The sequence below is a fragment of the Nocardioides epinepheli genome, assembly GCF_037936805.1.
Lineage (GTDB): Bacteria > Actinomycetota > Actinomycetes > Propionibacteriales > Nocardioidaceae > Nocardioides.
Genome location: NZ_JBBMMC010000020.1, coordinates 1 through 55612, shown reverse-complemented (window position 1 = coordinate 55612; position 55612 = coordinate 1). Strand labels below are relative to the sequence as shown.

The following is a 55612-nucleotide window of genomic DNA, read 5'->3' as shown; positions in this document are numbered from 1 at the left end:
ATCTTGGCATCCGGCACGTTCACGATGGTCTGCCCGACCTTCGCGAAGCCGAAGGCCTCCTCGGCGTGCTGGATCGGCCAGGTCTCGTGGAAGCCGTTGATGAAGGTGCCATTGGTCGAGAAGTCACGGCTCTCCTCGTAGTTTCCGCGCAGCCCGAGGTAGCCGTTGGCGACGCTGAAGACCGACTCGGTCGTGCCGAGGTCGCGGGCGTCGAAACGAGCCTCCACGAGCCGCCACGGGTCGACCGGGAACCGCGAGCGGTCGAGGGGGTCGGTCGCGGGGGGAGCCTTGTGGCTGGCGCCGTGCGGTTGATGACCTTCTTGGGAGGGGTGGTGCGACGGAAGGTGGGCGGCGTGAGGCGCGGAGTGGGGGTCGTTGGTCTTCATCAGGCCTCCTGGCTCACGAGCTCGCCCAGGTCGTCGACGACGACGTCGGCGCCTGCCTCGGTCAGGGCTTGGTGGCCGACCCCGCGGTCGACCCCGATGACCAGTGCGAAGTCTCCGGCCGCGCCCGCGGCCACACCGCTGGTGGCGTCCTCGACGACGACGGCGCCGGACTCGGGGACTCCGAGCTCGCGGGCGGCCTCCTGGTAGGTGTCAGGGGCGGGCTTGCCCTTCAGGCCGCGTTCGGCGGCCACCCCGCCGTGCACGACCACGGGGAAGTAGCCGGTGACGCCGGCGGCGGCGAGCACGTCGGGCGCGTTCTTCGAGGAGGAGACGATGGCCATCGGCATCCCCGCCTCGCGCAGCTGGTCGAGCAGGCGCCGCGAGCCCGGGTACGCCGATACGCCCTCGGCCTGCAGAACCTGCCCGAAGGCGGCGTTCTTGCGGTTGCCGAGACCGCAGACGGTCTCCTCGCCCGGCGGCTGGTCCGCCGGGTCCTCCGGTGTGCCCTCGGGCAGTTCGATGCCGCGCGAGGCCAGGAAGTCACGGACGCCGTCGTAGCGCGGCTTGCCGTCGACGTGGGCGAAGTAGTCGGCGTCGGTGTAGGGAGCCGGTGCCTGTGCGTCGCTGCCGCGGGAGTCGAGGAAGTCGTTGAACATCTGCGCCCACGCCCGCATGTGCACCTCGGCGGTCGGGGTGATCACCCCGTCGAGATCGAAGAGGACAGCGCGGTAGCGGGACCAGTCGACAGTCATGGCGCGAGCGTAGTCGTCCCGGGCGCAATGTGAGCCGCTCAATAAAATTGAGGGGAACAAACTCAAGTCAGAGTGTGCTACACACGGTGTCCGGGCCGTCCGGACCCTCATTCGTCCCGAACGTACGCAGCAGCCACCGCTAGCAGGAGCCCCGCATATGAGCCAGTTCTCCATCGAGAAGTTCACCACCAAGAGCCGCGAGGCCATCGAAGGCGCCCAGTTGGCCGCGACCACCGCGGGCAACAGCACCGTCGAGCCGATCCACCTGCTCGTCGCGCTGCTGCGCGATCCCGAGGGCAGCGCGGCCACCTTGATCACCAAGTCCGGCGCCGACGTCGCCAACCTCGCCGCGCACGCCGAGCGGGTGATGTCCGGGCTGCCGCGCGCCACCGGCTCGACCGTGCAGCGCCCCACCATGTCGGCGGGCCTGACCAGGGTGCTGGCCAGCGCGATCGACCTGGCGGCGTCGATGAAGGACGACTATGTCGCCACCGAGCACCTGCTCATCGCCCTGGCGACGGTGGAGTCGGATGCCCAGAAGCTGCTCAAGGAGGCCGGTCTCACCGAGAAGGGCCTGCGCGAGAGCCTCACCGCGATGCGCGGCAACCGCCGCGTCACCAGCCCGGACGCCGAGTCGACCTGGGAGGCGCTGGAGAAGTACTCCGTCGATCTGACCAAGGCCGCCGAGGAGGGCAACCTCGACCCCGTCATCGGTCGCGACGCCGAGATCCGCCGGGTGATCCAGGTGCTCTCCCGCCGCACCAAGAACAACCCGGTGCTCATCGGCGAGCCCGGTGTCGGCAAGACCGCCGTCGTCGAGGGCCTGGCCCAGCGGGTGGTCGACGGCGACGTCCCCGACTCCCTCAAGGGTCGCAAGGTGCTCAGCCTCGACCTGGCCGGCATGGTCGCGGGCGCCAAGTACCGCGGCGAGTTCGAGGAGCGGCTCAAGGCCGTCCTGGAGGAGATCAAGGCGGCCGACGGCCAGGTCATCACCTTCATCGACGAGCTGCACACGATCGTCGGCGCCGGTGCCGGCGGCGACTCCTCGATGGACGCCGGCAACATGCTCAAGCCGATGCTCGCCCGGGGCGAGCTGAGCATGATCGGCGCCACCACGCTCGATGAGTACCGCGAGCGGATCGAGAAGGACCCTGCCCTGGAGCGCCGCTTCCAGCAGGTGTTCGTGGGAGAGCCCTCGGTCGAGGACACCATCGCGATCCTGCGCGGCATCCAGGCCAAGTACCAGGCCCACCACGGCGTGCGGATCACCGACGCCGCGCTCGTGGCAGCCGCCACCCTCTCCGACCGCTACATCACCGGACGCCAGCTGCCGGACAAGGCGATCGACCTCGTCGACGAGGCCGCGAGCCGCCTGCGCATGGAGATCGAGAGCTCGCCGGAGGAGATCGACAAGCTCCGGCGCCAGGTCGACCGGCTCCGGATGGAGGAGTTCGCCCTCAACAAGGAGGACGACGCCAACTCCAAGGACCGCCTCGGCAAGCTGCGTGCCGAGCTCGCCGACAAGCAGGAGGAGCTGCGCAGCCTCGAGGCGCGCTGGGAGCGGGAGAAGGCCGCCCTCGAAGGCACCGGCGAGCTGCGCAAGCAGCTCGACCAGCTGCGCATCGAGGCCGACAAGTACCAGCGCGAGGGCGAGTACGAGAAGGCCAGCGAGATCCTCTACGGCCGGGTCCCCGAGCTCGAGAAGCAGATCGACGCCGCGGAGTCCAACGAGCCGCCCACCGACCCGATGGTCGGCGAGGCCGTGGGCGCCGAGCAGATCGCCGACGTCGTCGAGGCGTGGACCGGCATCCCCACCGGGCGGCTCCTCGAGGGCGAGACCTCCAAGCTGCTGCGGATGGAGGAGGTCATCGGGGGTCGCCTGATCGGCCAGCTCGAGGCCGTGGTCGCCGTCAGCGACGCGGTGCGCCGCTCGCGCGCCGGGATCGCCGACCCGAACCGCCCGGTCGGCTCGTTCCTCTTCCTCGGCCCCACCGGCACCGGCAAGACCGAGCTGGCCAAGGCGCTGGCGGAGTTCCTGTTCGACGACGAGCGGGCGATCATCCGCATCGACATGAGCGAGTACTCCGAGAAGCACTCGGTGGCCCGCCTGGTCGGAGCGCCTCCCGGCTACGTCGGCTACGACGAGGGTGGCCAGCTCACCGAGGCCGTGCGTCGGCGTCCCTACAGCGTCGTGCTGCTCGACGAGGTGGAGAAGGCCAACCCGGAGGTCTTCGACATCCTCCTCCAGGTGCTCGACGACGGCCGGCTGACCGACGGCCAGGGTCGCACCGTCGACTTCCGCAACACGATCCTGATCCTCACCAGCAACCTCGGGTCGCAGTTCCTGGTCGACCCCGACCTCGACCCCGACGTCAAGCGCGACTCGGTGATGGCGATCGTGCGCCAGTCCTTCAAGCCGGAGTTCTTGAACCGGCTCGACGAGATCGTGATGTTCGAGGCACTGTCGAAGGAGACCCTGACCCACATCGTCGACATCCAGCTCGGCCTGCTGGAGAAGCGGCTCGCGGCGCGCCGGATCACCCTCGACGTCTCCCACGAGGCGAAGGAGTGGCTCGGCGAGACCGGCTTCGACCCGGCGTACGGAGCACGGCCGCTGCGCCGTCTGATCCAGACCTCGATCGGGGACCCCCTCTCGAAGATGCTGATCTCGGGCGAGGTCACCGATGGCTCCACCGTGCACATCACCGCCACGCCCGACGGGCTCAAGCTGAGCGCCTGATCCGGAGCTTCCGGAGAACATCGGGGCTGGCGTCCTGATTGAGACGGGCGCATCCTGGGCAGGGTGCCGGATGGTCGGCACCCTGCCGCCCGGTCTTACACGGAAAGGACGCCTTTGATGCGCCGCCCCCACTTCCTTCTCCGCCGCCCGTTCGCCGCGCTGGTCCTCGCGATCGGCGCGGCGCTGGCGTTCTCGACCATGAGCGTGGGCACCGCGAGTGCCGCGCCGGCCGCTGACCGCGGCGGCCTCAGCAACGTCGCGAGCAAGGCCCCGGTCCGTTACTACGGAGCGATCTCGATGGCCGCCGACGGCGCCACCGGCGTCTCGTACGACTACCGCACCAAGAACGCGGCGTTCAAGCGTTCGCAGCGTGGCTGCAAGAGCCGCTCGGGCTACCCGCAGACCTGCACCAAGATCGTCTGGGTCTCCAACGGCTGCGCCGCGGTCTCGGCGAAGTTCAACAGCCAGGGCTTCGTCAAGCGTTACAAGTGGGCCAGCCGGGCGCGTACCGCCGCCGCGGCGAAGGCCGCCGCTCGCCGCAACTTCGGCGGCAAGATCGTCGGCTGGACCTGCACGACCCGCTGACCTGGTCCCACCGGGTCCGCTCGGCGTCGACCCTGCGTTGATCGGGTCCTGACGAGGGGCACCCACCCCTCTGGGAGACTGGTCGGGTGACCGACCAGTCTCCCGCCCGTCCGCGCCAGGTGGCGCTGCTCGCCGGAGCCGTCATGGTGGGCTCGGTCATCGTGCTGCTGCTCACCTTCGACCGGATGGCCGGGATCGGCTCGATCGAGACCCAGCAGTGGGCCTCCGACTTCGTCTCCAAGCCACCCGGCGACGGCCTGGGGCTCTCCGCCGACAACGTCCGCGGGATCCTCCGGGTCACCTACCTGGTCTCGGGAGCCACGTCGGTGGCCGCGGCCATCCTCGGCGGCTACCTCTTGCGTCGCTCCGCCGGCGCGCGCCTGGCCCTGACGATCATCGCCCCGGTGCTGGTGGTCTCCGCCTGGGCGACCGCCGGCTTCGCGGCCGCCTTGGTCGGTGCGGCCGTGGTGATGCTGTGGCTACAGCCGTCCCGCGACTGGTTCGCCGGACGGACGCCGACAGCACCGTCCGCACAGACTGCGGCGGGGTCGAGGGCCGCGAGCACTCAGGCTCGACACCCGGTCGCCGCGCGACCGGATCCGCCCGCGCTCGCCGCACCGGAGCGCGGATCCACCTCCACCCTGCAAGCGCCGCAGCCGCCGGCGCCGTACGCACCGCCGGTCCAGGCCCGGCCGCAGAGCGTGGTGACTGCGTGCATCGCGACCCTCGTGTGCTCGGCGGTGGTCGGTGTCGCGCTGCTCATCGGTCTTCTCGTGCTGATGCTCGATCGTGCTTCCTTCGAGCGGGAGGTCGAGCGCGAACTGGCCAGCAGCTCGGTCTACGACGGCCTGGATGCCTCCACGGTGATGGTGGCGAGCATCGTGATGCTGGTCCTCTTCGTCATCTGGGCGGCGGGCGCCGCCGTCCTGGCCATCTTGACGCTGCGCGGCAGCAGCGTCGCCCGGATCCTGCTGGTGGTCTCCGCGCTCGCCGCCGCCGCCGCGAGCCTGCTCGGCGTGATGGCGGTCGTCCCCCTGGCCATCACCGCGACCTGCGTCGCGGTGGCCGTCCTCCTGCTCCGTCGCGACTCCTCCGCCTGGTTCGCCGGCCGCTGAGCACCGCCGGCGGCCGTCCTTGCCGGCGTTTCCGAGGAAGGCTTGCGAGGTTTCGTCGGCGCCGGTCGGGCTCGTTCCTCGCCCTCCCGGCTTGCTCAACCTCCGGTGCCGTCGCGGGCTTGCTCAACCTCCGCGGACTTCCCCCGCCGCCGGAGGTTGAGCAAGCGAGCGCCAGCGAGCGCCGACGAAACCCCGGCACCCGCCGCTGCCAACGTTGGCGAGGTCGGTTGCGGGGTTTCGTCGGCGCCGACGAGTTCGTTCCTCACTCGCCGGCTTGCTCAACCTCCGAGGCTTGGAAGGGTTTCGGCTCGCCCGTCGCGGCCGTTCCTCAGCCGCGGGGCTCGCTCAACCTCCGGTGAGGTCGGCGGCCGAGAGGCGACCGACCGCCTCGCGGAGCACCTCGGGGCGTTTGCAGAAGGCCCAGCGGACCAGGTGCCGGCCGGGGCCGCGGGGGTCGTCGTAGAAGACCTGCTCGGGGATCGCGACGACGCCGGCCCGTTCGGGGAGCGCCAGACAGAAGGCCATGCCGTCCTCCCAGCCCAGGCCGCTGACGTCCGAGGTGGCGAAGTAGGTGCCCTGGGGCAGCGTGGTGGGGAGGCCCGCGGCGTTGAGCCCGGACACCAGGAGATCGCGCTTTCCCTGAAGCTCGGCGGCCAGGGCGGCCGGATAGTCGGGATGCGCGGTGAGGGCGTGCGCGACGGCGGGCTGGAGCGGAGCGCCGGAGGTGTAGGTCAGCCACTGCTTGGCTGCCACCAGATCACTCACCAGCCGCGCCGGCCCGCTCGCCCAGCCGACCTTCCAGCCGGTGAGCGAGTAGGACTTCCCGACACTGGAGAGGGTCAGGGTCCGCTCGGCCATGCCCGGCAGGGTGGCGATCGGCACGTGTCCGGGCCAGCCGGCGTCGTCGAAGACCAGGTGCTCGTAGACCTCGTCGGTGATCACGGTCAGGTCGTGCTCGACCGCGAGTGCGGCCACCGCCTCCAGCTCGGCGCGGGTGAGCACCGTGCCGGTGGGGTTGTGCGGGCTGTTGAGCAGCACGAACCGGGTCCGCGGGGTCACCGCCGCCCGGAGCTCGTCGAGATCGATGCGGAAGTCGGGCGCGCGCAGGGTGACCGGGCGCCGTACGCCGCCGGCCATCTGGAGCATCGCCAGGTAGGAGTCGTAGTAGGGCTCGAGCACGACCACCTCGTCGCCGGGCTCGACCAGCCCGAGCAGCGCGGCGGCGATTCCTTCGGTGCAGCCGGTCGTGACGGCGACCTCGGTGTCGGGGTCGACCTCGAGGCCGTAGTGGCGGTGCTGGTGCTCGGCCACGGCCGCGCGGAGGGCGGGGATCCCGATGCCGGGCGGATACTGGTTGGCGCCGCCGGTCACCGCGGCCACCGCGGCAGCCAGTACGTCGGCGGGCCCGTCCTCGTCGGGGAAGCCCTGGCCGAGGTTCACCGACCCGGTCCGCGCGGCCAGAGCAGACATCTCGGCGAAGACGGTGGGGCGGATCCCGGTCAGTCGTGAGGCTGGCATGCGACTAATCTGCCAGTCGTGACCACCACCGACGACTCCCTCGCCGCCGACATCGACGCCTGCTGTCGCCTCACCGGCGAGTTCACGCTGCGTTCTGGGCAGGTGTCGAACGAGTACTTCGACAAGTACCTCTTCGAGGCCGACCCGCTGCTCCTGGGGCGGGTGGCCCGCGAGATGATCCAGCTGGTCCCGCAGGACACCGAGCTGCTCGGCGGCCTGGAGATGGGCGGGATCCCGATCGCGACGGTCATCAGCGCGATCTCGGGGACGCCGGCCCTGTTCGTGCGCAAGGAGGCCAAGACCTACGGCACCTGCAAGCTGGCCGAGGGTCCGCCGTACGACGGCCGGCGGGTCACGCTCATCGAGGACGTCATCACCACCGGCGGGGCGGTCCGCGACGCCGCCCGCGCGCTGCGCGAGGGCGGGGCGATCGTCGACGTCGTGGTCTGCGCGATCGACCGCTCGCCCGCAGGGGAGAACCCACTGGCCGACGTCGGGCTCGAGGTGCGCTCGGTGCTCACCAAGGCCGATCTGGACGCCGTCCGTGACGGCCGCGCGGCCACCGGCGGAGGAGCCACATGAGGGTCCTGACCGCGGTGACCGAGGGCTCGCAGGACCTCGGCGGCGTCGCCGGCTGGGCCGTCGACATGATGGAGAAGCTCGGCGCGCCGGGCGCCGGCCTGATGGTCGCGTTGGAGAACCTCTTCCCGCCGCTGCCGAGTGAGATCATCCTCCCGCTGGCGGGCTTCACCGCCAGCCGCGGGGACTTCACTCTCGCGGAGGCGTTGGCGTGGACGATCCTCGGCTCGACCGTGGGAGCGCTCGCGCTCTACTACCTCGGCCAACTCTTCGGCCGCCAGCGGATGTACTGGATCTGGGAGCGGCTGCCGCTGGTCAAGACCGAGGATCTGGAGAAGACCGAGGCGTGGTTCGGGCGCCACGGGCGCAAGGCGGTGTTCTTCGGCCGCATGATCCCGATCTTCCGCAGCCTGATCTCGGTGCCGGCCGGCATCGAACGCATGCCCATGCTGCAGTTCCTCGGCCTCACCTTCGCCGGGAGCGCGATCTGGAACACCGTGTTCGTCGTCGCCGGCTACCAGTTGGGCGAGAACTGGCACCGCGTCGAAGGCGTCGTCGGCACCTTCCAATGGGTCGTGATCGGTGTGGTGGCCGTTGCGGTGATCGGATGGGTGATGGTGCGGGTGCGGTCGATCAGGACACAGCGTCAGGAGTGACCTTGGACTCCGGGGCCTCGGAGTCGCGCTGCTCCTTGGCTTCCGCCCGCAGCCGCTTGCGACGGTTGTGGTGCCACTCCCACAGGATCGGCACAGCGGTGAAGGCCAAGATGGCCATGATCGCCAGGTCGATGTTGTGCTGGAGCCACGGGACGTTGTCGCCGAGGAAGTAGCCGACGAGGGTGATGGAGGAGGTCCACAGCACGCCGCCGATCAGGCTCCACGCATAGAACGTGCGCCTTTCCATCTGCGTGATCCCGGCGACCACGGTGACGTAGGTGCGCACGAAGGCGAGGAAGCGTCCGATGACCAGGGCCTTCTTGCCGTGCTCGTCGAAGAACGCCTGGGTCTTGTCCAGGTGTTTGCGCTTGATGATCCGTCCGTCGCGGCGACCGATGCGGGTCCCGAGCCCGCGGCCTATCTCGTAGCCGACCACGTTGCCCGCCCACGCCGCCGCCGTCAGGCAGAGCAGCGCGAGGCCCATCTCGACCAGCCGCGACCCAGGAAACACATCGATCTCACCGGTGGCGATGAAGATGCCGAGCGCGAACAGCAGCGCGTCGCCGGGAAGGAACGGGAAGAACAGACCGCACTCGACGAAGATGATGAGCAGGCAGACCCAGAAGAAGACCGCGCCGAACTCGGCCAGGAGCCACTGCGGATCCATGAAGTCGAGGCCGAAGAGCATCGGGAACAGGTCCACGCGCAAAGATTACCTTCCGGGTGAGCGGCCCACGACCGCCGTCGACCCTGGTCCTACCCTGATCCGGATGAGCGAACCGCGGGCCCCTTACGACCCGATGCCGCACGGACCGGCCGAGGTGGGTGTCGGGCCGTGGCAAGGTCCACCCCCCACCGGTCCGGGGAGCGAGGTCTACGACGCCGACCTGCTCGCGGGCGGCGACCGCCGCAACGTGGTCGACCGCTACCGCTACTGGTCGGTGGAGGCGATCCGAGCCGACCTCGACCTGCGCCGGCACGACTTCCATGTCGCGATCGAGAACTGGCAGCACGACTTCAACATCGGCACCATCGTCCGCTCCGCCAACGCCTTCCTCGCCGCCGAGGTGCACATCGTCGGAAACCGCCGCTGGAACCGGCGCGGGGCGATGGTGACCGACCGCTACCAGCACGTGCGCCATCACCCGACTGCTCTGGACTTGGCGGACTATCTCACCGACCGGCCCGGCGGCGCGGTGCCGGTGTGGGGGATCGACAACCTGCCGGGCTCGGCCCATCTGGAGTCTGAGGTGCTGCCGCGGAGGGTGTGCCTGCTGTTCGGCCAGGAGGGACCAGGGCTATCCGAGGCCGCGCGCGAGGCCTGTGCCGGCACGTTCTCGATCGCCCAGTTCGGCTCGACCCGCTCGATCAACGCCTCCGCCGCCGCCGCGATCGCGATGCACACCTGGATCCGCCAGCACGCCGACCTCGCCGGCGACGGCGAGGCTGCCGCGTGGCGGGGATAGCCGGCGTCGACGTCCGACTACCGCCCGGGCCTGCCCGCACGTGGAGTCACCCACGTGCGGGCCGATCGGTCAGGTACGGGTGAGGTCGGCCTTGAGGGCCGTCACGCCGCGGGAGGTATGACTCTTCACCGTCCCGGTGGAGATTCCCAGGTCCTGGGCGGTCTCCTCGACCGAGAGCCCCAGCCAGTGCCGGAGCAGCACGCACTTGCGTTGCATGACCGGCAGGCCTTGGAGCGCATCGAACAGCTCGCTGCGCTCCTCGAGCGGCAGACCCTGCCGCTCGACCGCGTCGCGGCCGTCGAGGCCGTGGGTCTCCCGTCGGCGCCACGCCCGGCGGTGCTCGTCGATGTCGGCGCGCACCATGATCCTGCGGACGTAGGCCTCCTCCCGCCCGTCCCGGCGCAGCCTGGGCCAGGCGACGTAGAGCTTGGTGAGCGCGGTCTGGAGCACGTCCTCAGCACGGTTCCAGTCACCGCACACCGCGTAGGCGATCCGGCGCAGGTGCTGCTGGCGGGCCGCGACGAACTCGGTGAACTCGCGGTCGCGGTCACTGAGCGTGCTGTGGTGCCCACTCACCGCAGCCCCTCACCCCCACCGACCTGCGCGGTGACGTAGGCGATGAAGTCGTCCATCGTCTTCCCTCCCACGCTTCCGGAGACCGGGAAGATCCTCGGCGGGTTCTCCGGCCAGGCCATGATCCACCAGCGGTTGCCCTCGAAGGTCACCAGCGCCGCGACCGTCGAGCCGTCGGGATCGGTGTAGTCGGGGATCATCACGCCGCTGCGCTGCTCGAGGATCTCGACGCCGTCCAGTGGCACCAGGGAGCCGTCCTTGGCGAAGCGCACCAGCTTCAGGCCACCCTCGCCGATCTGCACGGCGACCTGATCGTCGACCCACAGGTCGAGGGTCGCGAAGGCCTTGCGCGCGGGGTCGGTGCTCGCCGAGGAACCATCGGGGCCGGTCTCGAGCAGCGTCCAGAGCTCCTTGCCGTGCGTCCTGTAGGACACGCCCATCGAGTACTCCGGAGGCTGGGCGCCGAGCGGGTTGTTGATCTGCTCGATCACCTCCACGCCGTCGCGGACCAGCAGCGTTCCGTCGGAGGAGAGCCCGACGTCGTCGCCGTTGGCCGGCTGCTCGGGAGCGGGAGGCGTCGGGGCGGGGCTGTCGGACTCGCTGCCGTCAGCCGAAGGTTGGGTGGCCGGTGCGACGGTCTGTGGGCTGTCCTTGCCGTCGCCCATGCCCGAGGTGATGGCCACGCCGGTCACGGCTACCGCGGCGACCGCGAGGCCACCGACCGCGGCACTGGCGATCCGACGCCGGCGCAGGGCGCGCTGCCCGGAGCGCAGGTGCTGGTCGACCGGCGTCAGGGCCGGGCCGTCGCCGATGGCGGTGTCGATCCGGTCGAGCTGGGGGAACTGGGAGGCGTTGTCGTCAGTCATGCCAGGGATACGGATGCCAGGGGTGCCCGGTTGTCATGGGCGCACGATCGATTCTCAGCGTCAGCCTTGCAGCTCGTCGTTGAGGACGATCGTGAACCCGAACTCCGCGAGCGGGCCCAGGTGGGGCTCGAGGATCTTCTTGGTGGAGGCGTCCTCCCAGATGACCACCCAGTCGTCGTCGGCGACCTGGCCGACGGCGAAGCTCTTGAGGTACTCGTCGGTGGCGTCCTGCTCGGTCGACCAGCGCTCGGTGAGGGTCGGGTCGGTGGCGAAGCGCGCCCCTTCGACGTAGCTGAAGTTCTCGCCCTGGGTGAACTGGCCCGCGCAGTAGAACCCGTCGTGCGCGCCCTCGCCGAAGCGGACCTCGGGGGAGTCCTCGTTGACCGTGTACGGCTGGTCCGCGGGGCACACGGCGGCGATCCACTCCTCGGGCGTGCCGGTGACGAAGTCGCCGGACTCCTCGCCGCCCTGGGACGACGCGTCGGCGTCCGGGGAGGTGCTCGACGAGGAGTCACCACCACCGCCGGCGCCGTCGTCACCGTCGTCGCTTCCGCACGCGCCGAGCGCGAGTGCCGCCAGCATGACGGTGACGGCGAGAGCGGCGGGGCGAGGACCCCGGGCGTTGGTCGTGGTCGGCAGGGTCATGGTGGTCCTCGGATGGTCTCGGGCAGGCACGCGCGGATCTCGCCTACGCAGCGGTAGGCACTAGGGTCTCAAACGAGAACCAGAGAGCCCCGGAGGAGCCCCGAATGCCGATCGCCACCCCCGAGAAGTACGCCGAGATGCTGGACGCCGCCAAGGCGGGCTCGTACGCCTTCCCGGCCATCAACGTCTCGTCGTCCCAGACCCTCAACGCCGCGCTGGCCGGCTTCGCCGAGGCAGACAGCGACGGCATCATCCAGGTGTCCACCGGCGGTGCGGAGTACCTCTCCGGGCCCACCGTGAAGGACATGGTCGCGGGGTCGGCCGCCTTCGCCGCCTACGCGCGCGAGGTCGCCAAGAACTACCCGGTCAACATCGCCCTGCACACCGACCACTGCCCCAAGGACAAGCTCGACGGGTTCGTCCGGCCGCTGCTCGACCTCTCGATCGAGCGGGTCAAGGCCGGCCAGGACCCGCTGTTCCAGTCGCACATGTGGGACGGCTCGGCGGTGCCGCTCGACGAGAACCTCGCGATCGCCGAGGAGCTCCTCGAGAAGTGCCGCGCGGCCAACATCATCCTCGAGATCGAGGTCGGCGTCGTCGGCGGCGAGGAGGACGGCGTCGAGAACGCCATCAACGAGAAGCTCTACTCCACCCCCGAGGACGCCATCGCCACCGCCCGCGCTCTCGGCTACGGCGACCGCGGCTACTACATGACCGCGCTCACCTTCGGCAACGTGCACGGCGTCTACAAGCCCGGCAACGTCAAGCTGCGTCCCGAGGTGCTGCGCGAGGCCCAGGCCGCCGTCGTCGAGGAGTTCGGGCTGGAGAAGGACAGCAAGCCCTTCCACCTGGTCTTCCACGGCGGTTCGGGGTCCTCGCCCGAGGAGATCGCCGCCGCCGTCGACTTCGGCGTGGTGAAGATGAACGTCGACACCGACACCCAGTACGCCTTCACCCGGCCGGTCGCCGGCCACATGTTCACCAAGTACGACGGCGTCCTCAAGATCGACGGCGAGGTCGGCAACAAGAAGGACTACGACCCGCGGGCCTGGGGCAAGGCTGCCGAGGCCGGCATGGCCGCCCGCGTCGTCGAGGCGTGCGAGAACCTGCGCTCGGCCGGCAAGTCCCTCTGATTCCTCACGCCGGGTCGTCGTCTCGAGACGACGACTCGGCTTGCATCGCGAGACAGGGGCGCGTCGGGGGTTGACGGCAGCGGTTGAGGACCGAGGATGGGTCCACAGTCCTCGAGCCTCGGGAGCGCGCCCATGCGTCGAACGATCGCCCTGTCCGTCCTTGCCCTCGCGGCCAGCGCCTTGGCGGTGGTGCCGCCGGCGGCGGGTGATCCGCCCGAGCCGCAGGCCGGGCCGGCCGCGGGCGTGGTCGGCCAGGCGCGCGGGACGAGTGAGGGCGCCAAGGTCGCCCGCGCTCCGCTGCCCAAGATCGATTGGAAGAAGTGCGACGGCGTGCCGCCGCGCCTCGCCCGCAGGGCGTCGTGCGCCGAGGTGCGCGTGCCGCTGGACTACGACGACCCGCGCGGCGCCACCACGAAGCTGCTGGTGACGAAGATGGCGGCAGCCAAGCCCGGACGTCGGATCGGCAGCCTGTTCGTGAACCCGGGCGGCCCCGGCCAGTCCTCGGCCTCCTTCGCACTCGGCGTGGGGCCGGTGCTCGGCAAGCAGGTGAACAACCGGTTCGACGTCATCGGAATCGACCCGCGTGGGGTCGGTGGGAGCGGCTCGACGCTGTGCGCCGGACGTCTGGACTACCCCGACGAGTTCTTCGGCTTCCCGATCAACAAGCGTCAGTCGCGAGCCCAGATCCGCTACGACAACAGCGTGCGCAAGGCCTGCCACAACAAGCGGACCCCGCTGGTCGACCACGCCAGCACCGCCGACGTCGCCCGCGACATGGAACTGATCCGCCGGGCGATCCGCGAGCCGAAGCTCACCTACTACGGCATCTCCTACGGCAGCTACCTCGGCTCGACCTACGCCGCGATGTTCCCGAACCGGATCCGCGCGCTGGTCGTCGACGGCGTCCTCGACCCGGTGGCCTGGTCGACCGGTGGACCGCTGCCCACCAAGCGCCCGCTCACCTACCGCCTCGGCAGCGGCAAGGGCGCCTACGAGGCGCTGACCGCGGCGTGGACCGAGTGCGATCGCGTCGGCAAGACCCGCTGTGCGCTCGCTCCGTCGTCGCTGACCAAGTGGCGGCAGGTCCTGCGAGCGGCGCGACAGGGACGCCTCACCGATGGCGAGGCGTCACTCTCCTATCAGGATGTCGTGTCGATCGCCCTCAGCAGCCTCTACGGCCCTGACTACATCCGTCCGCTGGCGAACTTCGTCAACGACCTGGACTCCATGCTCAAGGCCCGTGCTCGCTCCAGCCACCCGCGGCGCGCGGTGGACGCCTCAGCCCTCCCCGACTACCGCCAGCTGATGAAGATCCGTGCCGAGCGGGAGAAGGCCGGGCCCTACACCGCTCCGGGGTTCACCGCCGACCGCGCCGCGGCCCAGCGGTGGAGTGCCTACGTCCAGTTCGAGTCGGTGCTGTGCAGCGACGGCCGCAACCCGCGCTCGCCGAAGGCCTGGATCAAGACCTCGCGCCTGGCCGACCGGACCCAGCCCTGGTTCGGACGTTCGTGGACGTGGAGCTCCTCGGCCTGCGCCAAGCGCGGCATCGGCGACTCCTCCGACGCCTTCCGCGGCCCGTGGGCCGGCACCAAGACGTCCTACCCGCTGCTGGTGGTGGGCAACACCCACGACCCGGCTACGCCCGTGCGCGGTGCCCGGAAGGTGAACTCCCTGTTCAAGGACTCCGCCTTCGTGCTCTACGACGCGTGGGGTCACGGCGCGCTCGGGGGCGCCCCCTGCATCCGCGACACGATGCAGTCCTATCTGGTGAACCGGACCGTCCCGCCGAACGGGAAGGTCTGCAAGGACCCGAAGTCGATCTTCCCGAAGCGGGGCTGATCCAGCCCGCCTGATCGATATCTCACCGACCGGCCCGTCCCACCGCGTGTGGGGCGGGCCGGTCGCATGCGGGCGTCGTCGGCGATGATGGGGGCATGACATCCTTCGGTGACCTGATGGCCGGCCCGCCCCCCACGCACCTGCCGCCCGACCCTGCGGCCGACGCACTCGCCTCCGGCACCGCGCCGATCGACGTCGTCCGCGACTTCCCGGCCTCGCCGGTCGCCTGGGCCGCGCTGGCCTCCCAGGCCGTGGCCGACGACGTCGACGCGGTCACCGTCTACGCCTACGCCCGCGTCGGCTACCACCGCTCCCTCGACCTTCTGCGCCGCAACGGCTGGAAGGGCCACGGGCCGGTGCCGTGGGAGCACGAGCCCAACCGCGGCTTCCTGGTCTGCCTCTCCCTGCTCGCGAAGGCCGCCCGCGCCATCGGCGAGGACGACGAGTGGGAGCGGTGCTCTCAGTTCCTCCGTGAGTCCAGCCCTACGGCCTACGACGAGCTGCTCGGGTGAGGTCTGCTTGTTACTGACCGTTGTGACTTGTTACTGACCGTCGTGACCTCTGACCTGCTCTTGTAAGCGCAGGTCAGTAGTAACAACGGTCAGTAACAAGCGGCGCCAGACCTGCGCGAACTCCCTGCTGCCGCCCACCGATCAGCTCGCTCGGTCGCGCCATCCGAGACGGTCCCGTAGTCGAGCGGCCTGGGCGGCGAGCCTCGGTGCGAGTTCTGCTCCGAACCGGGTATGGGTCACTTCGTACTCGGCGCGCAGCCGCTTCAGTGCCGCAGACCGCTCGGCGCCCCAGAAGTCGCCATACAGGATCTCGGAGACGCCTAGACCCTGCGCCCGGACCATGCGCGATCGCTTCTTCTCCTCCCACACGACTTCGCTCACCGGGCGTTCCGCAAGACCGCCGGCGGCTGCCGGGACGTACTTCATCCGACCATGCACCTCGAACACATGGTTGCCGACCCGCAGGTCGCACCAGACGACCCGACCGTCATCGAGCAGGACCGGGAACTGGACGTCGACCGGCCCGATCCCGAGCTCCTCGACGAGGTCGCGCCCGAGAGTCTCCGCCGGGCTCTCCGCTCTCCCGTCGGCACGCTCGACCGTGGCGCGGACGGTGCGGACCCCCGGCCAGTAGGCCATCGGAAGGTAGGCCTCCATGAGCGCGGTCCTCGGCACACCGTTGCGCAGGGCCCAGTCACAGGCGATCAGGCCCGCGAGCTCGCCGTGCTCGCGCGCGAGGTCCACGGCGGTGCGCGCGATGTCGAGGCGGCGCAGGCCGTCCTCGCCGATGACGAGGTGCCGCTGGTCGAACCAGGCGTAGTGATGACTGACGCCGGCACGCGTCCAGGCGCTTCCGTAGCCGGGCCGGGTGATGTGGACTCTGCTGGTGGTGGGGTCGAGCAGCGGCATCGACGTCTCCAGCGCCGCCGAGTCGTGGCTGAGGACCCAGCCGCGGTTCAGCGTCTTCACTGCCGCCCTGATCCGCAGGCGCGGCCGCCCGACGTACGGATCAAGACTCGCCCAGAGGTCGCCGTCGACGTAGACGCCTCGCCGTTCGGCGACGATGCTGCCGGCGGTGAGGAGCTCGGTGATCCGGGACGGCGACAGGCCGGCGTCGAGGAGCTCGCTGCGCGCGACCACACCGTTGTTCGCGGCCAAGATCTGCCGAAGTCGTGAGTACATGCGCGGCACCGTGCCGTGTTGACGCCGTCTCGAAACCTGTCGCGCTTGAGCCTGTGGACGACCGCCTGTGGGCGAGTCGGCAGCGCGCTTGTTACTGACCGTTGCGACCTCTGACCTGCTCTTGCAAGAGCAGGTCAGAGGTAAGAATGGTCAGTAACAAGCCTTCCGAGCCGAGCTCCCAAACCCTAGAGACCCCAGCCGGTCAGGGCGAGGTGAGGAGACCGCGCACCCGGTCGGCGCCGAGAGCGAGGAACAGCGTGGGGAGGCGCGGGCCGCGATCGGCGTCGACGAGGAGCTGGTAGAGCAACCGGAAGAAGTCCTTCTGGTCGGCCTTCACCTGGTCGGTGGGGGCGTCGTCGAGGCCGAGCCCTCGCGCCAGCTTCGGGACGCCGTAGATCAACGAGGTGATCTCGGCCTGGTCGAAGGTGTCGGGCAGCCGGTCCAGCAGCTGGGCCAGCCACAGCTCCTCGTCCTCCGACAAGGCGGCCAGCCGCTCGACGTCGGGCGAGTCCCGCACGGTCGTGCGCTCGGACGCCGGCAGGTCGGCCGTCCAGGCCTGCGCCTTGTCCAGCCGCGGCTCGAGGTCGGCGACGCCGTCGTGGGGGTAGCCGGAAGCGGCCACGGCCGCGGAGATCAGGTCGGGGGAGCCGGCCGTCACGTCGGCCACCGACGAGAGCAGCCGGAAGGGCACCACCACCGGCGAGGTGGGCAGCCGTCCGGCGGCGGCGGTCGACGAGGCTCGCTCGTAGGCGAGCACCTGGGCGTCGCGCTTGGCGGGGTCGGCGGCCTTGCGGCCCAGGGCGTCCCACTCGTCGTAGAGACGCACGACCTCGGCGCCGAAGTCGACGTCGAAGGCCTGGCGCGGCTGGCGGCGCGCGTATAGCCAGCGCAGGATCGGCGCCTCGAGGATCCGCAGGGCATCGGTCGCCGTCGGGACGCCGCCCGCCGACGACGACATCTTCTGCACGCCGGCGAAGCCGACGAAGGCGTAGGCGACGTACGAGGGTGCGCGGAAGTCGAAGACGCGCTTCACCAGCTCCTTGCCGACGGTGTAGGAGGAGCCGGGCGTGGAGTGGTCGAGGCCGCCCGGCTCGAAGTCGACGCCCTCGTAGGCCCACCGCATCGGCCAGTCGACCTTCCACACCAGCTTGCCCTCGTGCTCGGTCGCGACGTTCGTGACGCCGGTGAAGCCGCACGAGGAGCAGGTGTAGGACAGGTCGGTGGTGTCGTCGTCGTAGGCGGTGACCTCGACGGTGTCGCGGCCGCACTGGCGGCAGTAGGGCTTGTAGGGGAAGCGGGCCAGCGAATCGGCCGACCCCGAGCCCTCGTCGTCGTCGGCCACCGAGTCGGCCAGCGCCGCGGCCTCCTGCTCGCTCTCGGCGACCGGCTCCGCCTTCTTCGTGCGGTGCTTGGCCAGCACCTCCTCGATGACGTCGCGATGCCGGATCGCGTGCAGCACCTGCTCGGTGTAGGCGCCGGCGCGGTACTGCTCGGTCTGGGAGATCTCGACCATCTCGACGCCGAGCTCGGCCAGCGCGGCCTGCAGCGGCGCCTTGAAGTGCTCGGCCCAGGACTCGTGGCACTCCCACGGGTCGGGCACCGCCGACAGGGGGCGTCCGATGTGCTCGGCCCACGACGGGTCGACACCCGCCGGAACCTTGCGGAACCGGTCGAAGTCGTCCCAGCTGTGCAGGTGCCGTACGGGGATCCCGCGGCGCCGGATCTCCTCGGCCACCAGGTGCGGGGTGAGGAACTCGCGCAGGTTGCCCAGGTGGATCGGACCCGACGGGCTCGCTCCCGAGGCGCAGGTGATCAGCTCGGCGCCCTCGCCCGCGTGCCGGATCGCCTCGTCGGCCGCCCGGGTCACCCAGTCGGTCGGTTCGCCCTGACTCTGCTTGGATCCGCGTGCCACGGGGTCACGCTAACGGGTCTGCTCGCCCCGCGACGGCCTGGGCAGGAGCATCGAGTACGCCGCGGGCAGCAGCCGCCAGGAGCGTCGTTGCTCGGGACCGCTGATCTCGCCGTCGGCGCTGATCCAGAACTCCTCGCCGGTGACGGTCACCTGGGAGCCCCGCAGGTAGTCGACCTCGTCCTGCTCGCGGTGGGAGCCGCGCCCGAGGTGCACCGCGTAAGCCAGCCGGGCGATCGGTCCGACCGCCCGCGAGATCATCACGTCCAGACGCCCGTCGTCGGCCTCGGCGTCCGGCGTGAGCTCGGTACCCCCGCCCACCGACGAGCCGTTGCCGACCGCGACCTGGAGCACCGGCGTGTCGACGTCGCACACGACGTCGCCGTCGACCTCGATCCGCAGCCGCAGGACCGGAGGGTTCACCGCGGTGATCGCGGCGCCGATCGGATAGCCCAGCTTGCCGAGGTTGAGCCGACCCACCCCCAGGGAGCCCAGCCGTTCCTTCCAGCGAGCGCCCCGGCGGCTGGCCGCGGCGCCGGCGCCGACGTGCACGTTGTTGACCACGACCTGGCCGAGCTCGTCGACGATCAGGTCGAGCTCGCGTGGGCGGCCATCGAGGATCACCCGCGCGGCGTCCTCGATGTCGAGCGGGATGCCGAGGCCGCGGGCGAAGTCGTTGCCGGTGCCCAGCGGCAGCAGCCCGAGGGTGTTCTTCCCGAGCTCGTGGCGCCGGTGCAGGGCCGAGACGACGGCGTGCAGGCTGCCGTCGCCGCCGGCCACCACGATCGTGCGTGATCCGGCCCGATGGAGGACGCCGTCGAGCTCGCCCGGTTCGGAGGTCGCCTCCACCTCGATCGATCGATGCGGACGAAGGATCTCCAGCGCGAGCTCGAGGCTCTCCTCGTCGGCGGTGCCGGCGTCGCTGTTGGTGATGACCAGCAGGGGATCGTTCATGGGGTCATTGTGCCCGTGCGGATTCGTCGAGTCCCGCCTATGCCGCCCTCCTTGGTACCGTGAGGCCGCAAGAGGCCCCAGCGCATCGTGCGCGGGGCCTTGCCTTTTCGTCACGGGGCCCGTGCGTCACGCGGGTGGCACCACCAGGAGCGGAGTACAGATGCCGGCGATCGCGATCATCGGGGCCCAGTGGGGCGACGAGGGCAAGGGCAAGGCCACCGACCTGCTCGGCAGTCGGGTCGACTACGTCGTGAAGTTCAACGGCGGCAACAACGCCGGGCACACCGTCGTCATCGGCGATGAGAAGTACGCGCTGCACCTGCTGCCCAGCGGCATCCTGTCTCCCAACTGCACGCCGGTCATCGGCAACGGCGTCGTCGTCGACCTCGACGTGCTCTTCGAGGAGCTCGACGGCCTCACCGCCCGGGGCGTCGACGTCAGCAAGCTGAGGATCAGCGCCAGCGCGCACGTGATCCCCAGCTACAACCGCGCCCTGGACAAGGTGACCGAGCGCTTCCTCGGCTCCCGCCGGCTCGGCACGACCGGTCGCGGGATCGGCCCCACGTACGCCGACAAGATGAACCGCATCGGGATCCGCATCCAGGACCTCTTCGACGAGAGCATCCTGCGCAAGAAGGTCGAGGGTGCCCTCGACCTGAAGGGTCAGATCCTCACCAAGGTCTACAACCGCCGTGCGCCCGAGGTCGACGAGATCGTCGGTGAGCTGCTCGCCCACGTCGACCGGCTGCGGCCGATGGTCTGCGACACCGGCCTCTTGCTCAACCAGGCGCTGGTCCGCGACGAGATCGTGCTGCTCGAGGGCGGCCAGGCCACCCTCCTCGACGTCGACCACGGCACCTACCCGTTCGTCACGTCGTCGTCTGCCACCTCGGCCGGGGCGTGCACGGGTTCGGGCATCCCGCCCAACCGGCTCGACCAGGTCATCGGGATCATCAAGGCCTACACCACCCGCGTGGGCGAGGGTCCCTTCCCCACCGAGCTGTTCGACGACGCCGGCGCCCACCTGAGCAAGATCGGCGCCGAGTTCGGCGTCACCACCGGGCGCGCCCGCCGGTGCGGCTGGTACGACTCGGTCATCGCCCGCTACGCCGCGCGGGTCAACGGCGTCACCGACTTCGTGCTCACCAAGCTCGACGTGCTCACCGGCTTCGACCAGGTGCCGATCTGCGTGGCCTACGAGGTCAACGGCGTCCGCCACGACGAGATGCCGGTGAACCAGTCCGACTTCCACCACGCCGTCCCGATCTACGAGTACCTGCCGGGCTGGTGGGAGGACATCTCCGAGTGCCGCACCTTCGAGGAGCTGCCGGCCAACGCACGCGCCTACGTCGAGCGGGCCGAGGAGCTCTCCGGCGCCCGGATCTCGGTGGTCGGGGTCGGCCCGTCGCGCGATGCCACGATCGTGCGGCACGAACTGCTCTGAGCCGAGCCTGCCCGTCCCGCACCCGCCCATTGGAAGGTGACCCGTCCGCTATAGCTGACGGGTCAGCGCGGATCAGTTCAGTTCCTGGCTCATGATGCCGCGCAGCGAGACGCCGTCGAACGGGGCACTCCACCCGGGCGCCCGGGAGAAGGCGGTTCCGTCGTTGAGGTAGACCGTGGCGATCGTGACGAGGTCCTCGCCGCCCTGCGTCGTCGTGCTGACGATCGCGAGGTCGTCGAAGCCGTTGCCGTCGAAGTCGGCGGTCGCGATGCCTTCGGTGAGCGGCCCGAAGTCGCTCTCCTGCTCCAGCCAGGCGGTCTGGTCGAAGGACGTGCCGTTCCACGACCAGACGTCGATCGTCGGCGTGCCGAATCCGGTGGACACCAGCTCCTCGGTGCCGTCGCCGTCGACATCCGCGACCGCCATCTCGAGCGACGCCCCCTCGAGCTGATCGACGACGGAGAACGGTGGTGAGGTGGGTCCGAAGGAGCTGCCTTCGGACCTGAGCACCTGCGCGGTCCCGCGAATGGGGTTGTAGTTGACCAGGTCGGCCCGGCCGTCGTCGTCGACGTCGAGATAGAACGAGGCGCTGGTCGACAGACTGCCTGAGTACCAGGTCTGGACGGCGCCGAAGACCCCGGTCCCGTCACCGAGGGCGACGTCGACCTGATGCTTGAGGTACTCGTCGTCGGCCTGCCCGGCCAGGGCCGTGGCGAGGATCAGGTCGCGGTTGCCGTCGCCGTCGGCGTCGGCCAGCCCGACCTGGGTGTCGCCGATCCAGCGGTTCATCGACTCCGGCACGGTCAGCGGCGAGACCGGCGCTCCCGGCTCGGCCAGCGACACCGCGAGTCGGGGAGGCTCGCCCTCGAGCCGGATCACGTCGGTGACGCCGTCGTTGTCGACGTCTCCGGTGAGCGTGGAACCGCTGAAACGGCGGACCTTCTCGGGCGCCTTGAAGGCGGAGCCGGTGGAGTAGAAGACGGTCGTGGTGGCGTCGCCGAGGTAGGCGAGATCGCCGGTGCCGTCGCCGTCGAGGTCCCCGCGAGTCGGGCGACCGGCCGCGACCGGGGCGCTGCTGGTCTGGGTCGGCGCCGGCTCGGCGGCCGGGGGAGGGTCGGCTTCGTCGCCGTCACCGTCGCCGCCCTGGGTGAGCACCACGGTCAGTGCGGTCGCGGCCACCACGGCTGCGACGCCGGCGAGGACGGCGACCTTCCACCGGTGTCGGTGAGGGCGTTGCGACGGGTCGGTGGTGTGCGGCCGGGCGACCGTCGTCGCCGCTCCGGTGGCGGGAGGGGCGGACGCCGCAGGCGCAAGCCCGTTTGAGGGGAGCCCGGCGAGCGAGCGGAGATCGTCGCGCAGGACCGAGGCGGTCTGGTAGCGCTGGTCGGGGTTCTTGGCGAGGGTGCCGGCCAGGATGCGGTTGGCGTGGTGGGAGAAGGCGTCGGTGCCGGGCAGGCGGGGGACGGGTGCGTCCTGGTGGGCCAGCGCGATCTCGACGTCGGTGCCGTCGTAGGGCGGTCTGCCGGTGAGGGTCTCCCAGAGCAGGCAGCCGAGGGCGTAGAGGTCGCTGGCGACGGTGGCCGGTGCTCCAGCGATGCGTTCGGGGGCCAGGTAGCTCCAGGTGCCGGTGACGGCGCCGGGTTCGGTGTACCCGCTGGGCGCGGCGTCGGTGATGGCGATGCCGAAGTCGCACAGGTAGGCGTGCGGACGGTCGTGGCGGTCGTCTCGCAGGAGCACATTGGCGGGTTTGACGTCGCGGTGGATGACTCCGGCGCGGTGGGCGTCGGTCATCGCGTCGGCGACCTGGGCGCAGATCTCGGCGGCCAGAGCGGGTGGGAGGGGGCCGCGGTGCCGGAGGAGACGGCCGAGGTCGCCGCCGGCGGCGTACTGGGTGGCGATGTAGGGGACGCCGTCGTGGAGGCCGTGGTCGAAGATCTGGATGACGTGGGGCGATTGGAGGCGAGCGAGGGTGGCGGCCTCGCGGTGGAAGCGCTCGAGGAAGCCCGGTGACTTGGCGAGGTGGCCGAGCATGGTCTTGAGGGCCACGCGACGGCCCAGGCGCTGGTCGGTGGCGACGTAGACGACCCCCATCCCGCCCAGGCCGAGGAGTGAGTCGATGCGATAGGGCCCGAACTCGGCACCGGGGCCGAGCTGACCCGAACGGCTCACCACCGGGTCACCACCGGATCACCATTGAGAGGCTCCGACGATGTAGAGCGCGTGCCGCCCCTCTTCGACGGCGACCACGTAGTCCCAGCGCAACCAGCGCCGGGTCACCAGGCCCGACCCGGTCGAGAGGCCCACGAGGATCCGGACGCCGTCGCGTCGTGGGGCGAGATCGGCGCTCACGATGTCGTCGCGGCCGTCGCCGTCGACGTCGACCACCCCGATGTCGTAGGCGTTGCCGCTGAGCCGGTTGAACCGGAACTGTCCCACGAACGACGACTCGGCGATCGCGCCGTCGGTCATCTCGAGGGCGGTGAGCGTCATGAAGTCACCTTCGAACTCCCCGATCAGGATCTCGTCGCTCCGGTCGGCGTCGACATCGGCCGCCCGGACGATCACATCTCGAGATCCCCGGAAGACCCGGTGTTCGACGGGCTCGGCGAAACCGCTCTCGCCGTCACCGAGGCGCACCGACAAGGTGCCGGTCGATCCGAGATCGGGGTCCGTCGCGTCCATCACGAGCGTGATCAGGTCGGGGTCGCCGTCGCCGTCGACATCGCCCAGAGCCGTGGAGAGGTTGGCGATCCCGCCGATCGGGGCGCGGACGACAGGCGCGGCGAAGGTGCTGCCGTCGAAGGCCCACGTGGCGACCTCCACCGTCTCCCGGGTCTCGTCGGCATAGTCGATGCTGAGCAGGTCGGCGCGTCCGTCCCGGTCGATGTCGGCCAGTGCGTAGGCCCGTGGCTGCGGCTCGCCGGGCAGCTCGGTCTCGAGGGTCTCGCCGCCGCTGAGGTCCGCCGAGACCCGGATCGCGGTGTTGTCGGCGTTGTCGGTGAGGGTCACCGGCTCGACGCGGCCATCGCCGTCGAGGTCGCCCAGGAGCTGTCTGGCGAAGTAGTCGGGCGCCACCGCGGGAATGTCCTGGACCTCTCCGCCGGAGAGGGAGGTGCCGTCGGAGCTCCAGCTCGCCGTCTGTACGGCGGTCGCATCGGGCTGGAACAGCAGGCGCAGGTCACCGAATCCGTCGCCGTCGATGTCGCCGGTGATCTGCTTCGGGGGGTCCGCGGCGGCGCCCTCGCCGCCCGGAGCGGCGTCGTCCTGGCGCGCGTTCGCGACCAGCGCCACCCCCACTCCGGTCGCGATCGCGACGATGGCGGCGATCAGGGCGATCAGTCGTCCGCGCCGGCGCCGCCGTCCGGACGACGCGGGTTGGGTCGATGCCGGCGCAGAGGTCTGGGCCGGGGCGTGGGCCGCGGTGGAGAGCTGTGGGGTGCGCGCGGCGGTGGGGGCGGGCGCGAGCATCGGCAGAACCCCCGGCCGCCCGGCGGGCACCGGCGGGAGTGAGGCCTGGGCGCCGGGGTCGGCGGCGGTGGCGAGAAGGGCGGCGCGGAAGGCGTCGGCAGTGGGGAAGCGGTGGGAGGGGTCCTTGGCCATGGCGGTGGCCAGGAGCGCGTTGAGCGCAGTGATGAACGGGGTGGAGGCAGGGATCTGCCGCACGGCGGCCTGTTGGTGTCCGCGGGCGGCCTCGACGGGCGTGCCGAGGTAGGGCGGCTTGCCGGTCAGCGTGGTCCACAGCAGACAGCCCAGGGCGTAGATGTCCGACGCCGGCGCGGCAGGGGCGCCACGGGCCACCTCGGGCGCGAGATAGGTCCAGGTGCCGGAGATCGCGCCCGGCTGGGTGAGGCCGTCGTTCTCGGTGCGAGCGATCCCGAAGTCGCACAGGTAGGCGTGCAGCTCGGCCGGGTCGACCTCGTCGTCGCGGAGGAGGACGTTGGTGGGCTTGACGTCGCGGTGGACCACTCCGACCCGGTGGGCGTCGTCGAGGGCCTCGGCGATCTGGGCGCACAGTCGAAGCGCGGCGGCCGGGGCGAGCGGGCCGTGGGTGGCCAGGTAGCTCTCCAGGTCGCCGCCGGCGACGTACTGCGTCGCGATGTACGGGACGTCCTGGTGGCTCCCGTCGTCGTTGCTCCCGTAGTCGTAGATCGCGATGACGTGCGGGGAGTCCAGGCGGGCCAGGAGCGAGGCCTCGCGCTCGAAGCGGCGCCGGAACTCGTCGGTGCCGCCGAGCCGGGCGGCCACGACCTTGAGCGCGACCCGGCGACCGAGGGTCTCGTCGTGGGCTTCGAGGACCACGCCCATTCCGCCGACGCCGATGGTGCGGTCGATGCGGTATCGACCGAACCGGTCACCGGGTCGGGGCTGCTCGGGCATGCCTGCGGTCCTTCCCCCGGGTGCCGATGTCGAACCGTCATCCTCTCGTCCGATGGAGCCGCGGGACGAATCGCTCCGACATCACGCCTTAGGATTCGCGCCTGTGAAGACACTCGTGATCGGCACCGGAGGCCGCGAGCACGCGCTGGCCCGAGCGCTCGCCCGGGATCCGGGGGTGTCCCAGGTGCATGCGGCGCCGGGGAACCCGGGGATCGCCGAGGTCGCGACGCTCCATGACGTCGATCCTCTCGACGGGGAGGCGGTCGCCGCGCTGGCCCTCGCCCTCGGCGTCGACCTGGTGGTCGTCGGGCCCGAGGCGCCGCTGGTCGCCGGCGTGGCCGACGCGGTGACCGCTCGCGGCATCGCGGTCTTCGGCCCGAGTGGCTCGGCGGCCCGGCTGGAGGGCTCGAAGGCGTTCGCGAAGGACGTGATGGCCGCGGCCGGCGTCCCCACCGCGGCCGCGCGCGTCTGCACGACCCTCGAGGAGGCCGCCGCGGCGCTCGACGAGTTCGGACCCACCTACGTGGTGAAGGACGACGGCCTGGCCGCCGGCAAGGGCGTCGTGGTCACCGACGACCGGCAGGAGGCGCTCGACCACGCCGCGGCCTGCGACCGGGTGGTGATCGAGGAGTTCCTCGAGGGTCCGGAGGTCTCGCTGTTCGCGATCACCGACGGCCACACCGTCTACCCGCTCCTGCCGGCGCAGGACTTCAAGCGGATCGGGGACGGCGACGCCGGACCCAACACCGGCGGGATGGGTGCCTACACGCCGCTGCCGTGGGCCCCGGACGGGCTGGTCGAGGAGGTGCTGCGCGACGTCCTCCAACCCACGGTCGAGGAGATGGCGCGCCGAGGAGCGCCCTTCTCCGGGCTGCTGTACGCCGGGCTCGCGCTCACCCCGCGGGGAGTGCGGGTGGTCGAGTTCAACGCCCGGTTCGGCGACCCCGAGACCCAGCCGCTGCTGGCCCTGCTCGACTCGCCGCTGATGCCGCTGCTGCTCGGCGCGGCCACCGGCACCCTCGCCGACGTCGAGCCGCCGCGGTGGAAGCCGGGAGCCGCGGTGAGCGTCGTGATGGCCTCGAAGGGCTATCCCGCGACGTCGTCGAAGGACGACGTCATCGAGGGCGTGCCGGACGCCGAGTCCCTCGACGGCGTCCACGTGATCCAGGCCGGCACCGCCCGCGCCGGCGACGTCCTGCTGACCGCGGGCGGCCGGGTGCTCGCCGTCGTGGCCACCGGTCCCTCGGTGGACGCCGCCCGCTCCGCCGCCTACGAGGGCGTCGCCGCGATCTCCTTCCCCGACGCCCAGTACCGCTCCGACATCGCCGCCGGCGTCTGACACCGATCCGCACTTACTGCGGACTTTTGCGATAGTCCCGGCCGTTCGGGTTGCTTTTCACCCGATTTCACGACCCGAACGGCCGGGACTATCCCGCCCGCGAGACAATCTGGAGGTGAGTCACGTGAGCGTCCCCAACGTCCTGGCCACCCGGTACGCCGGCGCCGATCTCGCGCGGATCTGGTCGCCGGAGCACAAGATCGTGCTGGAGCGGCAGCTGTGGATCGCGGTGCTCAAGGCGCAGCGCGACCTTGGGGTCGAGGTGCCCGACGGCGTCGTCGAGGCCTACGAGGACGTCGTCGATCGGGTCGACCTGGCCTCGATCGCGGCGCGGGAGCGGGTGACGCGACACGACGTGAAGGCACGGATCGAGGAGTTCTCGGCGCTGGCCGGCCACGAGCACATCCACAAGGGCATGACCTCGCGCGACCTCACCGAGAACGTCGAGCAGCTCCAGGTGCGGCAGTCCCTCGAGCTGCTGCGCGACCGCGCCGTGGCGACGCTGGCCCGGCTCGCCAGGCTGGCCGCCGAGCACGAGACCACGGTGATGGCCGGCCGGTCCCACAACGTCGCCGCGCAGGCCACCACGCTCGGCAAGCGGTTCGCCACCGCCGCCGACGAGCTGCTGATCGGCGTCGAGCGCATCGAGGAGCTGCTCGCCCGGTACCCGTTGCGAGGCATCAAGGGCCCGATGGGCACCGCCCAGGACATGCTCGACCTCCTCGACGGCGACGCCGGCCGGCTCGCCGACCTCGAGACCCGGGTGGCCGCCCACCTCGGCTTCGAGCGGGTGCTCACCAGCGTGGGGCAGGTCTACCCGCGCAGCCTGGACTTCGACGTCCTGTCCGCGGTCGTGCAGCTGGTGGCGGCCCCCTCGAACCTGGCGACCACGATCCGGCTGATGGCCGGCAACGAGCTGGTCACCGAGGGCTTCAAGGAGGGGCAGGTCGGCTCCTCGGCGATGCCGCACAAGATGAACACCCGGTCCTGCGAGCGCGTCAACGGCCTGGCGGTGGTGACCCGCGGCTACCTCTCGATGGTCGGGGAGCTCGCCGGGGACCAGTGGAACGAGGGCGACGTGTCGTGCTCGGTGGTGCGCCGGGTCGCGCTGCCCGATGCCTTCTTCGCCGCCGACGGTCTCTTCCAGACCTTCCTCACCGTGCTCGACGAGTTCGGCGCCTTCCCGGCGGTGATCCAGCGCGAGCTCGACCGCTACCTGCCCTTCCTCGCCACGACCAAGGTGCTGATGGCCGCGGTCCGCAACGGCGTCGGACGCGAGACCGCACACGAGGCGATCAAGGAGGCGGCGGTCGGGACGGCCCTGGCGATGCGCCAGGGGCAGGCGGTCAACGACGTGTTCGCCAAGCTCGCCGCCGACGACCGGCTCGGCCTGACCGAGGACCAGCTCGCCTCGCTGGTCGCCGAGCCGATCACCTTCACCGGCGCCGCGGTCGCGCAGACCCAGGACGTCGTGCGGCGGGTGGCCGCGCTCGCTGAGCGCCATCCGGACGCCGCCGCGTACGCGCCCGGCGCGATCCTCTGAGTCGAGTCAGGACGTCGCCGCGGGCCGTCCCCACGTGACCGCCGCGCGCACCTGCGCGGGCGCCGCCTCGGCCAGCTCGGCGTCGGGGGCCGCACCGAGCGCGCCGTTGACGGTGGAGAAGGCGATCCGCAGCGCGACGTAGCCGGTGATCGAGAAGATGGCTGCGTCGTCGTAGCCGGCTTCGCGCAGGCAGCCGACCTCGGCCGCGGTCGTGGCACTCGGGTCGCGGGTGACCGCGCGAGCCCAGGAGGCGAGGGCGGCCTCGGATGCGCTCAGTCCCTCGTCGTCGCCGAGTAGGACGCCGGCGGCGATCTCGGGCGAGGTCGCCGCCGCCAGGCGCGTGCCCCAGGCGAGCGCGCAGTAGGCGTCGCCGAGGGTTGCCGCGGTCGCGCTGACCAGCACGGCGCGCTCGCGCAGGGTCAGTGGCTCGCCGAGGAGTCCGGCCAGGGTGCGGAAGGCGTCGTCGGCGGCGGGTCGTTGCGCCCACACGCGGGTCAGGTTCATCACGTAGCCGTCGTCGGTGGTGTCGGCGTCGTACATGGACTGCACGGCCGGCGTGACCGGTGGATCGTCCAGGAAGCTCATCAGGCCAGGATCGATCGATCGCGGAGAGGTGGGGATGGCTCAGCCGGGTGGTTTTCGCCCCGGTCAGCCGGCGGACCGGGCGAATCGATGGACCAGGTCGGTGATCTGGGCGTGGTAGCCGGTCAGGTCGGTCTCGCCCGCCTCGACGGCGGCCAGCAGTACCTCGTGGATGGCGCCCATGAGGGCGGCCAGCTCCCACGAGTCCGGCGCCCAGTCGGTGGCGCCACCGGCTCGCGACTCCGCCAGCAGCCCGGTCAGGGCATGGGAGAGCTCGGTGATCATGGTGCGCCGGGCGAGCAACCCGCGTTCCCCGAAGGAGTAGATGTCGATCAGGTGCGCTCGGGTGAGGGGTGCATTCTCCGAGAGCAGCTCCAAGAACGTGGCGACGCCGCGTTCGATCCGGGTGTCGGCCGTGTCGACCTGATCGTCCGAGCCGCTCTCGACGGATCGGCTCACCGCGATCGAGATCTGCTCGGTCGCCTCGTCGTACAGGGCGAGGAAGCAGTCGTCGCGGTCGGCGAAGTGCGCGTAGAAGCTCCGCTTGGACGTGCCGGCCGCGCGGACGACGTCGGAGACGGTCGTGGCTTGCAGCGACCGGGTCGCGAGGCACTCCGCGAGACCCGCGAGGAGTCGTTCGCGGGTCGCAGTGCGGGTGGCGGTGCTCACGTCGGCCATGGTACGCCAGCGTACCAGGCAGTGGTACGCTCACGTACCATGAGTGATACCGGGGTCACCGACGTGCTCGTCGCCACCGATCTCGAGGTCCTGCAGGACCATCGACCGCTGCTGCCGCCGACCAGCCTCACCCTCGAGCCGGGCGAGGTCGGGATCGCCATCGGCGACTCCGACGCCGCCCAGGAGGCGCTGGCGCTGGCCCTCGCCGGCCGGCTGCGCCTCGAGTCCGGCTCGGTGCGCCTAGGTGGTGACGCCGATCCCGGCCTCCTGCGGGCCGCGGTCGCGTTGGTCGACGTCCCGAACGTCTCGGCGCCCGACCCGCACGTCCCCTTCGCCACCATCGTGTCGGAGGAGCTGGCCATGGCCGGTCGCGACTACGGCTTCCGGGCGGTGCGGGACTGGTTCGAGGAGCGCGGCCTGGCCGACCAGCGGCACCTGGCATGGGGGCTGGTCGAGCCGCTGGTGGCGATCCGAACCCTGGGGGAGATGGCGATCAGCCGGCCCGGCGTACGCCACCTGGTCCTGGTCCGCCCCGAGCGGCACGGCCTGGCGACGTCGCAGTGGATGCCCGTGGCGACCGCGCTCACCGGGACCTCGGACGACGAGCACCGGCGCGGCGTCCTGGTCACCGTGAGCGGCGCCGTCGCCACCGAGGCCGAGGCGACCTGCATCATCGGCGGGGCCCGGCGCGAGGTCGGCCCCGACGCCGAGGCGAGCGAGCCCGAACACGCCGCGGACCCCGGCGGGCCGCATCCAGCACATCGAGCCGACCAGACGAGGAGCCGGTCATGAGAGCGTTCCATCTCGGCTGGACCGAGCTGCGCCGGATCACCGCGTCGCCCTTCGCCCGGATCGTGGTGCTCGCGCTGGTCGCGGTGCCGACGATCTACGCCGGCCTGTACCTGTACGCCAACCACGACCCCTACGGCGCCCTCGACCGGGTGCCGGCCGCGATCGTCGTCGAGGACGCCGGGGCCGAGCAGGACGACGGGAAGCCGCTCGACGCCGGGCGCGAGGTCGCCGACGAGCTGCTCGACTCTGGCGACTTCGGCTGGCACGAGGTGGACCGCGCCGAGGCCGAGCGCGGCGTCGAGGACGGCACCTACGACTTCGCCCTGGTGATCCCGCGCGACTTCTCCAAGGCCCTCAGCTCCAACGGCGGCGCCGATCCCGAGCAGGCGCGGCTGCGGATGGTCACCAACGACGCGAACTCCTACCTGTCCACCACCATCGCCAACACCGTGGTCGGCAAGGTCCGCGAGGCGATCTCCGAGCGCGTCTCCCAGCAGGCGACCGAGACCTTCCTGCTCGGGATCTCCGACGTCCGCCACGGACTCATCGAAGGCGCCGACGGCGCGGCCCAGCTGCGGAAGGGGGCGCGCAAGGCTCACGACGGCGCGGCCCGGCTGGTCGACGGTGCCGGCCAGCTCGTCGACGGCGCCGGCCAGCTCGAGGACGGCGCCGGGCGCCTCCACGACGGCGCCGGCGAGCTCGCCGACGGTGCCACCACGCTCGCCCAGGGACTCGGCAAGCTGGCCGACAACACCGCCGACCTGCCCGGCCAGACCCGCAAGCTCGCCGAGGGCGCCCGCAAGGTCGCGCAGGGCGACCGCAAGCTGGCCGACATCGGGGACGAGGCGGTCAGCGCCGTCCACGCCATCGACACCGCCTACGGCCAGGAGCGCCGGAACCTCGTCGCGGCGATGAACGACCAAGGCCTCTCCCCGGCGCAGCAGCGCCGGATCCTGGCGATCTACGACCGCATCGGCAATCGGATCGACCGCGCCGACGACCGCGCGACCACGCTCGGCGGACGCCTCGACCAGCTGGCCGACGGTGCCGAGGCCGTCGCCGACGGCAACCGGCGCCTGGCTGACGGCATGGTCGCCCTGAACAACGGCGTCCAGGACGCGCGCGACGGCGCCGGACGCCTGCGCGACGGCGCGAGCCGGCTCGAGTCGGGCGCCTCCGACCTCCAGGACGGCGCCGGTGAGCTGACCGACGGCGCGGGACGCCTCAAGAAGGGCGCGGCCACGCTGCGCGACGGGCTCGGCGACCTGCGCGACGGCGCCGAGAAGCTGCGCAGCAGCCTGGCCGACGGCGCCGACCAGCTGCCCGACAACACCAAGGAGACCCAGCAGCACATCGCCAAGACGATCGCCGACCCGGTCGACGTCAAGGACACCTCGTCGGCTTCGGCGGACTCCTACGGTGCCGGGCTCGCGCCGTTCTTCATCTCCCTGGCCACCTGGATCGGCGGCTACGTGCTGTTCCTGCTGGTGCGGCCGCTGTCGAACCGTGCGCTGGCGGCGAACCAGCGCCCCTGGCGGATCGCGCTGGGCGGCTGGCTCCCGCCGGCGCTGCTCGGCATGGTCCAGGTGACCCTCATGCTTGCCGTGGTCTCGTTCGCGGTCGGCATCGCGCCCGGCGACTTCCTGGCCACGTGGGCCTTCCTGCTCCTGGTCGTGTCCTGCTTCGTCGCCCTGATCCACGCCCTGTGCGCGTGGCTCGGCTCGGCCGGCCAGTTCGTGGCCCTGGTGGTGATGGTGCTGCAGCTGGTGACCGCCGGCGGCACGTTCCCCTGGCAGACCATCCCCGAGGCGCTGTTCCCGGTGCACCACGTGATGCCGATGTCGTACGCCGTCGACGGGCTCCGCCAGCTGATGTACGGAGGCTCCTCGGATCGGCTGTGGCAGGACGTCGGGGTGCTCGCGATCTGGCTGGTGGCCGGCCTGTTGGCCAGCACGCTCGCCGCCGTGCGGGCCAGAGTATGGACGCCCGATCGCGTCAGACCGCAGTTCACGCTGGGCTGAGCACCATGCGATCGGTCGACCTGAGGATCCAGGGACGAGTGCAGGGTGTCTTCTACCGCGCCTCCACGACTCGCGAGGCCGACCGGCTGGGAGTGCGCGGATGGGTGCGCAACGAGCCCGACGGATCGGTCGCCGCCCACCTCGAGGGCGAGCCGGACGCCGTCGCGGAGCTGATCTCCTGGTGTGGCCACGGACCGCCGGGGGCGCGGGTCGAGCGGGTCGACGTCGAGGACTCGGCCCCCACCGGCGCCGCCGGATTCACGACTCTCGGAGGTTGAGCAAGCTGGAGGGCGAGGAACGAGCCCGACAGCGCTGACGAAACCTCGCAACCGACCTCGGGAACGTTGGCAGCGCCGGTTGCCGGGGTTTCGTCGGCGCTCGCTGGCGCTCGCTTGCTCAACCTCCGGCGGACCGGGCGGTGGGGGAGTCTTCGGAGGTTGAGCAAGCTGGTGGGCGAGGGACGAGCCCGGCAGCGCTGACGAAACCTCGCAACCGACCTCGGGAACGTTGGACGTTGGCAGCGCCGGTTGCCGGGGTTTCGTCGGCGCTCGCTGGCGCTCGCTTGCTCAACCTCCGGCGCGGGGTGGCGCTCGCTTGCTCAGCCTCCGGCGTGGGCCGGTGCGCGGTTCAGGCGCGCGCTTGGCCGCCCCAGTTGGCCAGGCGGGTCGCGACGGCGGCGAGGTCGGCGCGCCAGACGTCCTCGGGCACGGGCGGCAGGATGTCGTCCCACTCCATGGCCGGCGAGCCGAGCACGTGGGTGAGCCGGGCGGTGCGGGCCCAGAAGGACTGGTGGAAGTGTGAGCCGCCGTCGCCCCAGCGGTTGACGTGCACCCGCCCGATCTCCGGCAGGTTCTCCATGATCCGCACCAGGCGGTTGGTGATCCGGCCGAGCGCGGAGGCCTGGTCGTCGTCGAACATGCCGAGGTCGAGGTGCTCGCGTGGCATCAGAGTGAGCACGAGGGGCAGGCCGGACGGCGAGCCGCCGTGCAGCAGCACCCAGCCCTCGTCCTCCCAGACCATGCGGGCGGGGTCGAACCCGTCGGTGCACACGCCGCACGGCTTGTCGTCGGCCTCGCCCCATCGGGAGGGCTCGTCGGAGGGTGCGGGGAGGTTGCGCGGGACGATCTGGCCGTCGACGACGGTCCACGGGAAGATGTCCCAGTCACCGACCGGCGGCATCGGCAGGTGTCCGTCGACCCCGACCGCGGCGACCACCCGGGCATAGACCTCTTCTGCTGACTCCGGCATGCCCACAGCCTGCCAGGGCGCCGGATCGCTGCGGCGCGAGGGTCTTCCCCGATGCCGCCGGCGGCCCCAGGGTGCCAGCGTGGCCGGTATGACCGACCTCGTTGGAAAGACCGGCTCTGCCCAGAAGACCCGCTCGCCCCGCCGTCGGCTGGGCGCCCTGCTCGCGGCGACCGCGATCGGACTCCTCGGCGTGCTCGCCGTCGCCGGCCCAGCCGCCGCGGTTACCCAGGCCGACGCGCAGCGCCAGCTCCAGGCCGCCGGGATCTACGCCCACTCCTCCGGCGGCTGCACCACCCAGAGCAACCCGACCTGCACCGCCTACTCCGGGATCCGGCAGGCCACCATCGACGGCGCGATCACCCTCAAGCGCGCCAGCGGTTGCGGCCTGACGATCACCGGCGGCACCGAGGTCGGCCACGCCGGCGGCACCTACAGCCACGCCAACGGCTACAAGCTCGACTTCTCGCGGACCTCGTGCCTGACCAACTGGGTGCACAACACCTACGCCTACATCGGGGTCCGTGGCGACGGCGCCGCGATGTACCGCGCCGCGTCCGGCAACGTGTACGCCGACGAGGGCAACCACTGGGACGTCACCTACTACTCCTGCGGTTGCTGACCCCTGCATAGTTGACTGATTAAGTCGACTATCCTGTCGGCATGGTGACCCTCGAGACTCCCGCCCTGCCGACCTCGGACGACGCCGTCGTCGTCGTCCCCGCGCCCGGCTCCGGCCCGGGAAACTGGGCCGGAGCGGCCAGCGCGGTGCTGGTCGACGGCGTCTTCTGGCTCACCTGGCGGGTCCGCCGTCCACTCGCCGAGGGGCGCGGCGTCAGCGTCGTCGTCGCGCGCTCCGAGGACGGCGTGACCTTCGAGCAGGTCGCCGAGGTGTACCGCGAGGCCTTCGACTGCGAATCGTTCGAGCGCCCGGTGCTCGTGCCGGTGCCCGGCGTCGGCTGGCGGCTGTACCTCTCGTGCGCCACCTACGACTCCAAGCACTGGTGGGTCGACAGCCTCACCGCGGCCACCCCGGCCGGCCTGCCTCACGGCGAGCGCCGGATCGTGCTGCCCGGCAATGACGCCGTCGCCGTCAAGGACCCCGTCATCTCCGTCTCGCCCGACGGCTGGGAGATGTGGCTGTGCTGTCACCCGCTCACCGAGGCCGGCCACGAGGACCGGATGACCACGCGCCGCCTGACCAGCCACGACGGCCTCGACTGGGTCGACCAGGGCGAGGTGCTCGCCGGTCGAGCGGGCGCCTGGGACGCGCGTGGGGCCCGCGTGTCCGCGGTGCTCCCGCCTGTCGACGGCGCACCGCGACGGGTGCTCTACGACGGTCGTCCCGACGCGGCGTCGAACTGGCACGAGACCACCGGCGTCGCGGTGTGGGACGGCGAGCGGCTGGTGCCCGAGGAGACGGTCGAGCCGATCGCCTCGCCGCACTCCGACGGTGCCTGGCGCTATGCCAGCGCGGTCCCGCTCGCCGACGGCCGCGTGCGCTTCTACGTCGAGGCCGCCCGGCCCGACGGGGCGCACGATCTGGTGACGGTCGTGCGCTGACTCACGCGGTGGCCGCCGCGGCCCGCTCGTCGTAGGAGCCGCGGGAGACCGGCGAGAGCCAGTCGGAGAAGTCCTCTCCGGTGAGCTGGGAGAGCAGTCGGACGTCGTCGGCGAAGAGGGTGATCAGGTCGGCGCGGACGTCGGGGTCGAGGCGGGGACGCCGGGCGGCGCCGTCGCTGAGCCGGGCGACCAGCGGCGCGCTCACCCGGCGCCACACCCGCGGCTCCACGAACTGCCCGGCGGCCGCGCCGGCGCGCACGACCGGGCCGAAGGTGCGGGTGCGCCAGCCGGGCTGCGCGAAGGCGCGAGCGTTGTCGCGGGGGATCGAGGCGACCAGGCCCTCGCGGATCCCGAGGTGGCGGCAGGCGCGGTCGACCGCCGCGGCGGGGTCGTCGACGAGATCGCGGTAGCGCATCACGAGCACCTGTCGTGGGTCGAGGTAGCGATACAGGTGCGCCAGCTGCTCGCCGTACAGGCCGAGGTCGCGATAGCGCCAGAACGGCGCGTAGCCGGCCTCGATCCGCTGCTGCTGGCGGGAGAAGGCGGTGACGAAGTCCGACTCGGTCTCCAGGCCGTCGGACCACAGGTGCATCCAGTTGCTGTAGGCGCGGTCGACCGGATCGCGGACGACCGCGATCAGCCGTACCCGCGGCAGCGCCTCGGCGATGCGTCGGTGGGCACCGCGGCTCCAGAGGTAGAACGGAGTGCTCTCGCCGCGCACCTGGTGATCGGAGGCCCCGTCGAAGAGGGCGGCGTAGTCGTCGGACCGCCAGATCCACTCCTGTTGGGAGTGCCGGTCGCCCGGCCCGCTCCAATGCGGCGGCGGAGCGTCGTCGCACAGCCAGTACTTGGGTTCCTTCGGGTCGGTCACGAACACGTCCGGGTGCTGGGCCAGGGCCGCGTGCAGCGCGGTGGTGCCCGCCTTGGGCGCGCCGATGATCAGGAAGTCCGGGCGGGACGTGCGTGACATGTATTCAGCCTAAGCCATGTAAGTTACGCGAGTATCTGCGTCTCGCCGATCGAGGATCGAGGCCGGCGCCCGCGTAGACTCCGAGCCGTGCTCAACATCCCCGAAGCACCGGTCATCGAGGGCGCGCGGCATCTGCACTCCGGCAAGGTGCGTGACCTCTACGAGCTCGCCGGCGGACCCCACGACGGGCGGCTGCTCATGGTCGCCAGCGACCGGATCTCGATCTTCGACTTCGTGCTCGACACCGAGATCCCCGACAAGGGCGAGATCCTCACCCGGATGTCGCTGTGGTGGTTCGAGCAGCTGCGCGACCTCGTGCCGAGCCACGTGATCTCCGCCGACGACGTCCCCGACGCCGTGAAGGGGCGCGCGGTGGTGTGCGAGCGCCTCGACATGTTCCCGGTGGAGTGCGTGGCACGCGGCTACCTCACCGGATCCGGCCTGCTCGACTACGACGCCACCGGCGAGGTGTGCGGGATCGCGTTGCCGCCGGGGCTGGTCGACGGCAGCCGCCTGCCCGAGCCGATCTTCACCCCGGCCACCAAGGCCGAGCTGGGGGAGCACGACGAGAACGTGTCCTACGCCGCCGTCGAGAGGACCATCGGCGCGTCCGACGCCGCGTCCCTGCGCGACCTGACCCTCGCCGTCTACGCGCGCGCCGAGGAGATCGCGCGGGAACGGGGGATCATCCTGGCCGACACCAAGCTCGAGTTCGGCCGCTCCGGCGACGGCGGCCGCATCGTGCTGGGCGACGAGGTCCTCACCCCCGACTCCTCGCGCTTCTGGCCGGCCGACCAGTGGCAGCCCGGGCGCGCCCAGCCCTCCTATGACAAGCAGATCGTCCGCAACTGGGCCCTCTCCCCGGAGTCGGGATGGGACCGAGCCTCCGGCGAGGCTCCGCCGGCGTTGCCGCCGGAGGTCGTCGAGCGCACCCGGGCGCGCTACATCGACGCCTACGAGCTGCTCACCGGCCAGCGCTGGTGACGCGCGCAGTCGGGTTCGCGGTCGCTCCCGAGGTCGCCTACGACTACCTCGTCGACCCCGTCAACCGTCCGGCCTGGCAGCAGAGCCTGCGCGCGGTGGCGGATGTCGTCGGCCCCGACGACGTCGTCGGGCAGACCTGGACCGACCTCACCTGGCCGGGACTCGCGCCCCGCATGGAGCTGACCGAGGCCGACCGGCCCCGCCGCTGGTCCGAGCACGGCACCTGGCGCGGCATCGAGGCCGACCTCACCCTCGACTTCGCGCCGACGGCGAGCGGCTGCGCCGTCACGCCCACCATGAGCCTGCGTGGGTCCGGCCTCCTCCGCCCGGCCGCGGCGATCGCCGGACGGCTCGCCCCCGCCGCCGTCCGCGCCGACCTGCGCCGCGCCGCCCGGATCCTCGCCGCCGGCTCCTGAACATCGCTGCGCGGACGCGCCGACGTCGACAGCGAGCGCCCGGTACCTTGTGGCGCGTGACGGACTACAACCTCGCCAGCCTCCTCGAAGACAGTGCCGCTTCCTACCCCGAGCGCATCGCCATCGTCCTAGGTGACACCGCGTTGACCTATGCGCAGGTCAACGCCGCGGCCAACCAGGTCGCGAACTTGCTCGCCGAGCGCGGCATCAGCCACGGCGACAAGGTCGCCCTCAGCTGCCCGAACCTGCCCTACTTCACCATCGCCTACTTCGGGATCCTCAAGGCCGGGGCGGCCGTCGTCCCGCTCAACGTGCTGCTCAAGGGCCGCGAGGTGGCCTACCACCTCGCCGACTCCGACGCCAAGGCCTACCTGTGCTTCGAGGGCACCGCCGACCTGCCGATCGGCAAGGAGGGCTTCGCGGGGTTCGAGCAGGCCCGCGCCGAGGGCGGCAACTGCGAGACGTTCCTGCTCATCACCGCCGACCCGGCCGCCGCGAGCCCGATCGAGGGCGCCCAGACGCTCGGGCAGGCGATGTCGGGGCAGCCGATCGCCTTCGAGACGGTGGCCACCGACGAGGACGACACCGCGGTCATCCTCTACACCTCCGGCACGACCGGCCAGCCCAAGGGCGCCGAACTGCGGCACCGCAACATGCGCGACAACGCCTTCGCCGGCGCCGACCTGTTCGGGGCCGACGCGGACCGCCCCGACACCTACCTGTGCGTCCTGCCGCTCTTCCACTCCTTCGGCCAGTCGGTCATCCAGAACGGCGCGTTCGCGTTCGGGGGCACCGTGGTGATGCTGCCGCGCTTCGAGGCGCAGGCGGCGCTCGCCCTGATGCTGCAGCACAAGGTGAGCTTCTTCGCCGGCGTCCCGACGATGTACTGGGGGCTGCTCGGCGCGCTCGAGGACGGCGTCGACGTCGCCGAGCTCGCCGCCAACCTGCGCGTGGCGGCCTCCGGCGGCGCCGCGCTGCCGGTGGAGGTGCACAAGGAGTTCGAGCGCCGGTTCGGCGTCACCATCTTGGAGGGCTACGGCCTGTCGGAGACCAGCCCGGTCGCGAGCTTCTCGCGGCTCGGCCAGCCCGTGCGCGTCGGCTCGATCGGGACGCCGATCCCCGGCGTCGAGATGAAGCTGATCGACCCCGACGGCTGGAGCGACGTCGAGGACGGCGGCGTGGGCGAGATCGCGATCAAGGGCCACAACATCATGAAGGGCTACTACGCGCGGCCCGACGCGACCGATCAGGCCATCCAGGACGGCTGGTTCCGCTCCGGCGACCTCGGCCGCGTGGACGAGGACGGCTGGTTCTACATCGTCGACCGCTCCAAGGACATGATCCTGCGCGGCGGCTTCAACGTGTACCCCCGCGAGATCGAGGAGGTGCTCCTCACCCACCCGGGCGTCTCCCTGGTCGCCGTGATCGGCGTCCCGAACGAGAGCCACGGCGAGGAGATCAAGGCCGTCGTCATTCGCGAGAAGGGCGCCACCGTCACCGAGGACGAGCTGATCGAGTGGGCCAAGGAGCAGATGGCGGCCTACAAGTACCCCCGTGTGGTCGAGTTCGTCGACGCCCTGCCGATGACGGCCACCGGGAAGATCCTCAAGCGCGAGCTGAGCTAGGACGATGGTCGCGCGCGGTTTCGGGCTGCTGCTCGCCGGAGTCCTCACCGCCGTCGGCGCGCTGTGGACCTTCCAGGGTCTCGGCTGGGTCGACGGCGGTTTCACCAACGACGAGATCTGGGCGACGATCGGCCCGATCGTCGCCGGACTCGGCGTCGCGCTCGGGATCGTGCTGCTGCGCCCACGCCGGTAGGTCGCCTCGCTCTGGGGCCCCTGTCGCCGCGGCTTGTTACTGACCGTTGTGACCTCTGGCCTGCGCTTACAAGAGCAGGTCAGAGGTGACAACGGTCAGTAACATGCGCGGCCTCCCAGACCCGCGCCGACGACGGGCCGCCGGCTGGACCGGGCTCGTAGGGTCACTCCATGACCGAGCACCACGGACCGGAGGTCGACTACGCCGTGCCGGCCAGTGTGCCCTCGGGTCGCTCGGGTCGATCGCGTGGCCGGGTGCGGGACGCGAGCGGCCCGCGCTGGGAAGGGCCCCACCGGACCGCGGCCAAGATCGGCTGCTGGGTCCTGGCCGCCGTCCTCGCAGCGACCCTCCTGCTCCCGCTGGTCCGCCCCCGGCAGACCGGCGCCGACTCGCCGGAGGCCGCGGTGGCCCAACTGCTCCACGGGATCGCCGACCTCGACGCCGTCGCGGTGCTGGCTGCGCTGGATCCCGACGAGACCGCGGATCCCGCGCGCCTCGAGCGGGCCTACGACCGGCTCAGCACCCGGCTGCTGCGCATCGGCGACGAGGTGCCCGATCAGGTCACCGCCGTCCTGCGGGCCGCCGAGACCCGACGCGGTGACCAGGTCGGCCTCGGGTCGCTGTCGGTGCTTGCCGCGGTCGAGCTCGACCTGGTCGACCTGGAGCTGGAGGCCGACTCCATCGGCTCCGGGCCGGTCCGGGTCTATCTCCAGGGTGGCAGGTACGAGGTCGTGCTCGAGCCGAGCCGGCTGCCCGACCGCCTCGACGACGCCGCCGGGATGGAGCCGGCGACGTACTCGATGCCTCTGGTCGAGGGCTGGACCGCCGACGGGGCGCCGGTGGAGGTGCCGTACTTCGCGACCGTGCGGAGACAGGGTCGGTGGTACGTCAGCCTCGAGGCGAGCGGCGACGACCTGCTGGGGACGCGGTGAGCGACCCTGCCGCGCGGCGTGCCCGCGAGCTGACCGCGATGGCGCTGTGGGCCGGTGCCGCGCTGGCCTGGGTCGCCGCGATGCGGGTGCCGTGGTCCCGGCACGGACTCGCGTCGTCCACGACGCCGATGGACGCCGCCGAGCTGACCCGCACCGGCGTCCTCGACATACCGCCCGCGGCCAGCCTGGCCGTCGTCGTCCTGCCGCTCCTCGCGGTCGCGCTCCTCGCGATCGCCCCGCTGCGCGGTCGCGGCGCCACGATCGCCCGCGTCGCGCTGTGGCTGGTCAGCTGCATCGGCGGGCTGGCGCTCGCCGTGCTGCTGGCCAGCGTGTCGGCCGCCTCGCTGGGGTGGGGTGCCGCGCTCGTCGTCGTCGCCTGCGTGCTCGGCGGCACGGCCCTCCTCACCCAGAGGTGAGCCGCGGTCAGCCGCGGGTGACGACCAGGGCGCCGAGCCAGTCGGCCTCCTCGCCGGTGCGGCGCTGCGAGACGACGTGAGCCTTGATCGTCCCGGCGCTCGAGCCCAGGCAGGTCTGCGGGATCGACATCCGGATCCGCGCGTCTGCCTTCTGGATCTGGAACCTCAGGCCGGGGCAGCGCACGCGCTCGGTGCCCTCGTCGGTGACACGGAGCAGGACCTTGCCCTGGCGCTTGCCCTCCACGCGGCTCCACCCGACCCGGAACTCCGGGCTCTTCGGGCGGCCGAAGCGCTTGAAGACGACGAGGGCGGTGGTCCGGCGCGGCGCGAACTCGGTCAGGGCGACGACGAAGTCCAGCCGCTCCTCGCGGTTGTCGATCTTGAGGACGCGTAGGTCGAGGTGCGAGGGGAAGCGCTTGTCGACGGCGAAGCCGAGCGAGGCGCTGTCGGCCTGGGCCGGCGCCACCGGAGCGGTGAGCGCGACCAGGGCGCCGGTGATCACCAGCGCGAGGGCAGTGAGTAGGGAGCGCATGCCGATGTGGGTCCGAGTCATGCGCGGGAGCCTACGTCGCGGGTCTAGGGCGCCGGTCGAACGCGCGTGGCGTCAGTACGCACGGGCGCGGCACTCATCCTCACGCACGCGTGAGTCGGCGCGCATACGCGCCGACTCACCGCGAGATGCGTTCAGCCGCGGCGTACCCGCAGCGTCCCGAGCTCGTCGACGTCGTGGCCGTCGGGTCGCTCGGACAAGGCGGAGACCAGGAGCGTGCCGGCGGTGGAGCCGAGGCAACGCTGCGGGACCGAAGCCTGGATCAGGCCGCGCTTCTTGTTGATCGTGATCTTCAGGCCGGCGCAGCGCACCGGCGTGGCCGAGCCGCGACGGTTGATCTTGATCAGCACCTTCCCCTTCGGGATCGAGTCGTCGGTGAGCTGGCTCCAACCGACCACGTAGTACGGACCGCGCCGGTGCCGCTCGTTCTGCAGGACGGCGTAGGCAGAGGTGCGACGTGGCGCGAACTTGGCGAGCTTCACCGACACCTTGACGACTGCTTGGCGGTTGTCGACGGCGATACGACGGATGTCGAGGTGGGCCGGCGTGCCGGGGTCGTACTGCTGGCCGAGCTCGGCCTTCTCGGCGCTGGCGCTCCCGACCGAGCCGGCGAGGAGTCCGATCGTGGTGACGACCAGAGCGAGGACGGTGAGGATCGAGGCTGCGCGTATCCGGATCATGGCCGGGAGCCTACGTCGCCGCGAGCGCGCGAGAGCCTCAGGCGAACGGATCGGGCAGCGCGCCGGGGAGCTTGGCGAGCAGTTCGCGCGCCTGCGCGGCGACCTTGTGCTCGACCAGCACCTCGTAGCGGGTCGCCACGACCTGCGTCACCGACTGGAAGTCGCGTTGACCGCGGGTCATGGCGTAGCCGAGCAGCGACCAGATGAGGAAGAACAGCGCCCCGAACAGGACGGTGGACAGGATCGTCGCGAGCACGTTCTCGTCGGTGAAGAGGGAGAAGATCACACCGATGAACAGTCCGAACCAGGCGCCGGACGCCGCGCCGGCCAGGGCCACTCGGCCGGTGGTGAGGCGGCCGGTGATGCGCTCGATCCGCTTGAGGTCGGTGCCGACGATCATGCAGTTCTCGACCGGGAAGTGCTCATCGGAGAGGTAGTCGACGGTGCGCTGGGCCTGCGCGTAGTCGTCGTAGACGGCCAGCGACTGGGGGAACTCCAGGCGCAATGGCGAGTTGGATCCGGGACGGCCGGGCGTCGGCATGCTCATGCCCCCAGTCTGCACCCCGATGCGCCGCACGAGCGGATCCGCCCGACGACTACGATTCTGTCGTGCCCAAGGTCGTCGTCGACGTGATGCCCAAGCCCGAGATCCTCGACCCCCAGGGGAAGGCGGTGCACGGAGCCTTGCCCCGGTTGGGGTTCGAGGGCGTCGCCGAGGTCCGCCAAGGCAAGCGCTTCGAGCTGCTGATCGACGGCGAGATCACCGCCGCCGTCCTCGCCGAGGTGCACGCCATGGCCGAGCGCCTGCTCGCCAACCCGGTCATCGAGAACTTCACCGTGCGCGTCGAGGACCCCGTATGAAGGTCGGGGTCGTCACCTTCCCGGGTTCCCTCGACGACGCCGACGCCCAGCGGGCGGTGCGGATCGCCGGACACGAGGCGGTCGCCCTCTGGCACGGCGACCACGACCTGCGCGGCGTCGAGGCGATCGTGCTCCCCGGCGGCTTCTCCTACGGCGACTACCTGCGCTGCGGAGCGATCTCGCGCTTCGCGCCGGTCATGACCGAGGTCATCGCGGCCGCGGAGCGGGGCATGCCGGTGCTCGGGATCTGCAACGGCTTCCAGATCCTCTGCGAGTCGCACCTGCTGCCCGGCGCCCTGGTGCGCAACGACCACCAGAGGTTCGTCTGCCGCGATCAGGGGCTGCGGATCGAGAACACCGCCACCGCCTGGACCACCGACTACGCCGAGGGCCAGGAGGTGACGATCGTCCTCAAGAACGGCGAGGGCGGATTCGTCGCCGACGACGACACCCTCGACCGGCTCGAGGGCGAAGGGCTCGTCGTGGCCCGCTATCTCGGCGACAACCCCAACGGATCGCTGCGCGCGATCGCGGGCATCACCAACCCCCGCGGCAACGTCGTCGGCCTGATGCCGCACCCCGAGCACGCCGTCGAGGACCTCACCGGGCCCGGCACCGACGGTCTCGGCTTCTTCACCTCCCTTGCGGTCGCGGCCTTGGCATGAGCGACCCGCTGCTGCACCGGCTCACCCCCAAGCGGCTGTTCCGCGGCGTCGCCGTCGCCGAGGCGATCACCTGGGCGCTGCTGCTGCTGGGCATGTTCCTCAAGTACGTCACCGACACCACCGAGCTCGGGGTACGGGTGTTCGGCATGGCCCACGGCGTCGTGTTCGTCGCCTACTGCCTCACCACGATGGTCGTCGGCATCGACCAGCGTTGGTCGCTGCGCCGCGTCCTGTGGGGGCTGCTCGCGGCGATCCCGCCGTTCGCCACGGTGGTGTTCGACCTGCTCGCCGAGCGTCAGGGCGCCTTCGGGGAGTGGCGCCTGCTGCACGGTCGCCCGGAGCGTTCGCTCGACCGACCGGTCGCCTGGCTGCTGCGGCACCCGGTGCGCGGAGTGGCTGCCGGCGTGGCGGCCGTCGCGGTCCTGACCGGCGTCGCCCTGCTCGTCGGGCCTCCCGTCGGCTCCTGAGGTCCCCCATGCGTGATCGCGCGGACGACGCCGCGACCGGGCTCGCGCAGCGACTGCTCGACGCCCAGGTCGCCTACCATCTCGCCCGGCTCGACGACGTCGAGGTGACCGAGGCGCTCGGCCGTCACCTCGCCGAGCACGCCTCCGCAGCGGTGTGGGAGATCCAGGTCGGCGACCTGCTCGAGCCCTTCGACGCCGAGGCCGCGGCCGGGCTGGCCGGTGACCACGTCGGGCCGCTGCGAGACGCGCTGTCGGCCCTTGCCGAGGTCGTCCTCGACGTCGTCGCCGACGATCCCGACGAGCCGTACCCGATCGGTGAGCTGGTGGACCGGGAGCGGGTGGAGGCAGTCGTCGACGCGGCGCTCGGCCTCACCCCGGTGCTCGAGCGGGCCCTCGCGCGGCTCGAGGACAGCGTCATCGCCGGCACCCTCGCCTCCCGGTTCACCTCGCGGATCGTCGGGGAGGTGGTGGCCGCCAACCGCGCGGTCGCCGACCGCGTTCCGGGACTGGGGTCCTTGATGTCGTTCGGCATGTCGGTGGGGTCCAGCGCCGCCTCGCGGGTGAAGGGCGCCGCCGACCGGCAGCTCGAGGGCCTGCTCGGCGACGCGGCCGGTCGGGGAGGACGCCTCGCCGTCCAGGCGCTCAACCGGATCCTGCTCGAGATGCTGCGCGACCCCTCGACGCGGGCCGCCGTGCTCGAGGCATGGGACCGGATGGCGGTGCGGGAGCTGCGCGGGGTCGACCTTCGCGAGCGGTCCTCGTCAGCCGAGGTGAGCGACCTCGTCGACGCCCTGCACGACCTCGTGGTCGACGTCGCCTCAGCCGAGGGGACCGCCGAGTTCCTCGACCGTCTCGGCCGGACCGTGCGCGACCGGTACGGCGAGTACACCCTTGCCGAGGTGGCCGAGGAGATCGGCCTGGAGCGAGGATGCCCTCGCCGAGCAGGTTGCCGCGCTCGGCTCGCGCCACCTGCACTGGTTGATCCAGCAGCTTCTGGAGTCGGGTGAGCTGGAGGCCAGGCTGCGCGCCGAGCTCGCACCGTTCTACGCCTCCGACGAGGTGATCGCGCTCCTCGCCCCGGCGGCCGGGGCGGCGCGGCTGTCAGACTGAGACCTCCCCAACAGGTGTCGAGTGGGCAGGAGGACGACGGTGGGACGCGAGACCCAGGTGCGCGGCGGGCGTGCGGTGCTGCTCGCCGCCGCGGTGGAGAACTTCGCCGCCGTCGGCTACCACGGCACGTCGATGCGCGACCTCGCCCGGACCGCGGAGGTGACCGTGGCCAGCATCTACCACCACTACTCCTCCAAGCAGGAGATCCTCCAGCAGATCATGGTCGAGACCCTCACCGTCGTCCTCGACCAGACCCGCACCGCTCTCGCGCACGCCGGTCCGAGCCCCACCGAGCGGCTCGGTGCGCTCGTGGAGGCCTGGGTGCTCTTCCACACCGGTCGGCAGGCCGAGGCGCTGATCGGCGCCTCGGAGATCCGCAGCCTCGACGACGTCGGCCGCGAGGTCGTCGTGGGGCTGCGCGACCAGCAGGAGTCGCTGTTCCGGCAGGTCATCGAGTCCGGCGTGGCGACCGGGGCGTTCGCCACGCCCCATCCGCTCGAGGCCACCCGCGCGATCCTCAACATGGGTTCCTCGATCGCCTCGTGGTACCGACCCGAGGGCCCGGTGACCCCGGAGGAGATGGCGGTGCGCTACCGCGACCTGGCCCTCGGCATGGTGCGGGCCACGTCGATCGCGTGACGTGCTGAGCAAGCCCCGGCCCTCCCCCGGAAGTGCGAGCGGTGGGCTGCCGGGGTTTCGTCGGCGCTCGCGGGCGCTCGCTTGCTCAACCTCCGGCGTGGGCCGGTCTCGGAGGTTGAGCAAGCTGAGCGGGCGAGGAACGAGCGCGCTCAGACGAAACCTCGTGGGCGTCCTGGGGACGCGAGCGGGGTGGGTTGCCGGGGTTTTGTCGGCGCTCGCTTGCTCAACCTCCGGCGGTGGGCTCGCGTGCTGGATCTTCGGGGGTGCGCCGGTCAGCGACTCCAGCGCGGCGGGCGCTTGTCGAAGAAGGCGGCGATGCCCTCCTCGCGGTCGGGGGAGAGGGTCACCCGGGCGATGGCGTGGTCGGTGGCGGTCCAGCCGACGGCCTCGGCAGGGCCACGGGACTCGTGGATCGCGCGCAGCGAGGCGGCGACGGCGTCGGGGGAGTTGCGTGTGATCCGGCCGGCGAGCTCGCGCGCACCGGCCAGGGCGCCCCCCGACTCGGTGAGGACGTTGACGAGCCCGGCTTGGTAGGCGCGTTCGGCGCCGATCGGGTCGCCGGTGAGCATCAGCTCGGCGGCCAGGTTCGGCGGCAGCCGGTCTGGGGCGCGGAAGAGTGCGGCACACGTGGGCACCAGGCCCCGGGCGACCTCGGGCAGCCCGAACCTCGCCTCGCGCCCGGCGACCACGAGGTCGCAGGCGAGCACCAGCTCGAAGCCGCCACCCAGGGCCGCCCCGTCGACCGCAGCGATGAGCGGGGTGCGACGGCGGCGCCGGATCAGGCCGTACTCCCCGCCGCGATCGGTGGCCGGGCTGGCCGGCTCGTGCAGGTCGGTGCCCGCGCTGAACGCCGGGCCCGCGCCGGCGAGGATGCCGACGTGGAGGCCCGGGTCGTCGTCGAGCAGGTCGAACGCCGCCGAGAGCGCGTCGGTGAGCTCCCGGTCCAGCGCATTGCGCTGGGCCGGCCGGTTCATCGTGAGGGTGAGCACGACGCCGTCGCGGACGACGTCGAGGACGGTCATCGCGGCAGCCTGGCCAGGCCGGCCTCCAGGAGCAGCGGCACCGCCTGGCCGGCGGTGTCGAAGCCGTCGCCGTGCGCGGCCCCGGCCCGGTAGCGGTGGTCGATGCCGGCCGAGATCACCGCGAGCTTGTAGTAGCCCAGCGCGAGATGCTGGTCGAAGTCACGCAGCGGGACGCCGCCGGCCCGCTCGTAGGCGGCGGCCAGGCCCTCGACGTCGGGCAGGCGCGGGCTGGTCCACGCGCACGGCGAGCCCATGATCAGATCGAAGGCCGGGTCCCGGTAGACGCACATGCTGGCCACGTCGGCCACCGGGTCGCCGATGGTCGACAGCTCCCAGTCGACGACCGCGGCCACCCGGACGTCGTCGCCGTCGATCTGCACGAGGGTGTTGTCGAGGCGGTAGTCGCCGTGGACGATTCCGGTCGAGGCCTGCTCGGGCAGGTGGTCGGCGAGCCGGGTCGCCAGGCGCTCGGCCAGCTGGTGGACCGAGGGGTCCAGGTGGGTGCCGACGATGTCCCACTGGCCGGTCCACCGCTTGTGCTGTCGTGCGGCATAGGCGTCGGGGCGGCCGAAGCGCTCCAGCCCGACCGCGACGTGGTCGACGCGGTGCAACGCCGCCAGCGTGCCGGACAGCGCCTCGACCGTCTTCTCGAGCTGGGCGTCGGTGAGGGTGTCCAGCTCGGCCTGGGCCTGGATGGCGCGGCCCTCGACGAAGCCGCAGATGGCGAAGTCCCCGCCGAGCAGCGTGTCGTCCTCGCTGACGGCGACCGCCGGTGCCACGGGCACGTCGGTCGGTCCGAGGGCCTTGATGACCCGGTACTCGCGCGCGACGTCGTGTGCGGAGGGCGTGCGTCCCGCACGCGGCGGGGTCCGCATCACCCAGGCCGCGGCGCCGTCGTCGAGTCGGTAGGTGAGGTTCGAGCGGCCCCCGGCGATCAGACGCGAGGTGAGCGGGCCGGCGAGGTCGACCCCCGCATCACGCAGCACGTCGGCGATGCCGGCGAGCTCGGCCGGGCTGAGGTCGTTCTGCGTGGACGGCTGGGACTGCGCGGAATCATCGTGGGTCACCGGGGCGTACCTCCAAGGCCGGGAGTCGACACCCTAACCTAACGGGCGTTCGGATTTTGGGCCAGCTCACGTTCCAGCGCCAGCAGTGCGTTCTCGACCACCTCGGTGAGCGCCGGGTGGATCCAGTACTGCCCGCGGGCCAGCCCGCGCACCGGCTGGTCGAAGCTCATCGCCTGGATCAGGGGCTGGATCAGCGTCGAGGCCTGGGGGCCGATCAGGTGGGCACCGACCAGCCGGCCGGTGGCCCGGTCCGCGAGCAGCTTGACCTGATGGTCCTGTGCGGGCGGGTGGTCCTCGATCAGCGCCCACCCGTAGGCGACGTCGCCGTACAGGTGCCGCACCACCGCGACGTCGAGGCCCTGCTCGCGCGCCTGGGCCTCGGTGATCCCCACGGAGGCGACCTGCGGGTGGGTGAACACCGCGCTCGGGACGAACCGGTGGTCGCTGACCCACAGGTCGTCGGGGTTCAGCAGGTTGTGCTGCACGATCCGGGCGTCCTGGTTGGCGACGTGCTTGAGCGGCTCCGCGCTGGAGGCGTCACCCAGGGCCCACACGCCCTCGGCGGTCGTCCGCTGGTACTCGTCGACCACGACCCGTCCGTCGTCGTGTGTCTTCACCCCGGCGGCGTCGAGGCCGAGCCGGTCGCCGTTGGGACGACGCCCGACGGCCAGCAGCAGCACGTCGACCTCGGCGGTGGTGCCGTCGTCGAGATGCATGGTGATCGGCGTGCCCGGGTGCGATTGCGCGACCCGGTTGAGCATGGTCCCCAGCCGCAGGTCCCAGCGCCGCGACAGCTCGTCGGTGAGCACGCGGGCGATGTCCCCGTCGTGGCGCGAGAGGAGCGTCGCGCCGGAGGTGATCTGGGTGACCTCCGATCCGAGGCTCGCGAAGACGTGCGCCAGCTCGCATCCGATGAAGCCGCCACCGACCACGCCGATGCGGGCGGGGCGCTCGGCCAGACGCAGCACCGTGTCGCTGGTGTGGAACTCGACGTCGTCGAGGCCCTCGATGTCGTCGGGGACCACCGGACGACTGCCGGTGGCGATGACGATCTGGTCGGCGGTGAGATCGACGCTGCCACCGGCGTTCAGGTCGACCCGGAGCTCGCGCGGCCCGGTGAAGCGGGCGGTCCCGGTGATCGCATCGACGTTCGGCTGGTGCTCGCGGTAGGCATGCCCCTCCGCGCTGATCCGGTCGATGCGGGTGAAGATCCGGTCCCGGATGGCCGGCCAGTCATCACCCTCGAAGGAGGTGCGGAGGTCGAAGCGGGTGCCGTGCGCGGCGTCGTAGGCGCGGTCTGCGGTGACGACGTACATCTTGGTGGGGATGCACCCGCGGTTGAGGCAGGTGCCGCCGTAGACCCAGTCCTCGACGATCGCGACCCGCTGGTCGGCGAAGCGCCGGTTGATGATCGTGTTGCCGGAGCCGGTGCCGACGACGACGACGTCGTAGTGGTTCGCAGAGCTCGGCGCATCGGGGCTCGGCACATCTGAGGGCGTGGGCACCATGCGCACACGGTGCCACAGGACTCCGTGGGGGTGTCAGCGGTCGTGATGCCCCGGGGGGCGATCGTCGAGAACCAGGTGCGCGACCCGCCGCAGGTCGTCGGTGAGGTCCTGCTCGTGGACGGTGACCTGTCGATCGCCGAGGTCGAACTCGTAGATGAACCGGTCGGCCTGGGGCGCGCTGGTCCACAGCCCACGGACGTCGATGCGGCCCACCAGGTCGCGTAGCTCGGCCGAGGTGGGGTCGTCGCCGGTGAGCTCGGCCTCCCCGACGGTCGTACGGCCGGCGAACCCGCCACTGCGACGGACGATGATGCGGGCCGCCCCGGCTCCGGGCCCCGCGGGTGGCGGCCCGGACGGGTCGGCCGGAGCCGATGAGCCGACCCCGACGTCGTCCCAGGCCTGCTGGACCAGCGCCGGATCGACGCCCTCCAAGCGTCCCGCAGCGGCGACGGTGGCTGCCGCGAAGCCCGCGAAGTCGATGTCGGGGGACAGGTCGGGGCCGGTGAGCGCGGCGTACCAGACCCGGCCGGCACCCTCCCACGACGAGCCGCCGAGTGCGGTCGCGGCGAGGTGGAACGCGCGGTTGGGGATTCCGGAGTTGATGTGGACTCCGCCGTTGTCGTCGGTGGTGTCGACGTAGTGCGCCATGTCCGCCGGCTGCGGATCCTTGCCGAGTGCGGGGTCGTCGTAGGCGGTGCCGGGATTGGCCATGTCGCGCAGCCCGCGGGCGTTGATCCCGGGGTAGAAGAGCTCGGCGCCGATGAGCCAGTCGCCCTGTCGCGCGTCCTGGCCCAGGAGTCGCTGCTTGAGGCAGGAGGCGAACACGTCGCTCACCGACTCGTTCAGCGCACCCGACTGGCCCCGGTAGGCCAGGGCGGCGGTGTGCTCGGTGACGGCGTGGGTGAACTCGTGACCCAGGACGTCGACCGGCCTGGTGAAGCGTTGGAACACCTCGCCGTCGCCGTCGCCGAAGACCAGCTGGGTGCCGTCCCAGAACGCGTTCACGTAGTCGCGGTCGTAGTGCACGGTGAGCGTGACGGTGGCTCCCCGGCCGTCGTAGGAGTCTCGTCCGTAGACCTCGTCGAACAGAGCGAGCGAACCGGAGATGCCGGTGGCCGCCTCGTCGACGGCAGCGTCGCCGGACTCCGGGTCTCCGGCCGAGCGCACCGGCTGGCCGGGCAAGGCGGTGCCGTTGGCGGCGGTGTGGACCACCCAGTCCGGGCCGGCGGCGGCGCTGTCCCGCGCGCCGGGCGCGGCCTTGGATGCGGCTGCCTCGTGTCGCGCCGCGCGCATCCGGCCATCGACGGCCAGGGTGCTGCGCCACCGCTGCGCCGCCTCGGGGCGCGTTCGCTCCAAGTGGTCGAGAAGATAAGGCGGTAGGAAGCAGTGGATCCGAGACATGTCTCCACGGTGCCTCGCGCCACCGACAGTCTCAACCCCCGAAGGGGTCAGCGACCCGGCCCGCCCGCGTAGGCTGCACGCGATGACCACCGACGCCGACACCGTCAGGGCCGACGACGCCGCGCTCGTGCGAGTGCGCGCGCTGGTCGCGCTGTGCGTGGCGACCCTCGTGGCGTTGGTGGTGCCCTCGATCGGGGCGACGGTGGACGGGTCGACCGCCGTCGCGCTCACGGTCCTCGCCCTGGCGCTCACGGCGCTGGCCCGCGAGGCCGACCGGGCCCACGGGGCGCGCGATCGCGCGGGCGCGGTGGCGCTGGTGGCCGGGCGACGTCCGGCACACCTGACCAGCCGGGTCACCGACCCGGTGCACCATCCGCTGCGCCCACGCGCGCCCGGCATCTCCTGAGCCCGGGTCCCCGCGTCCGGCCTGCTGCGCCACGACAGCAGCACGCTGGCGGTGTCGGCCGTCGGACGGCGCGACCAGACCGGCGTCGCGTCCGTGCCTTGCCGACGGCGATCGCCGGTCCCGGGCTGAGCCCAGGCTGAGCCTCACCTGTCGTGACGGGTGAGCAGACGTCCGTTGTCAGCTCGTCCTCAGGAGTCCCGTTGTCCGTTCTCGCCCCCTTGTCCCACGCCCTCGCCGCCGTCGTCGCCGGCGCCCACGCGGGCCTCACCTCGCTCGGCTCCGACCCTGACGCCGGCGCCACCTGGGCGCTGTCCATCGCTGCCGTCGTGGTGGTGGTCCGCACGGCGTTGCTGCCCCTGGTGATCCACGGTGTGCGCTCGGCGCACGCCGCCGCCCGCGCCCGGCCGGCCCTGCGGGAGCTCGGCGAGCGCTTCAAGGGCAAGCGGGATCCCGACAGCCTGCGCGCCCATGCCGAGGAGCGTCGAGCCATCGCCGCCGAGCACGGCATGTCACGGCTGGGCTGTCTGCCCATGCTGCTGCAGATGCCGGTGTGGATCGCCCTCTACCACCTGCTTCGCGACGTCGCCCGCGGTCACGCCGTCGGCGCGATGGGAGCCGATCTGGTCGCCTCGCTCGGCGTCGCGACCATCGCCGGCGTCCGGCTGGCCGACCACGGCTACGCGGGAGCGGGCGCCGAGCATCTGGCCGTGGTCGCCGGACTCGCGCTCACCGCGGCAGCGCTCTCGTTCCTCACCCAGCGGTTCCTGCTCGCCCAGAACATGGTGACCGCCGACCTGCCCGAGGCCATGCTCCGAGCCCAGCGCCTGATGCCGATGCTCTCTGCCGGAGGCATGCTTCTCGCCGGGGGATTCGTGCCGGTGGCGCTGCTGGTCTACTGGGTCGCGAACTCCGCCTGGACCTTCGGCCAGTCGGCGGTGATCTGGCGCTGGTTCCCGACGCCGGGCTCGGCTGCCGCCGATCGTCACCTGCTCAGGCGCGCCCCGGCGCAGAGGTGAGGCCGCGGGGCGCGAGGGCTCGCGTCTGGGCCGCTACCACCCGAATCGGGTGGTCTCGGCTCCGAGCCCTGCCGGTGGATTCCGGTTCGGCGTAGCGTGCGCCGCACCCGCGGTTCCGGGCGGTCGGCGCCACCCTGCGCCGACTCGTCGCGGTCGAGCGATGGGAGCAGGAGCGGACGTGACGAACCCCTACGACGTCGAGCGGAGCTTCCCCGACTACTTCCTCGAGCACCGCGAGCTGACGATCGAACGCCAAGGGACCTATCGGTGCGGCGAGCACCCGATCTGGACGGTCCACCACCCGTTGGGCCTCCTCGGCAACGCGATCATCATCGAGGGCGAGTCCGGGCTGATCGTCTACGACACCGGCTGCAACCTCGACGCCGGAGCCAAGATCGCCGAGGAGATCCGCGCAATCTCTCCCAAGCCGGTCCGGGCGGTGTTCTACTCCCATCATCACGCCGACCACTTCAACGGCACCTCGGCCTTCGTGGACCCCGCGGCGGTCGCGGCCGGACAGGTCGCGATCTATGCGTGGGAGAACTTCTCCGCCGAGAAGGAGAACGAGTTCGGCGATCTCGTGGCGCGCCAGTCGATGGGGCTCGGCTACTACGGAGGCGCCTTCTTGGCGCCGGAGGATCAGCACCACCACGGCATCGGGCTGCTGCCGACCGGCGGGGCGAGCGGCTACCTCCCCGCGACCCACGTGCTGAGCGAGGACCAGACCCTGGTGATCGAGGGAGTCGAGATCCGGGTCTTCTACACCGGCGGCGAGGCCATCAGCGAGTTCGGCCTGCACCTGCCTGCCTTCGACTGCATCGCGATCGCCGATGAGTTCTTCACCGGCCTCGCGAACCTCCACACCATCCGGGGCTCCAAGCCGCGGGTGCCCGACAACTACCTGGCGGCCCTGCAGCGCGTGCTCGACATCGGACCGGAATGGCTGGTCGGCTCGCACATCGAGCCGATCCAGGGCCGCGACCTCATCGCTGCGCGCGTCACGAGGTACCGCGACGCGATCAAGTACCTCTGGGATCAGACCGTCCGGCTCATCAACAAGGGCTACACGCCCACGGAACTACAGCACGCGCTCAAGGACCTCCCCGAGGAGGTCGTCGACCCGCCGTACACCGTGCCCCTGTACGGGACGCCGTCGACGATGGTGCCGGAGTTCTTCACCGGGTGGGTCAGCTGGTTCTCGGGCGACTCGACCGAGCTGTTCCCCTCCGCGCCCGGGATCAAGGAGGCCCGCCTGACCGAGCTCATGGGCGGCGTCGACCGCGTCCTGGATGCCGCGAAGTCCGACCATGCCGCCGGCGAGCACCAACTCGCCGCCGAGCTGGCCCAGATCGCGCTGCGCGCCGATCCGGAGAACCAGGACGCCAAACTCGTGAAGGCGGCCGCCCTACGCGCCCGCGGCTACCAGGAGATCAACCCGATCGCCCGGTCGTGGTACCTCACCGGCGCCCTCGAGCTCGAGGGCCGGATCGACCCGGGTCTCATCCTTCGCGCCTACGGCAGCGTGCTCGACCTGGAGCGCACCGTGACCCAGATCGTCGCGGGGTGGCGCTACCTCCTCGACGCCGACGCCGCCAAGGACGTCCGGCTCGCGGCCGGCATCGTTGCAGCCGACACCGGCGAGGAGACGACCGTGCGGATCCGCAACCGGGTGCTCGAGACCACCGGCGGTATCGACGACGACGTCACCGTCGTCGTCCGGCTCACCCACGAGCAGGCCCGCGGCGACGGGACCCCGGTCGTGCTGGCCGGCGACCCGGACACCTGGGCGCAGGTGCAGGGCCTCCTCGACCGCGGACTCGAACCGTTCTACATGCACATGCGATGACGCGGCCGGGCATCCGGCGGATGCTCGGCCGCGATGCGGCGCGCAAGGACGTCGTCGCGGGAACCGTCCTCGGTCTCCAGAGCGTCCCGGACGGACTCGCGGCGGGTCTCCTGGCCGGGGTGAGCCCACTCGCGGGCCTGTATGCATATCTGTTCGGGATGGTCGGTGCCGCGGCGGTCACCAGCAGCGGCTTCCTCACCGTCCAGGCGACCGGCGCCATGGCACTCATCGTGGCCGACACCCCAGCGGTGCACCGCCTCGATCCCGAGCGGTCGATGGCGACGCTCGGGGTCCTGACCGGCATCATCCTGGTCGGCGCGGGGCTGCTGAAGGTCGGACGTCTGGTGCGGTTCACGCCGGTGCCGGTGATGACCGGGTTCCTGGCCGCCGTCGGCGCCAACATCGTCATCGGCCAGCTCCCGAGCGTGACGGGGTTCGACGCGTCGGGGGACACCCGGCTCACACGCCTGTTCGACACCCTGGCCAGGATGGGACAGTGGAGCGCCCCGGCGGTCTTCGTCAGCGCCCTGACGATGATCATCATCGTGCTGACGCACTCGACTAGGTTCGCAGGCCCAGCCCTGGTTGTCGCGGTCGTCGTCGGATCGGGCGTCGCGCTGGTGCTGAACCAGGTGGCCGAGCCGCACGTCGAGACGCTGAGCGACCTCGTCGCCGTGCCCAGCGCGCTCCCGCTGCCGGTCCTGCCCGACGCCCGGGCGACACTCGACCTGCTCCTTCCCGCGCTGTCGCTCGCCCTGGTCTGCACCGTGCAGGGCGCCGGCGTCTCCGCCGGGCTCCCGAACCCCGGCAGCCGACAGCCGGACCCCTCCCGCGACGTCGTCGGGCAGGGCGTCGGGAACCTCGTGTCGGCGCTGCTGCGCGGTATGCCGGTCGGTGGCTCGCTCTCCGCCTCGATGATCCTGGTACAGGCCGGCGCTCGCAGCCGGGTGGCGATCTTCGTCGCGGGCGGCGTGATGGCCCTCACCGTCGTGTTCGCCGCGGACCTGGTCGCCCACACCGCGACCCCCGCACTGGGCGGTCTGCTGCTCGTCGTGGGCATCCTCTCCATCGATCCAGCTCGGATCCGGTCGGTCACGAAGACCGGGCCGTTCCACACCGCGGTGATGGCGGTGACCTTCGTGCTGACCGTCCTCATCCCGCTCCAGTTCGCCGTCCTGGTCGGCATCGGCCTCGGCATCATCCTCTTCGTCGCCGAGCAGTCGAACCGCGTGATCGTCCGGCGCCTGTGGTTCGAGCCGGTGCGACGCATCCGCGAGGGAGATCCGCCGGCGACGCTGCCGGCCCACGACGTCGTCGTCCTCCAGCCCTACGGCAGCCTCTTCTTCGCCAGTGCCCCGAACTTCGAGGCCCAGCTGCCGAAGGTCGGCCGCGACTCCCGCGGATCGGTGGTGGTCCTGCGCCTACGAGGCGTCGGCAGCGTGGACCTAGCCGTCGTCGAGGTACTTCGGCGCTACGTCGCCGACCTGCACGTGGTGGGCTCCACGCTCAAGATCGTCGCGAGCGACCAGCCGGTCCTCACCCAGCTCGAGGCCACCGGCTTCGCCGCCGAGCTCGGCGAGGGCAACCTCTACCGAGGCGGCGACTGGGTCGGCCGTGCCGTCCGCCAGGCCTACGGCGACGCCATCGCGGACCTGGCGCGCCGCGCTCGGTGAGCGCTGCTCTCGGCCAGAGGGTGAGCAAGCGAGCGCCGACGAAACCCCGGGGGCGACGAAGAACCTCCGCCGGAGGTTGAGCAAGCGAGCGCCAGCTGTTGTGGGTAGGGAGGTTGGTGACAGCTCGGCGTGGCGGGGTGGGTAGAGGGCCTTTCCGCGTGTTCGGTGTGT

General features: G+C 71.5%; 56 protein-coding genes (1 of these 56 cut by a window edge). 33 read left to right on the top strand and 23 right to left on the bottom strand.

What is annotated here, in order from left to right:
- Positions 1-386: the start of a glycoside hydrolase family 65 protein gene (locus WMR31_RS20760; RefSeq protein WP_340540809.1), read on the bottom strand. It extends 2188 nt beyond the left edge of the window; the window shows 386 of its 2574 coding nt (coding positions 1-386); it begins with the start codon at positions 384-386; its stop codon lies beyond the left edge, outside the window.
- Entirely contained in the window at positions 386-1138 is a 753-nt protein-coding gene (locus tag WMR31_RS20755; RefSeq protein WP_340540808.1) for an HAD family hydrolase, read from the bottom strand. Before WMR31_RS20755 ends, WMR31_RS20760 begins: the two co-directional genes overlap by 1 nt.
- 157 nt (positions 1139-1295) lie before the next feature.
- Here WMR31_RS20755 and clpB point away from each other — a divergent pair, with 157 nt between their 5' ends.
- From clpB to WMR31_RS20740, 3 genes are all read left to right on the top strand, one after another.
- The gene (gene clpB / locus WMR31_RS20750) at positions 1296-3878 is read left to right on the top strand and encodes an ATP-dependent chaperone ClpB (protein WP_340540807.1); all 2583 of its coding nucleotides are present in this window, start codon (positions 1296-1298) and stop codon (positions 3876-3878) included.
- Positions 3879-3995: 117 nt separating this feature from the next.
- Positions 3996-4463, top strand: coding sequence for a DUF4189 domain-containing protein (locus WMR31_RS20745; RefSeq protein ID WP_340540806.1), 468 nt, complete (start codon positions 3996-3998; stop codon positions 4461-4463).
- 86 nt (positions 4464-4549) lie between these two features.
- On the top strand, positions 4550-5578 hold the full coding sequence (locus WMR31_RS20740; protein ID WP_340540805.1) for a hypothetical protein: 1029 nt from the start codon (positions 4550-4552) through the stop codon (positions 5576-5578).
- A 345-nt stretch (positions 5579-5923) separates the two neighbouring features.
- On the opposite strand, the gene WMR31_RS20735 is transcribed toward WMR31_RS20740, so the two are convergent.
- Positions 5924-7096 (bottom strand): pyridoxal phosphate-dependent aminotransferase, encoded by a 1173-nt coding sequence (locus WMR31_RS20735; protein WP_340540804.1) that lies wholly within the window; start codon positions 7094-7096, stop codon positions 5924-5926.
- An 18-nt stretch (positions 7097-7114) separates the two neighbouring features.
- Between WMR31_RS20735 and pyrE the strand changes: the two genes are divergently transcribed.
- Positions 7115-7678 carry an orotate phosphoribosyltransferase gene (pyrE, locus tag WMR31_RS20730; RefSeq protein WP_340540803.1) on the top strand — a complete coding sequence of 188 codons (564 nt, stop codon included), beginning with the start codon at positions 7115-7117 and terminating at the stop codon, positions 7676-7678.
- Positions 7675-8331, top strand: coding sequence for a DedA family protein (locus WMR31_RS20725; protein WP_340540802.1), 657 nt, complete (start codon positions 7675-7677; stop codon positions 8329-8331). Before pyrE ends, WMR31_RS20725 begins: the two co-directional genes overlap by 4 nt.
- Here the strand turns inward: WMR31_RS20725 and WMR31_RS20720 are convergent.
- Positions 8309-9034, bottom strand: coding sequence for a DedA family protein (locus WMR31_RS20720; protein WP_340540801.1), 726 nt, complete (start codon positions 9032-9034; stop codon positions 8309-8311). The genes WMR31_RS20725 and WMR31_RS20720 overlap by 23 nt on opposite strands.
- Before the next feature lie 67 nt (positions 9035-9101).
- Between WMR31_RS20720 and WMR31_RS20715 the strand changes: the two genes are divergently transcribed.
- The gene (locus WMR31_RS20715; protein ID WP_340540800.1) at positions 9102-9797 is read left to right on the top strand and encodes a TrmH family RNA methyltransferase; all 696 of its coding nucleotides are present in this window, start codon (positions 9102-9104) and stop codon (positions 9795-9797) included.
- A 69-nt stretch (positions 9798-9866) separates the two neighbouring features.
- Here the strand turns inward: WMR31_RS20715 and WMR31_RS20710 are convergent, their stop codons facing one another.
- From WMR31_RS20710 to WMR31_RS20700, 3 genes are read right to left on the bottom strand one after another with little or no spacing between them, the layout of a single operon-like run.
- On the bottom strand, positions 9867-10373 hold the full coding sequence (locus WMR31_RS20710) for a SigE family RNA polymerase sigma factor (protein WP_340540799.1): 507 nt from the start codon (positions 10371-10373) through the stop codon (positions 9867-9869).
- Complete coding sequence (locus WMR31_RS20705; RefSeq protein ID WP_340540798.1) at positions 10370-11236, bottom strand: hypothetical protein; 867 nt, start codon at positions 11234-11236, stop codon at positions 10370-10372. Before WMR31_RS20705 ends, WMR31_RS20710 begins: the two co-directional genes overlap by 4 nt.
- 60 nt (positions 11237-11296) lie before the next feature.
- Complete coding sequence (locus WMR31_RS20700) at positions 11297-11881, bottom strand: hypothetical protein (protein WP_340540797.1); 585 nt, start codon at positions 11879-11881, stop codon at positions 11297-11299.
- A gap of 104 nt (positions 11882-11985) precedes the next feature.
- Here WMR31_RS20700 and fbaA point away from each other — a divergent pair, with 104 nt between their 5' ends.
- From fbaA to WMR31_RS20685, 3 genes are all read left to right on the top strand, one after another.
- A complete protein-coding gene (fbaA, locus tag WMR31_RS20695) occupies positions 11986-13014 on the top strand; it encodes a class II fructose-bisphosphate aldolase (RefSeq protein WP_340540796.1) in 1029 nt (342 codons plus the stop codon).
- A 132-nt stretch (positions 13015-13146) separates the two neighbouring features.
- On the top strand, positions 13147-14853 hold the full coding sequence (locus WMR31_RS20690) for an alpha/beta fold hydrolase (RefSeq protein WP_340540795.1): 1707 nt from the start codon (positions 13147-13149) through the stop codon (positions 14851-14853).
- A 95-nt stretch (positions 14854-14948) separates the two neighbouring features.
- On the top strand, positions 14949-15365 hold the full coding sequence (locus WMR31_RS20685) for a DUF3151 domain-containing protein (protein ID WP_340540794.1): 417 nt from the start codon (positions 14949-14951) through the stop codon (positions 15363-15365).
- 141 nt (positions 15366-15506) lie between these two features.
- Here the strand turns inward: WMR31_RS20685 and WMR31_RS20680 are convergent, their stop codons facing one another.
- The 3 genes from WMR31_RS20680 to WMR31_RS20670 all read right to left on the bottom strand — a co-directional run bounded on the left by WMR31_RS20680 (position 15507) and on the right by WMR31_RS20670 (position 19410).
- Positions 15507-16547 (bottom strand): type IV toxin-antitoxin system AbiEi family antitoxin domain-containing protein, encoded by a 1041-nt coding sequence (locus tag WMR31_RS20680; RefSeq protein WP_340540793.1) that lies wholly within the window; start codon positions 16545-16547, stop codon positions 15507-15509.
- A 202-nt stretch (positions 16548-16749) separates the two neighbouring features.
- Positions 16750-18459, bottom strand: a complete 1710-nt coding sequence (gene lysS, locus WMR31_RS20675) for a lysine--tRNA ligase (RefSeq protein ID WP_340540792.1) — start codon at positions 18457-18459, stop codon at positions 16750-16752.
- 9 nt (positions 18460-18468) lie between these two features.
- Positions 18469-19410, bottom strand: a complete 942-nt coding sequence (locus tag WMR31_RS20670) for a diacylglycerol/lipid kinase family protein (protein WP_340540791.1) — start codon at positions 19408-19410, stop codon at positions 18469-18471.
- A gap of 160 nt (positions 19411-19570) precedes the next feature.
- On the opposite strand from WMR31_RS20670, the gene WMR31_RS20665 reads away from it, so the two are divergent.
- Positions 19571-20854, top strand: coding sequence for an adenylosuccinate synthase (locus WMR31_RS20665; RefSeq protein ID WP_340540790.1), 1284 nt, complete (start codon positions 19571-19573; stop codon positions 20852-20854).
- A gap of 72 nt (positions 20855-20926) precedes the next feature.
- On the opposite strand, the gene WMR31_RS20660 is transcribed toward WMR31_RS20665, so the two are convergent.
- Both WMR31_RS20660 and WMR31_RS20655 read right to left on the bottom strand, forming a co-directional pair.
- Positions 20927-23023 (bottom strand): serine/threonine-protein kinase, encoded by a 2097-nt coding sequence (locus WMR31_RS20660; protein ID WP_340540789.1) that lies wholly within the window; start codon positions 23021-23023, stop codon positions 20927-20929.
- Positions 23024-23041: 18 nt separating this feature from the next.
- Positions 23042-25231 carry a serine/threonine-protein kinase gene (locus tag WMR31_RS20655; RefSeq protein ID WP_340540788.1) on the bottom strand — a complete coding sequence of 730 codons (2190 nt, stop codon included), beginning with the start codon at positions 25229-25231 and terminating at the stop codon, positions 23042-23044.
- Positions 25232-25334: 103 nt separating this feature from the next.
- On the opposite strand from WMR31_RS20655, the gene purD reads away from it, so the two are divergent.
- Positions 25335-26570 (top strand): phosphoribosylamine--glycine ligase, encoded by a 1236-nt coding sequence (purD, locus tag WMR31_RS20650; protein ID WP_340540787.1) that lies wholly within the window; start codon positions 25335-25337, stop codon positions 26568-26570.
- A 124-nt stretch (positions 26571-26694) separates the two neighbouring features.
- Positions 26695-28113, top strand: coding sequence for an adenylosuccinate lyase (purB, locus tag WMR31_RS20645; protein ID WP_340540786.1), 1419 nt, complete (start codon positions 26695-26697; stop codon positions 28111-28113).
- A 6-nt stretch (positions 28114-28119) separates the two neighbouring features.
- Here purB and WMR31_RS20640 read toward each other — a convergent pair whose 3' ends face one another.
- Both WMR31_RS20640 and WMR31_RS20635 read right to left on the bottom strand, forming a co-directional pair.
- Positions 28120-28698, bottom strand: a complete 579-nt coding sequence (locus tag WMR31_RS20640) for a carboxymuconolactone decarboxylase family protein (RefSeq protein WP_340540785.1) — start codon at positions 28696-28698, stop codon at positions 28120-28122.
- Between the two features lie 63 nt (positions 28699-28761).
- The gene (locus WMR31_RS20635) at positions 28762-29364 is read right to left on the bottom strand and encodes a TetR/AcrR family transcriptional regulator (protein WP_340540784.1); all 603 of its coding nucleotides are present in this window, start codon (positions 29362-29364) and stop codon (positions 28762-28764) included.
- A 48-nt stretch (positions 29365-29412) separates the two neighbouring features.
- Between WMR31_RS20635 and WMR31_RS20630 the strand changes: the two genes are divergently transcribed.
- The 3 genes from WMR31_RS20630 to WMR31_RS20620 are packed head-to-tail and all read left to right on the top strand — an operon-like array spanning position 29413 to position 32464.
- Complete coding sequence (locus WMR31_RS20630) at positions 29413-30165, top strand: hypothetical protein (RefSeq protein ID WP_340540783.1); 753 nt, start codon at positions 29413-29415, stop codon at positions 30163-30165.
- On the top strand, positions 30162-32186 hold the full coding sequence (locus WMR31_RS20625) for a YhgE/Pip family protein (RefSeq protein WP_340540782.1): 2025 nt from the start codon (positions 30162-30164) through the stop codon (positions 32184-32186). The genes WMR31_RS20630 and WMR31_RS20625 overlap by 4 nt, the downstream gene beginning before the upstream one ends.
- A 5-nt stretch (positions 32187-32191) precedes the next feature.
- Positions 32192-32464, top strand: coding sequence for an acylphosphatase (locus tag WMR31_RS20620; protein ID WP_340540781.1), 273 nt, complete (start codon positions 32192-32194; stop codon positions 32462-32464).
- Between the two features lie 349 nt (positions 32465-32813).
- On the opposite strand, the gene WMR31_RS20615 is transcribed toward WMR31_RS20620, so the two are convergent.
- A complete protein-coding gene (locus WMR31_RS20615) occupies positions 32814-33434 on the bottom strand; it encodes an HIT family protein (RefSeq protein WP_340540780.1) in 621 nt (206 codons plus the stop codon).
- An 88-nt stretch (positions 33435-33522) separates the two neighbouring features.
- Here WMR31_RS20615 and WMR31_RS20610 point away from each other — a divergent pair, with 88 nt between their 5' ends.
- Both WMR31_RS20610 and WMR31_RS20605 read left to right on the top strand, forming a co-directional pair.
- Positions 33523-34053, top strand: coding sequence for a hypothetical protein (locus WMR31_RS20610; RefSeq protein WP_340540779.1), 531 nt, complete (start codon positions 33523-33525; stop codon positions 34051-34053).
- 41 nt (positions 34054-34094) lie between these two features.
- A complete protein-coding gene (locus WMR31_RS20605) occupies positions 34095-34994 on the top strand; it encodes a hypothetical protein (protein ID WP_340540778.1) in 900 nt (299 codons plus the stop codon).
- Between the two features lies 1 nt (position 34995).
- On the opposite strand, the gene WMR31_RS20600 is transcribed toward WMR31_RS20605, so the two are convergent.
- Positions 34996-35964: a sulfotransferase family protein gene (locus WMR31_RS20600; RefSeq protein WP_340540777.1), complete on the bottom strand. Its 969-nt coding sequence runs from the start codon at positions 35962-35964 to the stop codon at positions 34996-34998.
- 96 nt (positions 35965-36060) lie between these two features.
- Here WMR31_RS20600 and WMR31_RS20595 point away from each other — a divergent pair, with 96 nt between their 5' ends.
- The 6 genes from WMR31_RS20595 (at position 36061) to WMR31_RS20570 (ending at position 40530) form a co-directional block, all read left to right on the top strand.
- A complete protein-coding gene (locus WMR31_RS20595; RefSeq protein ID WP_445321660.1) occupies positions 36061-36948 on the top strand; it encodes a phosphoribosylaminoimidazolesuccinocarboxamide synthase in 888 nt (295 codons plus the stop codon).
- Positions 36945-37364, top strand: coding sequence for an SRPBCC family protein (locus WMR31_RS20590; protein ID WP_340540775.1), 420 nt, complete (start codon positions 36945-36947; stop codon positions 37362-37364). Before WMR31_RS20595 ends, WMR31_RS20590 begins: the two co-directional genes overlap by 4 nt.
- A 56-nt stretch (positions 37365-37420) precedes the next feature.
- A complete protein-coding gene (locus WMR31_RS20585) occupies positions 37421-38989 on the top strand; it encodes a long-chain-fatty-acid--CoA ligase (RefSeq protein ID WP_340540774.1) in 1569 nt (522 codons plus the stop codon).
- Positions 38990-38993: 4 nt separating this feature from the next.
- Positions 38994-39182, top strand: coding sequence for a hypothetical protein (locus WMR31_RS20580; protein ID WP_340540773.1), 189 nt, complete (start codon positions 38994-38996; stop codon positions 39180-39182).
- 170 nt (positions 39183-39352) lie between these two features.
- Positions 39353-40114, top strand: a complete 762-nt coding sequence (locus WMR31_RS20575) for a hypothetical protein (protein WP_340540772.1) — start codon at positions 39353-39355, stop codon at positions 40112-40114.
- Entirely contained in the window at positions 40111-40530 is a 420-nt protein-coding gene (locus tag WMR31_RS20570) for a hypothetical protein (RefSeq protein WP_340540771.1), read from the top strand. The genes WMR31_RS20575 and WMR31_RS20570 overlap by 4 nt, the downstream gene beginning before the upstream one ends.
- Positions 40531-40537: 7 nt before the next feature.
- Here WMR31_RS20570 and WMR31_RS20565 read toward each other — a convergent pair whose 3' ends face one another.
- The 3 genes from WMR31_RS20565 to WMR31_RS20555 form a co-directional block, all read right to left on the bottom strand.
- Positions 40538-41083 carry a hypothetical protein gene (locus WMR31_RS20565; RefSeq protein WP_340540770.1) on the bottom strand — a complete coding sequence of 182 codons (546 nt, stop codon included), beginning with the start codon at positions 41081-41083 and terminating at the stop codon, positions 40538-40540.
- Between the two features lie 131 nt (positions 41084-41214).
- Positions 41215-41760, bottom strand: coding sequence for a hypothetical protein (locus WMR31_RS20560; RefSeq protein ID WP_340540769.1), 546 nt, complete (start codon positions 41758-41760; stop codon positions 41215-41217).
- Between the two features lie 37 nt (positions 41761-41797).
- On the bottom strand, positions 41798-42307 hold the full coding sequence (locus WMR31_RS20555) for a YflT domain-containing protein (protein ID WP_340540768.1): 510 nt from the start codon (positions 42305-42307) through the stop codon (positions 41798-41800).
- Positions 42308-42369: 62 nt separating this feature from the next.
- Between WMR31_RS20555 and purS the strand changes: the two genes are divergently transcribed.
- From purS to WMR31_RS20525, 6 genes are read left to right on the top strand one after another with little or no spacing between them, the layout of a single operon-like run.
- Positions 42370-42621, top strand: coding sequence for a phosphoribosylformylglycinamidine synthase subunit PurS (gene purS / locus WMR31_RS20550; RefSeq protein WP_340540767.1), 252 nt, complete (start codon positions 42370-42372; stop codon positions 42619-42621).
- The gene (purQ, locus tag WMR31_RS20545) at positions 42618-43286 is read left to right on the top strand and encodes a phosphoribosylformylglycinamidine synthase subunit PurQ (RefSeq protein WP_340540766.1); all 669 of its coding nucleotides are present in this window, start codon (positions 42618-42620) and stop codon (positions 43284-43286) included. Before purS ends, purQ begins: the two co-directional genes overlap by 4 nt.
- The gene (locus WMR31_RS20540) at positions 43283-43753 is read left to right on the top strand and encodes a DUF3817 domain-containing protein (protein ID WP_340540765.1); all 471 of its coding nucleotides are present in this window, start codon (positions 43283-43285) and stop codon (positions 43751-43753) included. The genes purQ and WMR31_RS20540 overlap by 4 nt, the downstream gene beginning before the upstream one ends.
- Before the next feature lie 8 nt (positions 43754-43761).
- Positions 43762-44760: a hypothetical protein gene (locus WMR31_RS20535; RefSeq protein WP_340540764.1), complete on the top strand. Its 999-nt coding sequence runs from the start codon at positions 43762-43764 to the stop codon at positions 44758-44760.
- Entirely contained in the window at positions 44732-44863 is a 132-nt protein-coding gene (locus tag WMR31_RS20530) for a hypothetical protein (RefSeq protein WP_340540763.1), read from the top strand. The genes WMR31_RS20535 and WMR31_RS20530 overlap by 29 nt, the downstream gene beginning before the upstream one ends.
- Positions 44864-44902: 39 nt before the next feature.
- Positions 44903-45502 carry a TetR/AcrR family transcriptional regulator gene (locus WMR31_RS20525; RefSeq protein ID WP_340540762.1) on the top strand — a complete coding sequence of 200 codons (600 nt, stop codon included), beginning with the start codon at positions 44903-44905 and terminating at the stop codon, positions 45500-45502.
- 272 nt (positions 45503-45774) lie between these two features.
- Here WMR31_RS20525 and WMR31_RS20520 read toward each other — a convergent pair whose 3' ends face one another.
- The 4 genes from WMR31_RS20520 to WMR31_RS20505 are packed head-to-tail and all read right to left on the bottom strand — an operon-like array spanning position 45775 to position 50500.
- Positions 45775-46524 (bottom strand): enoyl-CoA hydratase-related protein, encoded by a 750-nt coding sequence (locus tag WMR31_RS20520; protein WP_340540761.1) that lies wholly within the window; start codon positions 46522-46524, stop codon positions 45775-45777.
- Complete coding sequence (locus WMR31_RS20515) at positions 46521-47591, bottom strand: phosphotransferase family protein (RefSeq protein WP_340540760.1); 1071 nt, start codon at positions 47589-47591, stop codon at positions 46521-46523. Before WMR31_RS20515 ends, WMR31_RS20520 begins: the two co-directional genes overlap by 4 nt.
- 38 nt (positions 47592-47629) lie before the next feature.
- A complete protein-coding gene (locus WMR31_RS20510; RefSeq protein WP_340540759.1) occupies positions 47630-49099 on the bottom strand; it encodes a mycothione reductase in 1470 nt (489 codons plus the stop codon).
- Positions 49100-49132: 33 nt separating this feature from the next.
- Positions 49133-50500: a M4 family metallopeptidase gene (locus tag WMR31_RS20505; protein WP_340540758.1), complete on the bottom strand. Its 1368-nt coding sequence runs from the start codon at positions 50498-50500 to the stop codon at positions 49133-49135.
- Positions 50501-50582: 82 nt separating this feature from the next.
- On the opposite strand from WMR31_RS20505, the gene WMR31_RS20500 reads away from it, so the two are divergent.
- The 4 genes from WMR31_RS20500 (at position 50583) to WMR31_RS20485 (ending at position 55441) form a co-directional block, all read left to right on the top strand.
- Positions 50583-50906, top strand: coding sequence for a hypothetical protein (locus tag WMR31_RS20500; protein WP_340540757.1), 324 nt, complete (start codon positions 50583-50585; stop codon positions 50904-50906).
- 200 nt (positions 50907-51106) lie between these two features.
- Entirely contained in the window at positions 51107-51922 is an 816-nt protein-coding gene (gene yidC, locus WMR31_RS20495; protein ID WP_340540756.1) for a membrane protein insertase YidC, read from the top strand.
- 178 nt (positions 51923-52100) lie between these two features.
- On the top strand, positions 52101-53768 hold the full coding sequence (locus WMR31_RS20490; protein WP_340540755.1) for an alkyl sulfatase dimerization domain-containing protein: 1668 nt from the start codon (positions 52101-52103) through the stop codon (positions 53766-53768).
- Complete coding sequence (locus tag WMR31_RS20485) at positions 53765-55441, top strand: SulP family inorganic anion transporter (protein WP_340540754.1); 1677 nt, start codon at positions 53765-53767, stop codon at positions 55439-55441. Before WMR31_RS20490 ends, WMR31_RS20485 begins: the two co-directional genes overlap by 4 nt.
- Positions 55442-55612: the final 171 nt, after the last annotated feature.

What these genes read in the sequence shown, in the direction of transcription:
- WMR31_RS20605 (WP_340540778.1), top strand. Translation starts at nt 34,095, where the DNA reads ATGGTGACCCTCGAGACTCCCGCCCTGCCGACCTCGGACGACGCCGTC.
- WMR31_RS20600 (WP_340540777.1), bottom strand. Translation starts at nt 35,964, where the DNA reads ATGTCACGCACGTCCCGCCCGGACTTCCTGATCATCGGCGCGCCCAAG.
- WMR31_RS20705 (WP_340540798.1), bottom strand. Translation starts at nt 11,236, where the DNA reads ATGACTGACGACAACGCCTCCCAGTTCCCCCAGCTCGACCGGATCGAC.
- WMR31_RS20735 (WP_340540804.1), bottom strand. Translation starts at nt 7,096, where the DNA reads ATGCCAGCCTCACGACTGACCGGGATCCGCCCCACCGTCTTCGCCGAG.
- WMR31_RS20715 (WP_340540800.1), top strand. Translation starts at nt 9,102, where the DNA reads ATGAGCGAACCGCGGGCCCCTTACGACCCGATGCCGCACGGACCGGCC.
- WMR31_RS20510 (WP_340540759.1), bottom strand. Translation starts at nt 49,099, where the DNA reads ATGGTGCCCACGCCCTCAGATGTGCCGAGCCCCGATGCGCCGAGCTCT.
- WMR31_RS20500 (WP_340540757.1), top strand. Translation starts at nt 50,583, where the DNA reads ATGACCACCGACGCCGACACCGTCAGGGCCGACGACGCCGCGCTCGTG.
- purQ (WP_340540766.1), top strand. Translation starts at nt 42,618, where the DNA reads ATGAAGGTCGGGGTCGTCACCTTCCCGGGTTCCCTCGACGACGCCGAC.
- WMR31_RS20560 (WP_340540769.1), bottom strand. Translation starts at nt 41,760, where the DNA reads ATGATCCGGATACGCGCAGCCTCGATCCTCACCGTCCTCGCTCTGGTC.
- WMR31_RS20535 (WP_340540764.1), top strand. Translation starts at nt 43,762, where the DNA reads ATGCGTGATCGCGCGGACGACGCCGCGACCGGGCTCGCGCAGCGACTG.
- WMR31_RS20665 (WP_340540790.1), top strand. Translation starts at nt 19,571, where the DNA reads ATGCCGGCGATCGCGATCATCGGGGCCCAGTGGGGCGACGAGGGCAAG.
- fbaA (WP_340540796.1), top strand. Translation starts at nt 11,986, where the DNA reads ATGCCGATCGCCACCCCCGAGAAGTACGCCGAGATGCTGGACGCCGCC.
- WMR31_RS20745 (WP_340540806.1), top strand. Translation starts at nt 3,996, where the DNA reads ATGCGCCGCCCCCACTTCCTTCTCCGCCGCCCGTTCGCCGCGCTGGTC.
- WMR31_RS20580 (WP_340540773.1), top strand. Translation starts at nt 38,994, where the DNA reads ATGGTCGCGCGCGGTTTCGGGCTGCTGCTCGCCGGAGTCCTCACCGCC.
- WMR31_RS20685 (WP_340540794.1), top strand. Translation starts at nt 14,949, where the DNA reads ATGACATCCTTCGGTGACCTGATGGCCGGCCCGCCCCCCACGCACCTG.
- WMR31_RS20680 (WP_340540793.1), bottom strand. Translation starts at nt 16,547, where the DNA reads ATGTACTCACGACTTCGGCAGATCTTGGCCGCGAACAACGGTGTGGTC.
- WMR31_RS20485 (WP_340540754.1), top strand. Translation starts at nt 53,765, where the DNA reads ATGACGCGGCCGGGCATCCGGCGGATGCTCGGCCGCGATGCGGCGCGC.
- WMR31_RS20615 (WP_340540780.1), bottom strand. Translation starts at nt 33,434, where the DNA reads ATGCCGGAGTCAGCAGAAGAGGTCTATGCCCGGGTGGTCGCCGCGGTC.
- WMR31_RS20640 (WP_340540785.1), bottom strand. Translation starts at nt 28,698, where the DNA reads ATGAGCTTCCTGGACGATCCACCGGTCACGCCGGCCGTGCAGTCCATG.
- WMR31_RS20575 (WP_340540772.1), top strand. Translation starts at nt 39,353, where the DNA reads ATGACCGAGCACCACGGACCGGAGGTCGACTACGCCGTGCCGGCCAGT.
- WMR31_RS20670 (WP_340540791.1), bottom strand. Translation starts at nt 19,410, where the DNA reads ATGAACGATCCCCTGCTGGTCATCACCAACAGCGACGCCGGCACCGCC.
- WMR31_RS20700 (WP_340540797.1), bottom strand. Translation starts at nt 11,881, where the DNA reads ATGACCCTGCCGACCACGACCAACGCCCGGGGTCCTCGCCCCGCCGCT.
- clpB (WP_340540807.1), top strand. Translation starts at nt 1,296, where the DNA reads ATGAGCCAGTTCTCCATCGAGAAGTTCACCACCAAGAGCCGCGAGGCC.
- WMR31_RS20610 (WP_340540779.1), top strand. Translation starts at nt 33,523, where the DNA reads ATGACCGACCTCGTTGGAAAGACCGGCTCTGCCCAGAAGACCCGCTCG.
- WMR31_RS20565 (WP_340540770.1), bottom strand. Translation starts at nt 41,083, where the DNA reads ATGACTCGGACCCACATCGGCATGCGCTCCCTACTCACTGCCCTCGCG.
- WMR31_RS20620 (WP_340540781.1), top strand. Translation starts at nt 32,192, where the DNA reads ATGCGATCGGTCGACCTGAGGATCCAGGGACGAGTGCAGGGTGTCTTC.
- WMR31_RS20630 (WP_340540783.1), top strand. Translation starts at nt 29,413, where the DNA reads ATGAGTGATACCGGGGTCACCGACGTGCTCGTCGCCACCGATCTCGAG.
- WMR31_RS20505 (WP_340540758.1), bottom strand. Translation starts at nt 50,500, where the DNA reads ATGTCTCGGATCCACTGCTTCCTACCGCCTTATCTTCTCGACCACTTG.
- WMR31_RS20690 (WP_340540795.1), top strand. Translation starts at nt 13,147, where the DNA reads ATGCGTCGAACGATCGCCCTGTCCGTCCTTGCCCTCGCGGCCAGCGCC.
- WMR31_RS20755 (WP_340540808.1), bottom strand. Translation starts at nt 1,138, where the DNA reads ATGACTGTCGACTGGTCCCGCTACCGCGCTGTCCTCTTCGATCTCGAC.
- WMR31_RS20725 (WP_340540802.1), top strand. Translation starts at nt 7,675, where the DNA reads ATGAGGGTCCTGACCGCGGTGACCGAGGGCTCGCAGGACCTCGGCGGC.
- WMR31_RS20555 (WP_340540768.1), bottom strand. Translation starts at nt 42,307, where the DNA reads ATGAGCATGCCGACGCCCGGCCGTCCCGGATCCAACTCGCCATTGCGC.
- WMR31_RS20540 (WP_340540765.1), top strand. Translation starts at nt 43,283, where the DNA reads ATGAGCGACCCGCTGCTGCACCGGCTCACCCCCAAGCGGCTGTTCCGC.
- WMR31_RS20655 (WP_340540788.1), bottom strand. Translation starts at nt 25,231, where the DNA reads ATGCCCGAGCAGCCCCGACCCGGTGACCGGTTCGGTCGATACCGCATC.
- WMR31_RS20625 (WP_340540782.1), top strand. Translation starts at nt 30,162, where the DNA reads ATGAGAGCGTTCCATCTCGGCTGGACCGAGCTGCGCCGGATCACCGCG.
- WMR31_RS20520 (WP_340540761.1), bottom strand. Translation starts at nt 46,524, where the DNA reads ATGACCGTCCTCGACGTCGTCCGCGACGGCGTCGTGCTCACCCTCACG.